The following is a 57,671-nucleotide window of genomic DNA, read 5'->3' on the forward strand; positions in this document are numbered from 1 at the left end:
GCTCAACTTTACGTTTAGCAAGCTCTGCTTGTTGTTGCTTTAATTGCTCTCTTAATTGTTCATTTTCTTGAGCTTGGTCAGTAATGGTCTTTTCTGCGTCACGGTTAGCTTTGTTCTTTACCTCAATATCAGCCAATAAAGTCGCTAGCTCTGCTTGTTGTTGGGCTTTGCTTGTTTTTTGTTGCGCTGACTCAGGCCGAGGAATTAATGCCTCATCGAACACTTGTGTTTCAGGTGTGGTTTTTCCGTAATAAATCGCTAAAAAGCGTAGAAATCGGAAGAGGTATTTTAGTGAGGTAAGCGCATCATCGTGACTAAGGCGATTACCCGATGAGCTTGCATGTGCGGCTGCATTGCCCATTTTTCGAATTAAATTCAGTTCAGCAAACATAGTGCGATTAAACAAAGCTCTAAATTCATCACCGTGCATAAGCGTGTTTAAATCCGCGCGCCAAGGCCGCTCTAAGGTACGTTCATTTTCGTATAGCCAGTTCACTGCATTTTCTAATACGCTACGAGATAACACCGCCGAAGCTTTTGATGAGATAAAAACTAACTGCTCTGCTTCAATTACATCGATATATAGTTCAGGAAAATCCGCTTTTATAAACGTAAAATTACTCATCTGCTATCCCACTTATTATTTTTATACGTTTAAGAGACTGTTAATTCGCCTTTAAATGCTCGGTGCAATAAACTATTAAATAAATCATTTGATTTAATAAGAGACTCCTCTGCAAGTAGCTTCTGCTCTTTAATCTTTTTAACATTATTCATATATTGATTCTGTAAACTCACAGGAGGATTGAGTAATTTTAATGATTTGATATCTGTGAAATTTAAACCAGCTTTAACTCCACCTTTATCTAATTTCATAAACTGCCTTTTCCCTCCTTCAGAAGCAATAAATTCACTTACATAATCAGGGTTGTACCCTTTTTTAAGCCTGATGAGAGCTAAATGTTGATTAATATATGCCTTGGGAAATTCTTTAGGTATCACAGCAGTTCTTCCCAAATCGGCAGTAATCGATAAAAGTATATCGCCAGTTTGAACAGCCGTCCTTTTTGATTCTGCACTATCTGGAGCGTCAACATAAGTAATATCGTCTAAAAGCAGTTCATTCTTACCAACATTCTGAATTCGAATGAAAACATCACCACAATCAGAATAATATTTTGCCCAGCCACGCGAGCCACTTGTTAAAAAATCAACCATATCTTCTAAGCAAAGAGCTTCCCAGCCCATAGGATTTGATACGGGGTCACCAAACATACCTAAAAACAATGACTGACTTAAACGTTCGTAATGACCAATAAGTAGCTGGTCTTTTTGTCTTAAGCTATCGGCTGCATCTAAAATCTCAGCAATTTGTTTTTGTTCTTCTACCGATGGTAATGGTATTTCCACATTTTTAACTAAATCAATATTTAGGTTTTTAACTACTGCACCAGCCGCTAATTTAGAAAAAATTCGATGTAAAAACGGACTACCTAAAAGGTGATAAAAGTAATCTTGGTTTACAACTTTAGAGTCACTTGAAAGTACTAACCATCCATCATGAATGCACCCCGTAGTTTTCATAATATACGGGCGCCCGAAACTCATTGAGTTCGTTAATAGAAAATCACCTTCTTTGACTAAGCGAGACTTCTTAAGCCCTTCTTTACGTATTTTTAATTTAGTAGTAGTTATATACTTTTCACTATTTGAAGCATCTTTAATTGAAATCCAATTTAAGCCATCTTCTTCTTCCGTAATATAATCAGCTATCGGCCTTGGAGAACCACCTCTCGCAATTTCAAAAATATCTTCTAATTTAACTAAAGGCCAGTTCATCACCTTAATAACTCCTTGAGTAAGCTTAAAGCTTGGCGACGTTCTGCATCCAGCTTTTCTATATCTGCAATAATTACACTAGGTGAATCATATTCAACTTCTTCATAGATGATCTCTTTATAACGATTAATGCTCAAATCCCAGTCGTTCTTTTTTATCTCATCAAAAGGCACAAGAAAACTCTTGTCGGTACGGCTTCGGTTTTGCTCTGAATCTAACTGGCTATAGCGAGACACAATATCAGGAATATCACTGCCTTTAATTTCACTGCGCTTATCATCTAAGCTGAAACCATCCGCTTGCATATCGTAAAACCAAACATTATCGGTGCCACCACTGTTAGTTTTAGTGAAGATGAGTATCGCCGTACTAACACCTGCATAGGGTTTAAATACACCACTTGGCATAGAGATAACTGCATCAAGCTTATTGCCTTCAACAATGGTTTCTCTTAATTGCTTATGCGCTTTAGATGAGCCAAACAACACGCCATCAGGAATAATCACTGCACAACGCCCACCGATTTTCATCATACGAAGCATTAATGATAAAAACAGTAATTCTGTCTTTTTGGTTTTCACCGTTTTTAACAATGAGCTCTCAACACCGTCATAATCTAAAGAGCCTTTAAACGGTGGGTTGGCAAGAATAAGGTCAAATTGGTCACGCACCTCTTTGTTTGATTCACTCAGCGCATCGCGGCCAATCAATTGCGGGTTATCAATCCCATGTAACTGTAAGTTCATCGCACCAATACGCAACATGGTGCTATCGAACTCTATACCCGTAAACATGTCGCTGTTGTAGTGGTCTCTAAATGCTTTTTCATGGAACCAATCTTCATGCTTTTCATGCACGTACTCACCAGCAGCAACAAGAAACCCAGCACTACCACAAGAAGGATCACAAATAGTATCCTCTTTCTTAGGTTGCATCATTTCAACCATCATCTTGATGATATGACGTGGCGTTCTAAATTGTCCGTTAGTACCAGCAGTCGCTATTTTAGATAATAGATACTCGTATAAATCGCCTTTGGTATCACGATCATCCATTTTAATTTCATCGATCATATCGATGACTTGAGATAACAATTTAGGCGTTTGAATCATGAAAGTGGCACCTTTCATGTATTTTGAAAACACACCCGCACTATCACCCAACTGTTTCATGTGTTCAAAGACAGTCAGGTTGTCCGCCTCAACTTGAGGCATAGTGAATAGGTTATAGATAACTTCAGGATCTTTATCTTTAAAATGATTCCAACGAAACTTTTTATGCGCCTCTTTATACAGCGGACTCTCTACCGCAATGCCCATCATGTTGGCTTTTTTCTCAGCTAACAACTGGCTTTCATCAATACGACGCAAAAAGAGTAAAAAGGTAAACTGCTCAATCACAGTCAGTGGATTACTGATCCCACCCGTCCAAAATGAATTCCATATTTTATCAACTTGGCTCTTAAGCTCACCTGTTATCATAATTTCTCTAATTTGTTATCTGTATGAAAAATAGAATTATTTAGTAATCCTGAATAACCCTATTGTGGCATTTTTTGTATTAAAAAAGGATGATTTTGTGCACTGATTGATAAGTAAATATGCTGTAATCGCAGAATTAACTTTACTAACAAAGACACTTTAATTTAGACATTATGCATATGTAAGCCTGTCAACAGCGTAAAAATAAAATCAACAATTTCATCTGGCTAACTTGAGATATTTCAAAATACCCCCATATAAAATACTAGTATATTTTAAAGCAATGGGTGATGGATGAGCGTGTCTAATAAATTTTCGACTTTTTGTAGCAACCTCCGTATGAGTGATGCTGTCACTACGAATATATCAAATAGGACAAAGCAAATAGTTAAACGTATAAACAGTGATTTTTGGGGCATAACTTCTGATAATCGATATAGCTTGTTTGTGGGTTCTTACGGCAGGGGAACAGATATACACGTAAGTGATATTGACCTTATAGTTCAACTTCCTTACGAGCAATACGCTAAATACAATAGTTATACGACTAATGGACAATCAGCTTTATTACAAGCAGTAAGGGCTTCTATCGCAAAAACCTACTCAACCACCCATATTAGTGGTGATGGACAGATAGTTAAACTTAACTTTAAAGACGGTATTAGTTTTGAGATAGTTCCAGCGTTTATCAACAAGGATGCCCCCTCTTTTACATACCCAGATACTAATGAAGGCGGTCGCTGGAAAGTTACTGATCCGCGTTCAGAAATAGCACAGATTAATGAGTCGAATAACAACTGGAATAAAAACTTAAAAAGACTTTGCCGCATGGCACGTGCATGGAAAGATAAATGGAATGTGCCGATGGGAGGGTTATTAATAGACACGTTAGCACATAATTTTCTTAGCCAATGGGCACACAAAAATGAATCATTTATATATTATGACTGGATGTCTCGTGATTTTTTTCATTACCTTAAAAATCAAAATACAGAAAAGAAATACTGGTTAGCGCTTGGCAGTAACCAACAAGTCTACCGCAAAGGAACTTTCGAACACAAGGCGCTGCGTTGTTACAATATCGCCTGTGAAGCGATAGGCTATGAAACAAATAACTACTCTTACACAGCAAACGAAAAATGGAGAGAAATTTATGGTACAAAATTCCCAGCCTAATATGGCATTACTTGATCAAGTACGTGAGTGTTACGGCAGAGTTGTATGGACACATAAAACACATCAAAAGTGCGCTGATATAATTGACGACAAAAACAACCGCATCAAGTTTTGGCAAATTGTTTTATCTGCCATCACCACAACAGGTATTTTCGCAGCAGTATTCGGGAAAATCCCTGAAGTTGGTTATGTCTCAGCCTTGGTATCATTGATACTAACAATCATTAATGCATATGTTAAAAAGTATGATCTTGGCGGGCTGTCACAGAAGCACTCGGATGCAGCAAGTTCTCTTTGGAATATACGAGAGTCGTACTTCTCATTGATAACTGATTTGCATTCAAGCTCTCTCACAGATGATGAAGTAAGGAAAAAGCGAGATGCTTTGCAAGCAAACTTGCACAAACTCTATAAAGGTTCACCAAGTACAAATGTTGGAAAAGCTTATGAAAAGGCTTCAAAGGCTCTTAAGGAAGGTGAAGAGCTGACTTTTAGTGATGAAGAAATCGATAAGTTTTTACCTAAAACTTTACGTAAAACGGAAAAATAGCAGTAGGCGCCAAAAAGAGAGCCTAGGAAAGTTATAAAACAATAAGGTAGGTAATATGACAACGTCAGAAATGTTTCAAGAACTCCTTGATAACTTATCCATTAAGAACTCTGAAACTATTAGTAATCGCTATGGACAAATCACTTCTTGCTTGAATAATAAATTCCGAGATACAGAGTCTGAAACAGCAAATAGTCTACAAGTTGGGTCCTATGGGCGTTGGTCTGGGATCAAAGGGATCTCTGACCTTGATATGCTCTATATAATGCCATCAGGCAAAGAGGAGACTTATAAGGATAACCAAAGCAAATTACTGACTGATACAAAAGACGCTATTAAGGATAAATATCCAAAAACCACAGTCAAAGTTGATCGCCTTGTCGTACAAGTAATCTATAAGAACTTTATGGTTGAAGTTCAGCCCGTTTTTGAAAATGATAATGGAAGTTTTGAATACCCTGACACCTACAATGGCGGTAGTTGGAAAACGACTAAACCTAGAGAAGAAATAGAGGCAATGAAGGAGTTTGTCGATCAAAAAAACAAAAACCTACGGAAGCTTTGTAAGATGGCTAGAGCGTGGAAGAACAAACATGGTGTTGGCATGGGAGGATTACTAATTGACACTATGGCTTACAAGTTTTTGAAAAATAATAATGAATATGATGACAAAAGTTACGCCTCTTATGACTCAATGTGTCGAGACTTTTTCAAGTATCTATCTAATGAGCCCGACCAAGAGTACTATTTAGCACTCGGCAGTAACCAACAGGTCAAAGTAAAAAACAAGTTTCAGAAAAAAGCCAAAAAGGCATATAACCTTGCCATAAAAGCTATACAGTCAGGCACTTCTAACTCCGCTAATAAAGCATGGAAAAAAATCTTTGGTAGACCTTTTCCTAAAGCCGCAGTTGCAATTGAAGAAGTTAAAAAATCTGCCTATACCTTTAAAGATACAGAACAATTCATTGAAGATTCAGAGTTATACACCATCGACATTCGCGCTTGGTTAAAATTGGAGTGTAGTGTTTCTCAGGACGGTTTCAGAGATAACTTTTTAACAAGAATGCTATTAAATAAAATGCCATTGTCACCCGCAAAATCGATGAACTTTTTTATTGATAAGCATACTATAAAAGGTGAGTTCACAGTTCTATGGAAAGTCCTAAATAGAGGGGCAGAATCAGAAAGGCGAGATTGTATTCGAGGGCAAATAACTCCCGATAGTGGTCATAAAAATAAGAGCGAGAAAACTAGATTTAAAGGTGAGCATGTTGTGGAATGCTATGCTATCCAGAACAATGTTGTTATCGCTAAAGACAGAATAAGAGTTCCAATTCAGTGAGGTTATATGACTAAAAATGATCTACTTAAAGCCATAGCAGAAACTGGGTATAACGTCGGCTTTGGAGCTAAAAAACATTTTTCAACCTATGACATTGTTGAAAAGGTGCCGGGATGGATTAGTTTCCTCTCAATGGCATTTGGTATATATGCGTTAGTTTTCGATGGTTTATCGACAAAGCTATTATCAGCAACATTTATAGTATTGGGTGTAATCGGCCTGTACGTTTCATTTTATAATAATGAAAAATCAGCCTATGAAGAAAGAGCTGTAAAATTAACCCAGATATTCAATCAGCTGAAAGCTCTTTACCTCAAAGTAAAAAATGAGCAGAGCCAAGAAATTTCATCATACATAGATGAGCATCAACGCTTGGAATCGGAATATTATTCCCATTGCATAACGAAGCAAATTCTTTTTAGTGATTGGTATGCCCACTACAAGTTTTTTTGGCAACATCAAATAGAATGGATTAATGAGCAAAAGAATTTTACTTTTTGGAGAGATAAAGTGCCTTTGTCTTTTTCCATTACGATAGTGCTTAGTGTGATAATGTTAATAGCGTTTAAGTTTGAAGTGGTTACTTTACTATGTACACCGGTGAGTAATTAACTTTCACCTTAGGTTCTGCTATAAAGAAAAAATATGATTTTTATGCGGAATTAAGGCAAAGTTTTCAAAAAAGTATGATTAATGTTATAATAATAAAAATTGTAGATTAATTTAAAACTAACTAACTGTTAAATATAGCTTTTCATAGAAAAATCAAAAAATACATCATAATCAGTTACCAAGGGTAAAATTTTATGGGGAAAATTTACGACGGTATTCACCGCATTAGCTTTTTAATCGACGAGAATGGCACTGTTGAACATGTATTTGATAAGTTTAAAACTAAAGATCACCATCAAGTTGTTGTTGATTATCTAAAAGCTTAAGCTGATTAAATAATCTATTTCGCATAAAAAAACCAAGTCCTAATTATTGGACTTGGTTTTTAAATTTACTCCGACAACTCAGTTTCTCTTTCCCACGCTTTTTGATGGTATTGATACAACTGATTAGAACCTAGGTAGTTCACTTTTATCTTCTCTTTATCATCGTAAAAACCTTTATTGAAGGTAAATGAACCCTGCAATAGCTCCATGCTTAACCACTTCGTTGGTACTGAAATATCATCAACTCGCGATAAACGCTCACTGACACTTGCACCTTGTTTAGTAGCAATGGTCCAGCCCCACTCACCAAAAGAGGGAACGTTTTGATGATACTGCTCAACCTGTTTAAAGTTTGCTGCCTCGACTGTTTTAGCAACCGATATAAAGGCATTTTGTGCATGGAATGGTGATGTAGATTGCACCACCATTGTACCGTCACTATTTAGCATATGATTCAAACGATAATAGAAATTCACGCTGTAAAGCTTATTCAAGTCTGGATGACTTGGATCTGGTAGATCAATAATAATGCTATCAAACATCTCTTTGTTTTGTAGTAACTTATCAATTGCAATAAAAGCATCATCATTGATCACCGTGACACGAGCGTCATTAAAACTATCTCCTGTTAACTGCTCTATTTTATTGGCTAAATGATGCGGTAAGGCTTTTTCAGGCGCTTTAAACAGTTCGACTAAATATGGGTCCAGATCAATTAGCGTAACCGCCTTAGGGTTCCATTTTAAAACATCACGCAGCGCTAACCCATCACCGCCACCAATGATGAGCACATTGTCATGTTTATTGGCGCTCTGCATTGCAGGGTGGACTAGAAACTCATGATAGATATGCTCATCTAAACTTGAAAATTGTAAGCGCCCATTAATATAGAAGTTATAGATAGGCTCAAGCCCACCGCCTAACTGGCGCTCTGTAAATACTAAATTCTGATAAGGTGTTTGTGTTTGATAAACCACTTTATCGAGATACAGCATGTTTTGCATCTGCTTCTGCCAACTACCACCATATTGAAATACAGCAACAACCAACAGTGCCAATAAGCTATGCCCTAGCAATAGCCATTTAATATTACGTAGGTATTTTTTAAAGCGCATTAAGAACACAAAACCAGCCACTAAATTAAGGGTCGCTGTTAAAGCTGCTGCTTGGCTGATCTCAATTTTAAGCATAAACAACACCCAAATAGCTGCACCAACACCTGCACCAATATAATCTGCGCCGTAGATAGTGCCGGCATTATGCGCTAAATGGTGACCATAAATGGTTTCACGAATACGTGCGATCAATGGGATTTCCATCCCAATCAGAAAACCTAATATAAACGCAAAAATATAGGGTAACTGTAAGCTTATCCAACTAAATTGTGCCAGTATTCCGCCACGTGGCATCATGTCCATCGGAATCTGATAACTATCAGCAATTAACTGCGGTAAGGTCTGGCTAAAACCGATAATAGAAGCAATAAATAGCGTTGCACTACAGCCAATAAAAGCAACCACCAGCTCTAATACGACAAAGCCTTGAAAGGCATCTTTTACTTTTTTAGCAGCAAATGCACCAAGTCCCATCGAGACGATCATAATACCGATAATGGCGTAGATTACCGTCTCTACACTGCCTAAAATACGTGCCGAGTAGTGTGATAGCAGATACTCATAGATAAGCCCACAACACGCTAATGTCGCCATAATTAAGATAAGTAAACTGTCATCAATTAACAGCTTTAACTTTTTTTTGTCTTGCATTTTTACCACTTTATTTAATCCCAAAAGAAAAGGCTATCATTGATAGCCTTTTAGAATATTTATACGTTAAACAAAAATTAAGTCATTAATGCCATTAACAATAATGCGATTGAGAATGAGATGGCAAGCTCAATCGTTGCGATACCAATATTCTCTTGATCTTCAACCTCTTCACGGCGGTTAATACCCAGTAATACGATAAACTTAGCAATGGTGGTTAACACCGTTAAGCAAACCATCAATATAAGGCTCATAATCGCCCACTGACTTACACCCAACCATATATTCGCTGCATCATAATAGATAAAGTAGCTCGCCGCTGTTACTGACATCGCTGTAGAAATCAGATAACCCGAATAACGAATCGCTAACGCAATTTGCCCAGCTTCTAATGTTGCTTGGAAAGTGGTGCCATTATTATGAGAAAAGCGCCATTCAAAAATACGTGTAATCAGTACCAACATCACTTGAGAAACAATCCATGCCGATACAATCGCAATAAAGGTATTAATATCTAACCCTTCAACCCAGATTAATGAAGCACGAACGACAATCGCTGTAGCAATCACAGAAGCCGCATCAACTAGACCAACAGAGATATTACGATTTAAAATAAGCTCATGCTTGTTAAATGCCGGTAAGGCGAACTTATCATGAATATAACGACCCGCTTTAATTAAGATAAGACCTGCAAGACCATAGGCAAACATGCCAAGCAGTTCGATCGTGTAAGAACCTGCCAACTCGCCAGTTATCGCGCCACTAAGTGCGATCCCCATTGCAGCAACAGCACCTGCCATACTAATGCCGTAAGCAAAATTATCTTTACCTGATAATTCATCTTTAGTGTCGACATTACCAATAAAACCCATGGTAAAACGAATGCCACCTAATAATGCAATGGCTACTGCCATATCAATTAATAGATAAATAGCAATGTCACCGCTTTGTCCTAATGTTGTTATTAACTCATTCATATTAAAATCCTATTTTCCGCGGCGTGTGCTACGTGATGATGTCGTTTTACTGTTTCTGAAACTGCTTGCTGCTTTCGTCTGTGAACGTGTTTTTGAATAACTGGAACGCCCAGAAAACGGTGTTGATTTCTGTGCTTGGCGACTTGAATTAGACATCGCACTCGCCCCCGTTTTAGATTTAGCATAAGGACTTTGGAAGCCTCGATTATTGCCAAACTGCTTTTTAGTTTTGGTTGCTAAATCATTTTGTGATTTGGCTTGCTGTGGCGAAGTATAACGGTTTCGACCAACATCATTATAATAACTATAATCTCGACGTGACGACCATCGATCATAACGAACTGGGTTGGTGATCGCAGAAAACATTGAGTACATACCATACCAATGCCAGAACGACATTCCGCTGCTATTATTTTGCCACTGCCCGTAACCTGGGTTGCCGACTAATTGGCTACCAGCACCATTATCTTCAGCACCATTAGCCGCTAAGCTTTGCTGCTGACTAATCGCATTGATACGAGCTAATTTACCATCGGACATATCCGCGATAACATTGATAGGATCTGACAATGCATCATTAAATAGCGCGGGATCAGAGGCTTCTATTAGGGTCTCTGTCTCATAGACCTGTGCTTCAATATCACCAATGACTTGCGGCTGCTCACGCACCGTTTTTAAACGTTGAACCAGACCTTGATAAGTAGGACCATCACGTGTTGCATCACGGCTCAATTGCTCAAGTAATGGTTTAAGTTCCGGCTTGTCCGACGCTAATAAACCAGCGTACTGCTCAAGTAACATCGCATTACGAATATTTTTACCATCTAAGCTTTGCCCTAAATTATTAATAAGGTAATCAGCACTTTTAATATTGCTGTCGATACGATCCTGTCGTTCATCGCCACAGCCGCTGAGCACGAAGGCAAAACAGAATATAAGTAGTAATTTAATTTTCATTCGATTCCTTTAACTCTTCTTTTAAATAGTTAATTACACGTTGCAGATCCTCTGCAGTATCCACACCGGCAGGAGGTACTTCAATCGCTTGTTCAACATGAATTTTGAAACCATGCCATAACACACGTAACTGCTCTAGTTTCTCAAGTGATTCAAGAGGAGAAACAGCAAGCTGCGCATATTGCTTTAAAAAGCTGACACGATAAGCATAGATGCCAATATGACGTTGTAGATTACTTTTATCAACGCAGCCATTTTGTTGATTTTCAGGGCTAAAATCATCTCTATCCCAGGGAATCGTAGCGCGGCTAAAATAGAGTGCGAGGCCATTTTTATCGCTAACAACCTTGACAGCATTAATATTAAAGACGTCCTCAAATGCTGTAATCGGCGCACTTAAGGTTGCAACACTCGCTTCTTTATTTTTATGTAAATTCGTCGCGACTTGGCTAATTACCGCTGGCGGAATAAGTGGCTCATCTCCCTGCACATTAACGATAATATCACTATCTGCAAATTGATATTGTTCACATACCTCAGCTAATCTGTCAGTGCCAGACTCATGATCTGCTGAAGTCATACACACTTCAATGTTTTTCACCGCAACTAATACATCAGCAATGCGCTGATCATCGGTCGCCACAATCACCCTTGAAGCACCACTTTGTAATGCTTGTAAAGCAACACGCTCGACCATGGTTTTACCCAAAATATCAGCTAATGGTTTAGCTGGTAAACGTGTCGATTGGTAACGTGCAGGTATCACAGCAATAAATGACATCGCTTAAATCTCCTCGTCTGCTGTGATGGTTCGCGCTCGAACGGCAAGCAGTGCAGGAATCCCTTCAACGATAGGATAAGCAAGATGATCAAATTTACAGATAAGCTCGTTACTCTCTTTTTTAAAGCCTAACTTCCCTTTGCATACTGGGCAAGCGATGATATCCAAAAGCTTCACGTCGATCATTTAATATCCTTAATTTTTTGTAATAGTTGTATTTTAAAAGAATCAGGTAGTTGCGCATCAATAGGCAGATACCACCAATTTGGTAAAGCAAACTTAAGACATTTAACCGCATCTTTTTCGGTCATTAATAGGGGTAAATTAGTTTCAAACTGAGTGAAATCATCAGACTTAAATGCATGATGATCAGCAAAGGGAACCTGTTTGGCTAATTGGTAATGTTGTCCCGCTAGGGTATTAAAAAAGCGTTGCGGGTATCCAATCGCAGCACAAGCATTTACCTTAGCCATTTTAGGTAAGGAAGCGTTACGTCCATCAACGGTTTTACACGCTTGAGGCTGTAATAACATAGTAACTTCGTTATCTGCTTGTTCGCCATTATTGATAATGAAATCAACCTCTTTAAGGCGCGATAGTGGTTCTCTTAATGGCCCCATCGGCATCAGCTTTTTATTACCAAAACGACGTTTCCCATCTACCACAACAATCTCAATATCACGTGCTAATGCGTAATGTTGTAAACCATCATCGGTAATAATAATATCAACATCACACTGTTCACTCAGATGTTTGGCAGCATTAACACGTTTCGGATCAACCACAACAGGAATACCTAGACGCTTAAACAGCATCACCGGTTCATCGCCCGCTTCAGTACCTTGCGTATCACTATCAAGTAATAGCGGGTAACGTTCGCTTTTCCCACCGTAACCACGGCTGATAACACCAGGTTTATAACCCTCACGAATCAACACTTCACAGAGCCAAATAACAAAAGGTGTTTTACCGTTACCACCCACTGAAATATTACCGACCACGATCACAGGTAAGCGCGGCTCACTATTTTTAAGCGCTGATTTTTGTAATACCGTACGACGTACTTTACTAATTCCAAACAGTAATAATGAAAATGGATATAAAACCCAAGCCCACCATTGCAGAGGTTGATACCAAAATTTCATTACAGTTCACCCGATGCTTGTAGCTTATTTAAGGTGTGATATATCGCTTTTTTCTCGAGTAATTGGGCATGTGTGCCTGACTCCACCACGGCACCATTATCAACTACTAATATTTTATCTGCGTGCTCAATCGTTGAAAGGCGATGTGCAATCACAATTGAAGTACGATTTTTCTGAAGTTCGTCTAAGGCAGCTTGAATATGACGCTCAGATTCAGTATCAAGTGCAGAAGTCGCTTCATCTAAAATAAGAATCGGTGCATCACGTAGCAGTGCACGCGCAATCGCTAATCGTTGACGTTGCCCACCAGAAAGTAATGCGCCGTTTTCACCAATAATAGTATCTAAACCTTCCGGAAAACCACTAATAAACTCCATCGCATGGGCTGTTTCTGCAGCTTTAACAACATCTTCACGACTGAATTTATCGGTCGCAGCATAGGCAATATTGTTGGCGATAGTATCATTAAATAGGTGAACATTTTGTGACACCACTGCAACCTGATTGCGCAGTGAGCTTAGCGTGTAATCACTGATATCAACGCCATCTACTTTAATAGCACCTGAATCAATATCATAAAAACGTGTCAGTAGATTAGCGATCGTTGATTTCCCTGAACCAGAACGCCCTACTAATGCAAAGGTTTGCCCTGCTTTTAAATTAAAGCTGACATTATTCAGAGCGGGTTTATCTGAGCTTGGGTAGGTAAATACCACACTATTAAGTTCAATATCACCCTTAGCACGCTCTATCTCTATTGTGCCTTCATCTTTGGCAACACTTTTATCAAGCATGGTAAACAAACTTTTACTTGCCGCGATCCCTTTTTGGATCTCATTATTTACTTGGGTAATATTTTTAATCGGTTTCATTAACCCCATCATTGCACTGATAATCACCACAAATTTACCCGCAGAAAGGGTATCCATGATTTCAGGGAAGGTCGCTAAAAACAGTACAAAAGCTAATGCAAGTGATGCGATAGACTGAATAATTGGCACACTGATCGCATTGGCACTGGCCATTTTCATATTTTGAGTACGCACGGTATTGCTCACTTTATCAAACTTCGCGCTCTCAACCTGTTGCCCACCAAACATTAATACTTCTTTATGGCCCTTAAGCATCTGCTCCGAAGACGTAGTCACTAATCCCATTGCATTTTGTAAGTTTTTACCAATTTTACGAAAACGTTTACTAACAATACTAATTGCAATGCCAACAAATGGCGCGACAACAAAGAACACCATCGATAGCTGCCAGCTTTGATAGAACATCATTGCGACTAAACCAATTAGCAGTGCGCCCTCACGGAATATTTTCACTAGCGCATTACTCGCCGCATTAGAGACTTGGCTTGCATCGTAGGTAATTTTAGAGATCAGATCGCCGGTATTGGTTTTATCAAAGAAACTAATTGGTAACGCCATTAATTGTCCAAATAATTGGCGTTGTAGTTTCATTACAACATGGTTACCCACCCACGCCATGCAGTAGGAACTCAGGAAAGCAAACACACCACGAAAAGCGATAACAATCACGACAAAATATGGCATCATTTTTAAGATGGTTGGATCTTGCCCGGTTAAACCATTGTCTAACAGCGGCTGTAGTGACCAGATAAGTAGCATATCTACTGAGGCATAACCGATCATGCCAAGGATGCCAACGAATAGTGCTAGTTTGAAGTCTTTGACATAGCCTACTAGGCGTTTGAATATTAACCAGCCATCGTTTTCATTATTTGTCATCTATGTGTCCATCGAGAGGTGAAGAAGTAAGAGATTGATGATACCAATATGGGGCAAGATCTTCTCTGAATGTTTGCATTTTAATAGCTTGGGCTGTTATTTGAAAGCGAATAAGCCCACTTAAGCCACTATTTACCATTTTAACCGCCTGCTTTTGATAACGCTCTAGTACTTCATCAGCCGGAAATTTCCACTGATTCATAAACCCCGCACTAAATATCACCCAGCTTGGATTAACGGCAGCAATAAACGCTTCACTAGAGGAGTGACGACTGCCGTGATGGGGCGCTAATAAAATATCGCTACTCAGTTTTTCAGCTAACTGATTAACTAATAGTGTTTCCTGCCGCTTTTCTATATCTCCAGTTAATAATAGTGACGTTTTACTATCACTGATGCGCAATACACAGGAATTATTATTATCATTATTGGTTAGCTTAGTTGGCGATAATATTTCTACATTCAACTTGCCCAAGCGCCACTGCATACCTTGCTGACACTGCAGGAAATCTGCGTGACTTGAAAGCGGCTCACCAGACCAACGATTGGATATTATAAATTGTTGTACAAGTTGCTCTATACCGCCAGCGTGATCAATATCGCTATGGCTAATAATCAGATAATCTAACTTTTTTATACCCAATGAGACCAAATAGGGTGCGATTTCACTATCAACCATATTAAACCCCGAGGGGTATCGAGCTCCCGTATCATAGAGCAACGTTTTATTTTCACTACGAACCAATACCGATAAGCCTTGCCCAACATCAATGACATCGACAGACCACTCATCTTTGCTTGTGGCGCTAGGCAGAAATAACAGCAATAGTAATAAGCTAGCAAAAAGATAACTCAACTTACGCTGTAAGACGCCTTGAAAGTGAAGGAAAACAAGTAGTAATAAAAGCATAAAAATCACCAGTAAACGCTGCTGCTCCGCCACAGAAAACCATTGATAACTTGTCGATAAGAAATCGGTCAAATAGAAGAAGTAGATTATTAACTGATCACATAACGTAAATAGCAAAAGTGCGAGTTGCGGCGCCAGCAAGGTAGTTATCGCCGCAATTAATACCAGTGGAATGATCAGCAAAGAAAAAAGCGGCACAGCAATAAGGTTGACTACAATACTTGTGAGGCTAAGAGCGGAAAATCCGACTAATTGAATTGGTAGCATTAATAGCGTAAGCCCTACCTGCAGATATAAAAGTAATTTAAAATAACCTATTATTTTACCTTTAATCGCGCTTTTCTTATTAACAGCAGTGCTGTCATTATGATGATGACTATCACCTCCGTCACTAACTATCCTACGTATTGGAAAAGACCACAGTAACACTAAAATAATGGCCACTGCGCTGAATGACAGCCAAAGGCTAAGGCTTAACACCGCTAACGGGTCCCAAACAAGTACTACAAATAAAACCAGTAAGAAAAGATCAACCTTAGAACAGTTTCGCTTTAACGCGAAAACAGATATCGCCACCAGTAACATCAAAAAGGCACGTTGCGTGGGTAAAGAGAAACCCGCTAAATAGGCATAACCACCTGCTCCAATTAAGGCACCAATACTTATCAAGCGCATTGAAAACCAACCCATTTTTGATGATGGTAATAGGTGGGAAGAAGTAAACTGAAAAAGTAGATAAACGGCACTAAAAAACAGACCAATATGCAGACCAGAAATAGCAAATAGGTGAGATATACCGAGGTTTCTAATATGCTTTTTTTCCTCAAAAGGGATTAAGGATTTATCAGCAAAAGAGAGTGCTAACAATAAACCTTGATGCGTCAAGTTAGTCGTAGCATATTGAACTTGCTGATAAAAGTTAGCTCGGAGTGTTGTTTCTTTATTGATTGTTTGAATGTGTTGCTTAATCGCAGCCCGATAACCAATATGTTCTGAATAGGACCACTTTTGTCGATCAAATCCTGCAGGGTTAGCGCGACCATAAACGGGTTTGAAACGAGCGACAAAACGATGAATTTGCCCCGCCTGTAAAATTACCTCTGGTTTATACCAACGCATCTCAATAAGTGGCGTATAATTAAAAGAATAAGTATCAGACTCGAGTAGTTTTGCGTTAAAATAACTGCGGTTATTTTTGCTAATTAATGACACTATTTGTACAACTATGGTATGGTCTTTGCCATCTACTAACACCTCTAATCCACGTTTATTATCCGGCTGTGCTGAAGGAAATAGTTGTCCCGTTAATATTAAACTTACATAACAGGTAAAATAGAGGGCAGTAATAGGAATGACTGCTAAAATACGTAGCTGAGAAGTCAATAACAATAAAAAGCTGGCAACAGCTAATAAGACAAGGTGCTTATCAAGTAATTGAGGCCAAAATAGTGTTGAAATAAAAACAAATATTGATAGCAATAAAGCAGTGCGCATACGTTCCACCGAAAGTTATCATCCGAATTCATTTACATAAACCCTAATTATATGCCTAAAAAATTTATTCAGCGTTTCTCACCAAAACCAGAAACCTTAAAAGCTCACCCACACCTTAAGCATTTTGGTGAAATACTACAAAACCCTAACTTGTGGTATATCAATCGACGTAGTGCAGCTGGCGCGGTAGCGGTAGGGCTTTTTTGTGCGTGGATGCCAATTCCTTTCCAAATGTTTTTGGCTGCTATTTTAGCGATGATTTTTACGGTCAATCTTCCTCTTTCTGTTGCATTAGTTTGGATTTCAAACCCTATCACTATGCCGCCTCTTTTTTATGCAGCTTATCGATTAGGTGCTTACGTGTTAGATGAGCCGGTCACTCACTTTCACTTCCACCTTTCTTTTCAATGGCTTGCTGATGCATTTGAAACTATCGCCCCGCCTCTATTAACCGGGTGTTTTATTTTGGGTATCATAAGTGCTGCCTGCGGTTATCTGTTATTACGTGTATTATGGCGCTTTAATATTGCCAAGAAATGGCAACGTCGCAATAAAGATTAATCTTAGAATAAACAATAGAATTGTTAACTCAATCAAACCTTTAGCACTCCAAAATGGATTTATTAATTTTTTATATTACGCTAACTTTATGTTATTTAAAAAATCAATAAGAATGGAGTAAGCCATGTTTCAAACAAAGCATTTCCTCACCGTGGTGACTCTATCTGCAATAACTTTACCTACCTTTGCAACGCCCGCACCTATTGACGATTTTATTGCACTCAGTGCCTATTTAGGGGGGCGCTACAGTGAAGACCTAAAGGATAGTGATACAGGGGAAAAGGCTGATATTGGCAATAACTTCTCACAAGCTCTCGCACTCTCTTGGTACTACGATCGTAATAAAGAGGGTGAACTGCTATACAGTAATTCTAAACAAGATTTAAGTATTTCAGGGAAAGATATTAATACTGATATCTATATCAGTTATCTACATTTTGGTGGGCGCATAAACTTTGTTAATGAGGGACCTTTATCAACTAGCTTTGGTTTAGGAATCGGGGCTACTTTTTTCATTCCCGATGACAGCCAGTACGACAATGATGTTGCCCTTTCCGGCAATATTACTGGCGGGGTACGTTATGCATTAAACCAACATTGGGCGATTAAAGCTGATTTACGTGTTTACGGCACCGTGTTAAATAACAATAGCAGCCTGTTTTGCAGTAATAATACCTGTCTTATTGAACTAGATGGGGATATCTACGTACAAACAGAGCTAATGGCAGGCATTGAATATAAATTTTAATGTTTATGTATCAAAGCACCGTTGAACTTTACAATTTGAAAATTCAACAGTACTTAGCTTACACTCAAATTACAGCTTACTCACATCTGTCCAATTATCATTGCTACGAATAATGTCGATAATTTTTTGGTAGCGACAACCATCCTCAAAGGTTTGGTAAGGTTCAACTTGCTCACCGTTAATATCTTTTACAAACTGGATAGCAAGGTGAGTCCAACTACGTTGTGTATCATCGGCAATGTTTGGTAATGAAGATGCAATATCCTCTGGAAGTGTAACTTCTTGCCACTGTGCCCCTTTATTCCCATGACTAAAGAGATATAATGGCCCTGCTCCATAATGGCCTTTAATGTAAATTGAGCCTTCGCTACCATGAAAAATAATATGATCATCATGGAATCGAGGTGTTAACCCGCCATGTTTAAATAACACAGAAACAGGCTGCGTAGTTTCCCGTTCAGCCTCTAATTGCGCTAATACCGTATAGGACCATTCAACGTCACTTTTTTTCCACTCAAGTGTCGGATCATTAATATCTTCAGGAATAAAATTACGTCTTTCCATAAAGTTATGCACACCATCAACAACTGGCGCCGATCCCATATCATCCCTGACTTCACCGTTTATAGAGATAATTTTCTCACCAATAACCGAGGTAACAATCGATAGTAGATGAGTAAAGTTATTATTCAATCGCCCACCTCCCGCTTCAGCGCTGTGTGACCAACCGAATGGAATATATCTATCAAGATTAAAGTGTGAAATACACTCCACCTCAGTAGGCATGCCAATTGCCCCCTGCGCAACTAAACGCTTAGCGTGCATAATTTCTGGCATATATCTGAAGCTTGAAGCAAAGGCCGTTTTTACCTTGTGTTTAAGTGACATTTGATAAATTTCTTCAGCTGTTTCACCGCTTTGTGTTAATGGTTTATCACAGAACACATTGCAGCCAAACTCAATCGCTTGCTTAATCGCTTCAACATGTGCACCACCTGGCGTTGCAATAGAAACGATATCAGGTTTACAGGTTTGCAGCGCAGTTAACCAATCAGTGCCTGAATAAGGAATGTTTAATTCAGCGGCAACCTCTTTAACGACGGAGTCGGTTCGTCCAACGATACCAACAACCTCAGCGCCGGCATCTCTAAACGCAAGTGCATGCCCTTTACCCGCAAATCCAGTCCCATAAACTAATACCGTTTTATTACTCATTACTTTTCCTTTAATTATTATAAATTTTGCTTACCATTGTGCTTGTCATTTTATTTATACCGATTACATTAATTATGTGACCTAAATTTTGCGCAGGAAAAATAGCTTAATTCAAGGCGTAAGTTGACGCCTTTCGAGAGATTAACTACGTTAATCCTCTATCGGAGAATTAAATAAATGACTTTAATTCTTTATGGTTGTTCCCTTTGCGAAACTTACAACGAAGAAGTAAGTTATTTTAACCAGTAAAATAGATCAGCTATTTACTGTAATTGGTATTACCACTTTATTACCAATGCCAAAGCGTACCGTCTTCTAATCGACTAACAGGCAGGTATGAACGTTTATAAACATATTCTTCTGCTGCTACCTCATCAAACTCGATGCCTAAACCAGGTTTGTCAGAGACATAAATCATTCCGTTTTCTAAGTACATTTCATGTTTGAATATTTTAAGAGTTTCTTCATTTCCCATTCCAACATACTCTTGAATACCGAAGTTAGGTGTTGATATATTCAAATGCATATGGGCAACAAAACAGATCGGAGATAGATCTGGTGCGCCATGCGGTGCCGTTTTAACATTAAAAACACTCGCAAAATCAGCAATACGTTTCATCGCAGTAATGCCACCGGCATGGGTAGCGGCAACGCGGATATAATCGATTAATTGATTTTGTAGCAGATCCTTACAGTCCCAGAGAGTATTGTAGGTTTCTCCGAGTGCTAACGGCGTCGTAGTATGATGACGAATCAGTTTGTAGTTTTCTTGGTTTTCAGCAATCGACGGATCTTCTAAAAACAATAAGTTGTACTTCTCTAACATCTTACCGAGCTTAGCTGACTCAATCGGTGTCAATCGGCTATGTACATCATGAGTAAACTCGATTTCGTAACCAAAGCGTGCACGTGCTTGCTCAAACAGATCTTCAACCATATTAAAGTATTTGCTGGTTGACCACGTTTGCTCGGGTGGTAAAGGTCGATTGCCTTGTAGTTCAAAATAGTCTTTTTTATCGCCCAACACACCATAGGTTTCTGTTAAACCAGGCACCGCACATTGCAGTCTGACCACTTTAAACCCTTGTTCGATACACTCCGCGACTTTATCTAACGTATCCGAGATTGTTTCACCATTCGCATGCGCATAAACGGTGACACCTGTGCGGCTTTTCCCGCCTAATAATTGATAAAGTGGCAACCCAGCAACTTTACCTTTAATGTCCCATAACGCCATATCGATAGCAGCAATAGCGGCCATTGTAATAGGTCCACGGCGCCAATAAACACCGCGGTATAAGTAGTGCCAGATATCTTCAATATCGTGTGCATCACGCCCAATTAAACAGGGAACAACATGCTCTTCTAGGTAAGTAACCACCGCCATTTCACGCCCATTAACCGTTGCATCACCTAAACCATAAACACCATCTTCAGTAATGACTTTAACCGTTACAAAATTGCGCCCAGGGCAACTCACAAATATTTTAATATCTTTAATTTTCATTATTTAAATTCCATTCATTCAAGGGATACTTAACCTAAAAACACTATCTAAGATGATAACTTGTTGTATTTATGTGATCTTACCAACCAACTAAATCGATTTACTAAACCGGTTTAGTTGATTAAATTACGCCAATTGCATAAAATGTCAACAATCGAAAATGGACTGGGTTAACAAAAATAATAATACGATGAAAAAAACTAAAATAGTTGATGTCGCAGAGCATGCTGGTGTTTCAAAAAGCACGGTTTCGCAGTTTTTAAATGGTCGTTTGAATTACATGTCAGAGCAGACACGTGCACGCATTGAGTTAGCGATAAAGGAGCTTGATTATGTGCCAAACCCCATCGCTCGTAGTCTAAAAACTGATACGACAAAAACCATTGGTGTGATTGTGCGCGATCTCAGCGGTTATGATACAAGTCGGGTATTACGAGGTATTGATGACTTCTGCAAAGAAAATAATTACGATGTATTGATATACAACACTGATTTTAATGAGGAAATAGAGGCAAGAGCACTTCATAGCTTAAAGCGTTTACGTGTGGATGGGATTATTATCACCTCTTCAGGAAAAAACTTGGATCTGATAACTCAATATACCGAGTCCAACCTCCCCTTAGTGCAATTTCAATTGGAATACCCAAAGTGCGATACCAATATTGTCATTTCAGATTATCGTAAAGCCGCATTCGAAGCGACGGAGTACTTGATTAAGTTGGGTCATAAAAGGATTTGCTTTATTACCCAAGAGTTTGAGGGTATTCGATCTCGTGACGAGCGTTACCAAGGATATCGAGAAGCACTGGATAAATACGCTATCAACAAAGAGGCGCAGCTTATTCAATATTGGGATAGGACTAACGGTTTTGATGTCCCGTTATCAGAAATAATAGCTCCTCCTTGTGCACCAACGGCTATTTTCTCACAGCATCTGGCGATAACTATTGATGTCATTAAAGGGATAAAAGACCTTAATGTAGAAATACCCAATGATATTTCACTGCTTGGGTTTGATGAAATACCGATGGTGGAACACTTTAAAGTGCCCATCACAGTGATCAAACAAAATCCCTATAAAGTTGGCTTAGAGTCAGCAAAACTACTATTAGAGAACATCAGTAAAGTCGCACAACCAATACAAAAAATAACCATCGAGTGTGAATTGATAGAAAGGGATTCATGCGCAAAGTTAAATTAACAAAAGAAAGGAAGATGGGTATAACGGGTAACGCATAAGTAGCACTAACCCGTTAATCTTGAATACTATTCTTCAAACCATTTATAAACAATGCCCGCTAAAATAGCACCGATAATCGGCGCCACCCAGAATAACCATAACTGCGAAATAGCCCAGTCTCCTTGGAAAATAGCGACGGCAGTACTTCGTGCAGGGTTCACAGAGGTATTAGTGACAGGAATACTGATTAAGTGAATCAGTGTTAACCCTAAACCAATCGCAATCGGGGCAAAACCTACTGGTGCCCGTTTATCCGTTGCGCCTAAAATAATAATGAGGAACATAAAGGTCATCACGATCTCAGTCGTTAATGCCGCAACTAAACCATATCCATCCGGAGAGTGCTCTCCATAACCATTAGATGCAAAACCTGCTGCTGCATCAAAACCCATCTTTCCACTCGCGATGAGGTATAAAATAGCAGCCCCTGCAATCCCTCCAAGCACTTGCGCGATGATGTAAGGAACTAACTCTGCTTTAGAAAATCGCCCACCAATGAATAACCCTACAGAGACAGCAGGGTTGAGGTGACACCCGGAGATATGACCAATTGCGTAAGCCATGGTTAACACCGTCAAACCAAATGCCAATGCTACCCCCACAAAGCCAATACCTAATTCAGGATAACCTGCAGCTAATACAGCACTACCACAGCCCCCCAATACCAACCAAAATGTACCAATAAATTCAGCGCCAAGTTTTTTATTTAATTGCATTTTTCTTCCTTAAAAATATTAATTTTAAAATGAATATTAAAATTATTTAATCGATAACAATGAATATGGTCAAACATCAACTAAAAGGCAATTAAATAAGGGAAATGTCGAGCCAGCATGGTAAATATCGTAGGAGTTTTGAATGTGGAGCGTTGAATAAAATGAAAAGAGAGTAGCGCATCACTGCGCTACTTTGAGTGACTATTTTACATTGTACTGATTATAAACTCGTTTAGTTCCATCTTTCTCAAATGCAATCACTTGGTAAGGATCACTATTACCTGGCACATCCATCCCCGGTGATGAAGCAGGCATTCCAGGAACAGCAAGTCCTGCTATCATCGGTTTCTCACGTAATAGACGCTTGATATCAGCAACAGGTACATGCCCCTCAATCGCATAACCTTCGACAACAGCTGTGTGGCATGAAGTTATCTCAGGACTGATAGCATGCTGTTGACGCAATAGATTATTATCAGCTTGCTCTACAATTGTGACATTAAAACCAGCCTCCTCTACCTGCTCCGCCCAAGCGGTACAACAACCACAATAGGGCGATTTATACACAGTTAAGTCTGTAGCAAGCGCAGCTGTACTAAAAAATGAAAGCGTTAATAGTAGGGTTTTCAATTTATTCATAGGTAACTCCTTTAGAGCGTCTAATTTTTAATGGTTAATATCGTTTTATAACTAAAAGTTAAACAATGGGAGGACGGTAATGGATTTTTTTACTACCAGCTAAAGGTTGGTGAGTATATTCAAAATAATCTTTTGCTTGAGTCATTATAGCAACTGCTAGCAATGAGCATGTTTCACTATGAAAAAAGGAGATCGTAGAGGTTAAACAACATGACACCTCAGCGACAGATTCAACTGCCCCACTACATTGGTCATTATTCATTAAAGAACAATGTACCGATTTATACGTTAGGTGATCATTTGATTTATGTTGTATGTTACTTTCCCCAGAAACAGAGAGTGTTAATAGCAGCATACAAAGCGATACAACATAAGCTATATTTTTCATAATGATAAACCTAAACTATTCCCATAGGGTAAGGTCAAGTCACTAGAATGATTTCAATAGGTTACTGTTATATTTTGTGATGTCGATGCTGATATCATATTTCGCTAGCAACTGTTCTAATTCCGCCTGACTTTTATCAAGGCTTGCTAAGGTGATGGTATTATCGTCAAGCAACCATAGTTGACGCGATCCGCTATAACTAAACTGCAAGGCAAGCAGCGCATTTGGGTCACCCATTTTTGCTGCACTTTGCAGTTTACGCACTTTACGAGTAATTAAATTAAGCGCCTTTTTTAATTCCAACACATAAACCACTTCAACTAAAAATGGATGTTGTCTTTTACTTTTGAACACCACTAAGATAATTAACGCCGTAACAATCACGCCCAACAAATTCCAATGAAAATGGGTTCCCTCTGCGGCAGGGAAAACAGCGATCAGTAATTGTGCAATGCCCAAACTACCTAGTAGTAAAAAACTGATACAAGCCCCCATGACAATATTAAAGTGGCGGCGGTAGCGGGTTTTATCAATCTCAATTAGTAACATACTATTCCTTTATTAAAGTAGCAGTGAAAAAAAAGGCTACCTAATTACTTAGATAGCCTTTCATCATAAACTGTTTTACTAGCTTATCATTTAATTACTTTACGATACGGCGATGTAACTCTTGTACAGAGTTAACTGTTGCTTCATCTGCAGTTGGGTCAGCAGTATGTGCCTGACACGTTGCAAATGCACCGTTTAATGTCGTTGTGTAGTTAACTTTGTAACGTAATGCAGCACGACGTAGCTGACGAGAGTCTTCAATCGCAACACGACCTTCCGTAGTATTAACAATGTATTTGTACTCAGAGTTTTTAATACGGTCAAGAATGTGCGGACGACCTTCGTGTACTTTGTTTACAAGACGCGCATTAATACCCGCTTCTTGTAAGATGATCATCGTACCGTGCGTTGCATCAATCTCGAAACCTAACTCAAGTAAGTTCTTAGCTAGTTTTGCAACACGCTTCTTATCGCTGTTACGAACAGAAAGTAGTGCACGACCAATTTCAGGTACTTCTTTAGTAGAACCCAATTCTGCTTTTGCATAGGCTTCTGCGAATGTATCACCCGCTCCCATCACTTCGCCCGTTGAGCGCATTTCAGGACCTAAGATAGGATCTGAACCAGGGAATTTATTAAACGGTAATACTACTTCTTTAACAGAATAGTATGGTGGGATAACTTCTTTAGTCACGCCAAGTTCTTTCAGCGTTTTACCCGCCATCACACTTGCGCCGATTTTAGCAATTGGCACACTTGTCGCTTTAGATACAAACGGCACTGTACGTGCTGCACGAGGGTTTACTTCAATCATGTAAACTTCGTTATCTTTAACAGCAAGCTGTGTATTCATCAGACCAACAACACCTAATTCAAGTGCGAGTGCTTTGATGTAACCACGCATTTCGTCTTGGATTTCAGCGCTTAATGTGTACGCAGGTAAAGAACATGCTGAGTCACCTGAGTGAACGCCCGCTTGTTCGATGTGCTCCATGATGCCACCGATAACAACATCAGTACCGTCACAGATTGCATCGATATCAACTTCGATTGCATCATCTAGGAAACGGTCAAGAAGAACAGGTGATTCGTTAGAAACGCTTACCGCTTCTTTAAAGTAACGACGTAAATCAACTTCGTCATATACGATTTCCATCGCACGACCACCTAGCACGTACGAAGGACGTACTACTAACGGATAACCGATACGCTTAGCAGATTCAACCGCTTGCTCAGTGGTTGTTACTGTGTCATTTTCTGGTTGCTTAAGACCAAGACGCTCAACAACTTGTTGGAAACGTTCACGGTCTTCTGCGCGGTCAATTGCTTCAGGCGAAGTACCGATGATTGGCACACCAGCAGCTTCTAGAGCACGTGCTAATTTAAGTGGTGTTTGGCCACCGTATTGCACGATAACGCCCTTAGGCTTCTCAACACGTACGATTTCAAGTACGTCTTCTAATGTAATTGATTCGAAGTATAAACGATCCGAAGTATCGTAATCGGTAGAAACCGTTTCAGGGTTACAGTTAACCATGATTGTTTCATAACCATCTTCACGCATTGCTTGCGCTGCATGTACACAACAGTAATCGAATTCAATACCTTGACCAATACGGTTAGGACCACCACCGATAATCATGATTTTTTCATTATCAGTTGGGTTCGCTTCACACTCTTCATCGTAGGTAGAGTACATGTAAGCAGTATCAGATGAGAACTCAGCAGCACAGGTATCAACACGTTTGTATACTGGGTGTAGGTTAAATTTCTCACGTAATTTACGTACTTCAGTTTCAGAAATACCCACTACAGATGCAATACGGCTATCGGCAAAACCTTTACGCTTAAGGCGTTTAAGTGTTGCATTATCAAGAGAGCGTAAACCGCCTTCTGCTAGTTTCTTCTCTTCTAAGATTAAATCTTCGATTTGCACAAGGAACCAGTTATCGATCATAGTGATGTTATGGATTTCATCCATTGTCATGCCTAAACGGAATGCATCACCGATGTACCAAATACGTTCAGCGCCTGCTTCACGTAGTTCGTATAATACTTTTTCTTTTGCAGCAACAGGATCTGCCAAGTCAACCATTGGGCTAAAACCGTCAGCGCCAACTTCAAGACCACGTAGTGCTTTTTGAAGTGATTCTTGTTGGTTACGACCAATCGCCATTACTTCACCCACAGATTTCATCTGTGTAGTCAGACGGTTGTTTGAGTTAGCAAACTTCTCGAAGTTAAAACGAGGAATCTTAGTTACAACGTAATCGATAGTTGGTTCGAACGATGCAGGTGTTTTACCGCCAGTAATATCGTTTTGTAACTCATCTAATGTGTAACCGATTGCTAATTTAGCAGCGATTTTAGCAATTGGGAAACCCGTTGCTTTTGATGCTAATGCAGATGAACGTGATACACGCGGATTCATCTCGATTAATACCATACGGCCGTCAGCAGGGTTAATACCAAACTGTACGTTTGAACCACCTGTTTCAACACCGATTTCACGTAGTACAGCTAAAGAAGCATTACGCATTAATTGGTATTCTTTATCTGTTAACGTTTGTGCTGGTGCAACGGTAATTGAGTCACCCGTATGAATACCCATTGGGTCAAAGTTTTCAATCGCACAAACAATGATACAGTTATCATTTTTGTCGCGAACCACTTCCATTTCATACTCTTTCCAACCGATTAATGATTCATCGATCAATAATTCGCTTGTTGGTGAAAGGTCTAAGCCGTTTGAACAAATATCGTCAAACTCTTCTTTGTTGTATGCGATACCGCCACCTGTACCACCCATCGTGAACGATGGACGTATGATACAAGGGAAACCAACCATGTCTAAAACGCCGTACGCTTCATCCATGTTGTGTGCGATACCAGCACGTGGACATTCAAGTCCAATTTTTTTCATTGCTGTATCAAAACGACTACGGTCTTCTGCTTTATCAATTGCGTCAGCAGTTGCGCCAATCATTTCAACATTGTATTTAGCTAAAATGCCTTTTTCTTCAAGCTCTAGTGCACAGTTAAGCGCCGTTTGGCCGCCCATTGTTGGTAATACTGCACATGGACGCTCTTTAGCGATGATTTTCTCTACCACTTCCCAATGAATTGGCTCGATGTATGTTGCATCAGCCATATCTGGGTCAGTCATAATCGTTGCAGGGTTAGAGTTAACCAATACAACACGGTAGCCTTCTTCTTTTAGGGCTTTACAAGCTTGTGCGCCTGAGTAGTCAAACTCACAGGCTTGGCCGATAACAATCGGTCCAGCACCAATAATTAGGATGGTGTTTAAGTCATTACGTTTTGGCATCTGAAATTTACCTTTCTATTGCGATTCTTGTCTGGTCTATTAACTAAGCTTTTTTGTACTGTTCAATCAATTCAATGAAGTGATTAAATAATGGCGCAGCATCATGAGGACCCGGACTTGCTTCAGGGTGCCCTTGGAAACTAAATGCAGCTTTATCAGTACGATGAATACCTTGTAAAGAACCATCAAACAATGAAACGTGTGTTGCACGTAAGTTCTCAGGCAGACTTTCTTGATCAGCAGCAAAACCATGGTTTTGCGCAGTGATCATAACCACACCGCGGTCTAAATCTTTAACCGGGTGGTTAGCACCATGATGACCGAACTTCATTTTCACCGTTTTAGCACCACTTGCTAAAGCAAGTAATTGATGACCTAAACAGATACCAAATACAGGAATATCCGTTTTTAGAATCTCTTGGATTGCGTCGATAGCATAAGTACATGGTTCTGGATCACCAGGGCCATTAGATAGGAAGATACCATCTGGGTTCATTGCTAAAACTTCAGCAGCAGGTGTTTGTGCAGGAACGACGGTTAATTTACAGTCGCGGTCAGCAAGCATGCGCAGGATGTTACGTTTAACACCAAAATCGTATGCTACAACGTGATATTTTCCTTCACCAGTATGCTCTGGCAGACCACCTGTTAACGTCCAGCTACCCTGTGACCATTCAAAACTTTCTTGAGTCGTCACTTCTTTTGCGAGATCCATACCTTTCAGACCAGGGAATGCTTTAGCTTGTTCAAGTGCAGATGCTTCGTCGATATTCTCGCCAGCAATGATACAGCCTGATTGTGCGCCTTTCTCACGTAAAATACGTGTTAGCTTGCGCGTATCGATATCAGCAATACCGACAACATTACGTGCTTTTAAGTAATCACTTAAAGACGCCTGGTTACGGAAGTTGCTTGCTAATAAAGGAAGGTCTCGAATGATTAGGCCACAAGCGTGGATTGATGCAGACTCTTCATCTTCATCATTTGTGCCTGTGTTGCCGATATGTGGGTAAGTAAGTGTTACGATTTGGCGTGCGTAAGATGGATCAGTTAGAATTTCTTGGTAACCCGTCATTGACGTGTTAAATACTACTTCACCAACAGAACTTCCATCAGCACCGATTGCAGTGCCTTTAAATACAGTTCCATCTTCCAATACCAGTATGGCAGAATGACTCAAGATAACCTCCGTGAAAAACAATAAAATAAATTTTACGATGCTATTTTATGATCTTTCAGCGGAATAATTCTCTATTTTTCCGCCAAGAAATCATAAATTTTGGCAAATTCGCGCTAGTTTATAGATGTTCCGCACAATTAACCAATCAATTTTATGTTTTTAGGGAAATATTTATAGAATTGTTTAAAAAGAAGGAGTAGAGATAAAAAATGGCCAATTAAAAATAGCCATTTTACATTATATATGCTTGCAATTTATAATTACTGCACTTTTATTTTACCTTATTTAGCATCATAAAAGAGGTTTAAGAAAGTACCTTCAAAAGTGTCAATGTTGCAGGTATAGTTGGTAATAGCAACGCAACTAATAGACCTAAAAAATGGCTCACAGAGTATGGGTCTTTAAAATTTTCTTCTGACACGGTATATTCCTTTAATTAGTTAATAATTTTTATTGATCTAAATCAATTTCAAGAATCATACAGTAAGTAATCCAAGCTAAACACTGAACAAAAACAGGGTTATATACTTATTTATTTAACCAATGTTTTTTATAAGGCCCACTATGCAAACTTTACTATCAACATCAACAAACCCTATCTGGTCATACTTTTCATCGATTTGTGCTATTCCGCACCCTTCTAAGCACGAACAACAATTAGTTGAATGGATTCAAAATTGGGCTACAGAAAAAAATATAGACTGCGTACAAGATGAAGTAGGTAACCTGATTCTAACTAAACCAGCCTCTGCGGGTTACGAAGATAAGACTGCCGTTATCCTGCAGGCTCATCTTGATATGGTGCCACAAAAGAATAGTGACAGTAGCCACGACTTTTTGGTTGACCCTATTACGCCGATTGTAAAAGGTGACTGGTTACATGCAGATAACACCACACTAGGTGCAGATAATGGCATCGGTATGGCAAGTTGTTTAGCGGTATTAGGTGCTAACGATCTACAACATGGCCCATTAGAAGTATTATTAACCACCGACGAAGAAACAGGCATGACCGGTGCATTTGGTCTTAAAGCAGGCGCTTTAAAAGGTAAAGTACTCATTAATACCGATTCTGAGCAAGAAAGTGAACTCTATGTAGGTTGTGCTGGCGGTGTTAACGTTAATATCGATCTAGCCTATGAAAAAATGGAACCTGAAGTAAGCCACGCAGCTTATGAAATTAGCCTAACAGGCCTTAAAGGTGGTCACTCTGGATGTGATATTAACCTTGGACGCGGTAATGCGATCAAAGAGTTAGCAGCTGTCTTAAATAACCTTGATGGCGTGCCATTTAATGTAGCTAACTTTGAAGGTGGTAGCTTACGTAACGCGATTCCTCGTGAAGCAAAAGCAGTAATTGTTTGTGATGAACAATATCAAAACAGTTTAGAGTTATTAATCAATACGCTACAGGTAACACTAGCAGCACAATTTGAGGGAGTTGAAACTAACTTAACGCTAACCGTTAAAAAGTCGACACTGCCAACATCTATCCTAACTCATGAAAGCCAAACAGCACTGCTTGAAAGCATACAGGGTTGTAAGAATGGTGTTTTCAGCATGGATAACAACTTCTCAAATGTAGTACAAACATCTAGCAACATTGGTGTCATTACACAGAGTACAGAAGGGAAATTATGCTTTAAAATCCAAGTGCTAATTCGCTCTCAAGTAGAACAAGAGAAACAAGATGAAGCAAACGAGATTCAAGCACACTTTGAATCACATGGCGCTAGCGTTCGCCAAGATGGTATTTACCCAGGTTGGACGCCGAATCCAAACTCTGCAATCTACCAAGTGATGGAAAACCAATACATTGAACTGTTTGGTAGCAAGCCAAAAACAATGGTTATCCATGCTGGTCTGGAGTGTGGTTTATTTAGTGCACAGTATCCGGAATGGGATATGATCTCGGTTGGACCAACAATTAAATTCCCACATAGCCCAGATGAAAAATTAGAGATCGCTACAGTAGATAAATACTGGGATTTATTAACAGCGACACTAAAAGCACTTGATTAATTTTTAGTACTTTTAAAAATAGAGTTTAAAAGGGGGACGATATCGTCCCCCTTTTTTGTGCCCGTTGGGTTACGAACTGCGAGCGACGAGTGAAAACACAAACATACCGATTTTCGCAGCTCGTCACTCACTCTCACACCTAAAACGTCCCCTCCTAGCATTGTCGGGCTAAAGCCGCGACCTACAGGGAAGCTGGTTTTGAATTTACTAACGACTAACCGCTAATAACTAACCACTGCTTTTGTCGGGCTAAAGCCACGACCTACAATAGATTCCGATCCACCTGTAGGTCGGCGATTTATCCCGACACGCCCTAGGCGATGCCTTTGACCTTACTGAACGTTGACAGCTTAAAACTAACCGCTGTATTTACTCTAATCAACGCTGTGCTTTATTAAACAGGGTAAAGAAGTTATTCGAGGTTACTTGTGCAAGCTCCTCTAAACTCACCCCTTTCAAATCAGCGACAAATTTTGCAACATCGTAGGTAAACGCCGGCTCATTCTCTTGACCTCGATGAGGCACAGGCGCTAGATAAGGTGCATCGGTTTCAACCAATAAACGATCTAACGGAATTGCTTTAATCACCGTTTGTAGCTCTTTGGCATTTTTAAAGGTGACGATACCCGATACCGAGATATAAAAGCCCATCTTCATCGCAGCTTCTGCCATCTCAATAGACTCAGTAAAACAGTGTAATACGCCCCCTACTTGCTCAGCCCCCTCTTCACGAAGAATATCTAAGGTTTCCTGACGTGCATCACGGGTATGGATGATCAAAGGTTTATTAAGTTTTTTAGCCACACGAATCTGCTTACGAAAACTATCTATCTGCCACTCTTTGGTTTCCGGTGCATAGAAAAAATCGAGCCCCGTTTCACCGATCGCAACCACTTTATCGCTACTTGCATATTCTAATAACACCGCTTCATCAAGTACTTCATCTTTATAGAGCGGATGAACACCACAGCTACTAAATATCTCATCATGACCTTTAATAAGCTCAGCCATTGCTGGGTAATCTTTGAGTGTCACACAAACGCTCATTAGATAATCAACCCCCATCGCTTTCGCTTTATTGACAACATCATCTAAATTTTTATGTTTCTTGTCATAATCTAATCGGTCTAAATGGCAATGTGAATCAACTAACATGGGCCTTATTCCTTTCTATTAATGCTTAAATTCATTCTTAATTTTTATCAACAACGCTGAAATTAACAGCTCTTTCTTTAGACCCGTATGCTCAACCAATTGAGTACGTACCTTGAGTATTTCACTGCACAAGTAACGCAAACTTTTTAAACTGACCCGCTCACTCCAAATTTGTAACTGAGGTAGTGCAAAGCCATAAACAGCATCATCACTTAAGGGCTGACCGGTGAGTTTTATTTTGTGTAGTTCATGGAACATAAAAAACAGTAGCTGCAAACGAGATTCGACATCGCTTGCAAGAAACTGGCTAAAATCCAATAACATTTCAGCGCGATTAAGTAGCGAAAAAAGCCCTTCTACACAATCTCTTCGCTCATCACTCGCATCACCGCTTTGCAATGCATTAAGGTAATTTAATAATACCAACGGGCAATTTTGAAACTGTCTTAATACGCCTTTATCGGTGACCGCAACCTGCTGCTGCGCTAGCCAACTTAATAACTCTTCATCACTAGGCGTATGAATATGGGTGTGCTGTACGCGGCTATAAAGAGTGGGCATAAGCTGATGATGAGTACGCGCAAGAAGAATAAGGTAACTATTCCCCTGTGGCTCTTCTAATGTTTTCAGCAATGCATTTGCAGCAGGTATGGTCAGCAGTTGCGCATCTTTAATGATAACCACTTTGTTATCACCTAAATGTGGACGCTCGTTTAATGAGTCGATTAAACTACGTACTTGCTCTATGCCTATCGCTTTATTGCTTTCACTCTGTAACAGATGAAAATCAAGGTGATTTTGCGCATCAAAAAGATTACATGAATGGCATTCACCACAGGCATCACTCTCCTGTTTATTGGTGCAAAGTAGGTATTTAGCAGTACGTGAGGCAAGTTTAAATTTTCCTAATCCCGCACTACCCGTAAATAGCAATCCATGCGCAAAACGCCCAGTTTTGCTATTTTGTACCAAATTATTAAAAGTTGGGGTAAGCCAAGGTGTTGCTACACTTGACGTCAAAGTATCTTTAGAGGTCATCAATTATAAACTCGCTAACCAATTATCTAATTGTTTGAAAATAGCTTTTTCAACGATTTCAGGTGTTTGACTCGCATCAATCTTCACCGCTTTCTGTTCAGCATCTGTTAGCTGTAAAAACACTTGTCGAGTACGTTCAAAAAAATCAATCGCAAGGCGTTCAATGCGATCAAGTTCACCACGACCACGCGCCCGGCTTAAACCAAGTTCAGGGTCAATATCTAAAAACAGGGTGAAATCGGCATTAAATTCACCGAGAGAAACTTGTTTGATATCCTCGATTAACTGTAGATCAATACCACGACCGCCACCTTGGTAGGCTAGAGAGCTCCAGTTATGGCGATCGCCCACTACGATATGCTGATTATTCTGAGCAGGTTTAATGATGTGCTCAACCAGTTGCACACGAGCAGCATACATTAATAACAGCTCAGCTTTATCTTCCAGGTCTTCACCTTGTACTTCCATTTTAACGATATCACGCATACGCTCAGCAAGCTCGGTGCCACCAGGCTCACGTGTATAGGTAATTTGCTCAGCAGGCATATTCTGTAACGCCAACCACTTAGCGATATAAGAGATCGCAGTACTTTTACCTGCGCCCTCTAAGCCTTCTATTACAATAAATTTACCCGCTAATTTTTCTGCTGCAGACATATTATTTTCCTCGAATATATTTATTAACGGCATTATTATGCTCTCTCAAACTTTTTGAAAAGTAAGAAGTACCATCACCTTTACTGACAAAATAGAGATACTTTGTTTTTGCAGGGTGTAAAGTGGCATAAAGCGCAGCTTCACTTGGCATTGCAATAGGCGTTGGCGGCAAGCCAGACATGGTATAGGTATTGTAAGCTGTTTTTTCACGTAGATCTTTGCTGCGAATACGCCCATCATAACGATCCCCCATCCCATATATGACAGTTGGATCAGTTTGTAAACGCATGCCAATACGCAAACGATTAACAAATACTGAAGATATTTTATCGCGGTCATCGGATAAACCGCTCTCTTTTTCAATAATCGATGCCATGATCAATGCTTCATAGGGTGTTTTGTATGGGAGACCCTCTTCACGCTCTTGCCACAGTTTTTTAAGCACATTAGATTGATGCTGATAAGCTTTTTTGATGATCTGGTAAGCACTCATATTGGCACTGTAATGGTAAGTCTCAGGAAACAATAAGCCTTCCAGTTTTTTGTACGGAATCCCCAACGCTTCAATTAATTGTGCTTCTGTTTTTTGCAAAGGTTGTAACTGCGGCGCATCATTAAGATTGACCATCCACTCTTTAAAAGTACTCCCCTCAACAAAGGTCACTCTATATTGAAACTCTTTGCCGGTATTGATGGTGAGTAGAATATCCTCAAGATTAAAACCCTCTTTAATCTCGTAGGTACCTGATCTAATCTTAGTTAATTCTGGGTATAACTTACCAACAATTTTCCACCAACGCAGATCCGTCACAACCGATTGCGCTAATAACTCATCACCAAAACGGGAGAAATTACTGCCAGCAGGTACCGTGATAAGCTGGGTTTTATCGATGCGAGGTAAGCTTAAATAATCCTCTATCTGTTGCTTAGCAACCACGACTAATATTAAAGCTAATGCAAACAATATAGCGAATGCACTCGCTACTTTTTTAAAACTCATTGTATCTGTTCCTTTACTCGATTAAAGATTGTAACTGTTTACAACGCGTTAAACCTGCGCTGCCAAAAATTAATTGTTGGTATTGGGAAACCGGAACGATGCCCATTAACGCATTAGTTAAACAGATAGCTTGTGCTTTTTTTAAGCTATCACGATGGATATCTTCCTCACTAATTTCAATACCTTTTTGCAGAGCAGATTCCATTACCTGACGACGCAATACACCCGCAACGCCACTACTGTTTAACTTTGGTGTTTTCCATTGCCCATCAAGATAGATAAAGATGTTCGCCGTACAAGCCTCGATAACATAACCTTGATTATCACAAACAAGACCTTCAACTGCTTGCTTGCTATGTAACTCTTGTTTAATTAGTACCTGCTCTAAACGGTTTAAGGTTTTCAGCCCTGCGAGTTGTTTATTGCTACCAAGTTGGGTTTCACATTGAATCAACTTAATGCCCTGCAGTTGCCATTGATGATAAAAATCGGGATAAACACTGGTCGTAATAATACGCAGAGGAGCATCGCAACCTTGGGCACTATAACCGCGCCCCCCGCTACCACGAGTGATGATAATCTTAATGACATACTCATTTCTATGCGCAACAGATTTGGCTATCTGGCCTACTTCTGCATTTAAACGTAACCAATCAATGGTGGGGAAAAATAGGTGTTTTGCGCCTAATTGTAAGCGTTGTAAATGAAAATCCCACAATTGAACGTCACCAAATTGTACTTTCATGGTGGTAAACAGGCCGTCACCATAGGCTAAGCCACGATCCATCGCATCAATTTGATTCGATTCAATTCCGTTAATTAACACAATATCAACTCCATTAAACAACTAATCCATGGTACTGATTAGTACAAACTATTTTCTGCAGACATAAAAAAACCCGACGGTAAAATCGGGTTTTTATTCTATCTTTTTTTTAAAAAATTAGATACGTTTGAAGATCAGTGTACCGTTTGTACCACCGAAACCAAATGAGTTTGAAAGTGCGTATTCAATATGCGCAGGACGTGCTTTACCGTCTGTTACGTAATCTAAATCACAACCTTCACTTGGGTTTACCAAGTTAATTGTTGGCGGTGCAAGTTGGTCACGTAGTGCTAATACACTAAATACCGCTTCGATTGCACCCGCAGCACCTAATAGATGACCCGTCATCGATTTAGTTGAACTCATCATTACATCTTTAGCTGCATCGCCCCAAATCCCTTTAACCGCTTGTGTTTCAGCGATATCACCAGCAGGTGTTGAAGTACCATGTGCATTGATGTATTGAATTTGAGAAGGCTCAATTTTTGCATCTTTAATTGCATTTTTCATTGATAATGCTGCGCCTGCACCGTTTTCTGGTGGTGACGTCATGTGGTAAGCATCACCACTCATACCAAAACCAGAGAATTCAGCATAGATTTTTGCGCCACGTGCTACTGCGTGCTCATACTCTTCAAGTACTAACACACCAGCACCATCACCTAACACAAAACCGTCACGCGATTCATCCCAAGGACGACTTGCCGTTTCTGGTGATTCGTTACGTGTAGAAAGAGCACGTGCTGATGCAAAACCACCCATGCTGATTTCGCTTGATGCTTTTTCAGCACCACCCACGATCATCACATCTGCATCACCGTATTGGATCATACGTGCGCCTAAACCGATACTATGTGTACCCGTTGTACATGCAGTCGTTACGGCAACATTAGGCCCTTTAAGGCCATTATTAATTGAAACGTGACCAGAGATCATATTGATGATCGTAGCAGGAATAAAGAATGGACTAATTTTACGTGGACCACTTTTATCGTAGTTACGTACATTTGATTCGATAGTCGTAATACCACCAATACCTGAACCGATTGCAACACCAATTCGCTCAGCATTATCATCATTAACTTCAAGGCCAGAATCTTTTAATGCTTGATCAGCAGCTGCTACACCGTATTGAATGAAAACATCCATTTTACGTGCATCTTTCTTAGCCATGTAATCTTCAACATTAAAATCTTTTACCATACCGGCAAATTTACATGCAAATTTTTCGGTATCGAAATGTTCGATATTTGAGATACCGCTTTTACCTGCTTGAATTGCTTCCCAAGAGGTTTCAACTGAATTACCAACAGGTGTTAATAGACCTAAACCTGTAACTACAACTCTACGTTTTGACACTTTTATCTCTCCTAAATTTCTTACTATTTATCTAAATAATTACTTTTGACTGTCATTTTTAGTAAAAATCATTATCTAGAAAAACACAAAAGGCGGTCACTGACCGCCTTTAGAATATTATTCATTCAAAATGAATGATTAATCGTTGTTTACAACGTAATCGATTGCTGATTGAACAGTAGTGATTTTCTCTGCTTCTTCGTCAGGAATCTCAGTATCGAATTCTTCTTCAAGTGCCATAACTAATTCAACTGTATCTAGAGAATCAGCACCTAAATCGTCAACAAAAGAAGCTGTGTTTACAACTTCATCTAGTTGTACACCTAATTGCTCAACGATGATGTTTTTTACGCGTTCTTCGATATTGCTCATTTTTATTTTCCTTTGGTAATACGCTTTGTGCGTTAATGGCGGTAGTTTATGCTATCGCATTTAATATTCAAGTATTCTATCACTGGTTAGACCAGTTATTTTGGGATTTTAATCAATAAATTGACGAAAACCAACCTTTTATTTAAACAGCCTTAGAATCGCATTATTTTAAGTGACAGAACTAATAAATTGTGGTTATTACTGCTAAATAACAAGCAATAACATCTACTTAACATCACAACATTATCCATTATGGGTAGCAAGCGGAGCGATACTAACAAGCTCAATAATAACAAAAACATCAACCACTTTACTCGGTTAATATAAGAAAAAAGTGCAACACTTTGTTTCTTATATTTAAATTAACATCTAGTTATGTTATGTGAGATGTTAATTGTAAACATAAAGCACGACATTTTAATCGCATTTATTTATGTTCACCAGAAAACCCATTATGCATAATACATTATTTGTTGGTGTAACAAGTGATAATTCAGGTGAAGTAGCCTGTGCAAAATACAAACTGAAAGTACAAGGTTTGATCTGAAAAAACCACATTTTTATCTGTTAGACGATTTAATTCACCCTTAGATAGTTTATAGCCAAGGACTTATAAATACTGTCAGCATTAGAGCTAACAGTATTTGTGATGACTGAATTAGCACAGTCTAAACCATGTACATGCCGCCATTCACATGGATAGTTTCACCTGTAATGTACGCAGCACCTTCAGACGCTAAGAATACCACTGTCGCAGCGATTTCACTTGGATCACCCAAGCGACCAGCAGGTACATTTGCAAGCGTTGCTGCACGTTGATCTTCATTTAATGCTTTAGTCATATCTGTTTCGATAAAACCTGGAGCAACGGTATTAACAGTAATACCACGGCTAGCAACTTCACGCGCTAATGACTTAGTAAAGCCAATAACACCCGCTTTTGCTGCTGCGTAGTTTGCTTGACCAGCGTTACCCATAGTACCCACAACAGAACCTACGTTGATGATGCGACCAACACGTTTCTTCATCATTGGGCGCAATGCAGCTTTGCTCATTTTAAAGATAGGCGTTAAGTTAGTGTCGATAATATCGCTCCACTCATCGTCTTTCATGCGCATTAATAAGTTATCACGCGTAATGCCAGCATTGTTTACTAGTACGTCTACACTACCGAACTCTTTTTTGATATCAGCAAAAAGTGCAGCGATTGAATCGTTGTCTGTTACGTTTAAAACAAAACCTTTACCCGCATCACCTAGGTACTCACTGATTGCAGCAGCGCCGCCTTCACTGGTCGCGGTACCTAAAACTGTTGCGCCTAGTGCAACAAATTTCTCAGCAATTGCACGGCCAATACCGCGGCTTGCGCCTGTTATTAATACAACTTGGTCTTTCATTTTATTCTCCTTTAATTGCAGCAAGTGTGCTTTCAAGCGTTGCTACATCATTAATTACTTGTGCCGTGAAGCTTTTATCAATACGACGAACTAAACCACTTAATACTTTACCTGGGCCAGCTTCAACTTGAAGGTTAATGCCTTGCTCAGCCATTTTTTCGATAATGCCAGTCCAACGAACAGGGCAGTATAGTTGACGCACTAATGCATCTTTAATTTTGTCTGCATCAGTTTCTGCGATCACATCAACGTTATTAATCACAGCGATTTCTGGCGCATTAAAAGTGATATCGTTTAATGCAATAGCCAATTTATCTGCAGCAGGTTTCATTAGAGCACAGTGAGATGGTACTGACACAGGTAATGGTAATGCACGTTTAGCACCCGCTTCTTTACACAAAACACCGGCACGTTCCACTGCGTCTTTATTACCTGCAATCACTACTTGGCCTGGGGAGTTGTAGTTTACTGGAGAAACAACCTCACCTTGTGCTGCTTGCTCACAGGCAGCTGCAATTTTATCATCCGCTAGGCCGATAATTGCATACATCGCACCGACACCCGCTGGTACCGCTTGTTGCATTAGTTGACCACGTAATTCAACCAGTTTAACCGCATCTTTAAAATCGATAACACCCGCACACACTAATGCAGAATATTCGCCTAAACTGTGGCCAGCAATAACAGTTGGCTTTTCACCGCCTACTTCTTGCCAAACACGCCAAATAGCAACCGATGAGGTTAATAATGCAGGTTGTGTTTTATCGGTTTGGTTTAATGATTCCGCTGGTCCATCTTGCGTTAATGCCCATAGGTCATAACCTAATACATCACTTGCTTCTTTAAATGTCGCTTCCACAATAGGGTATTGTTGTGCAAGATTTGCAAGCATCGCAACGCTTTGAGAGCCTTGCCCAGGAAAGGCAAAAGTAAAGTTTGTCATTTTTTATTCCTTAATAATATTAAATTATCAATAACAAAAAACAGGAGAAAACTCCTGTTTTATTATAATTTTTTAGTGTGATGTTCAGATCTAAGTTTTTTAGAATATCACATGCGAACTAGCGCACTACCCCAAGTAAATCCACCACCAAAGGCCTCTAACAATACAAGGTGGCCCGGTTTGATTTTACCAGAACGGATACCTTCATCAAAGGCTAGCGGTACTGATGCCGCTGACGTATTTCCATGGCCTTCAAGGGTTAAAATTACTTGGTCCATCGACATGCCTAATTTCTTAGCTGTCGCGGCAATAATACGTTTGTTTGCTTGATGTGGTACTAACCAATCTAACTGTTCTTTTTCAATATTGTTAGCAGCTAATGTTTCCACTACAACTTGACTCAATTTTTTAACGGCGACTTTAAACACTTCATTGCCTGCCATAGTCAGATAAGCATCATTCACGCTGTCTACATTGCCACGCTGTGCATTAGGTAGTTTTAATAGATCACCAAAGCGACCATCTGCGTTGATATGCGTCGACAAAATACCTTCATCTTCACTAGCAGTAACAATAACAGCACCCGCACCATCACCAAATAAGATGATAGTACCGCGATCTTCTGGGTCACAGGTTGCAGCAAGCGCGTCAGCACCGATAACTAAAATATTTTTAGCTCCGCCTGCTTTAATAAAGTTATCAGCAACACTCAATGCATACGTAAAACCAGCACAAGCCGCTGACACATCAAATGCAGGAATATTATAAATACCTAATAAATTTTGCACTTCGCAGGCTGCAGAAGGAAATGCATTATGATTGCTTGTTGTAGCAACGACAATTAAATCTAAGTCCTGCGCACTTAATCCAGCAGCTTCAAGTGCTTTAAGCCCAGCTTCTTTACCCATAAATGCAATTGTTTCATCTGCACTGGCAATACGGCGTTCTTTAATACCGGTACGTACGGTGATCCACTCATCACTAGTATCTACCATCTTTTCTAAGTCGTCATTACTACGTATTGCGGTGGGTAGATAGCTACCTGTACCTATAATTTTGCTATTCATGTGATAAACAATCTCGCTCTGATAAAACCGCTTCGAGGCGGTTTGAAATGCTATTTGGAATCTGCCATTGGATCTCTTTAATCGCTTGTTCGATGGCATAGGAAAATGCAATCTCATTAGCACTACCATGGCTCTTAACGACAATACCACGTAGCCCAATTAAACTGGCGCCATTATACATATCTGGATGTAAATGTTTAAACTGCTTTTTTAAGATAGGGCTTAATAATTTACCCAATAGCTTAGTGTAAAAACTAGAGTTTACCGCTTTGTCTAACTGTTGTAAAAAAACTCGCCCCATACCTTCATAACTTTTAAGCGCAACATTGCCACTAAAGCCATCGGTCACAACCACATCCGCTTTACATGAAAACAGTTCATCAGCCTCTATGAAGCCAACATAATTGATATAGTTACTTTCACCCAATAAGGTAGCTGAACGCTTAATAATATCACTGCCTTTATTATTCTCTTTTCCGACATTGAGTAACGCAACGGTCGGTTTGGGCACTTGCTCCACTTTTTCACACAAGACACTGCCCATCACCGCAAAGTTAAATAACGTATCACTATCGCATTGCAGGTTTGCACCTAAATCAAGCAGGTAGGTATGCCCACCACAATTATTAGGTAAGCCTGAAACGAGTGCAGGTCTGGAAACACTAGGGATGGTTTTTAAGGCTTGCTTAGCAAGTAGCATTAATGCCCCGGTATTGCCGGCACTCACACAAGCATCAACATCTCCATCTGCGACCATTTTAAGCACGGTATGCATCGATGAATTGGAAACATGGCGTAATACATATATCGGATTATCTTCCATTGAAATGACATTTTCAGCATGCACAAATGAAAGACGATCATGATCTAAAAGATCATATTGTTTTAACAGTGGAATTATTTTTTCACGAGTGCCAACGATAATCAGTGACAGTGTGGGGTATTTTTGAAGTGTTTTTTTCGCTGCTAGTAGCGAAATATGGGGGCCGAAGTCGCCCCCCATGGCATCAAGCGCAATAAGATAGTTACGCAAGGTAATCCTATAGTTCGATTACTTTTTTGCCTTTATAGAAACCATCTGCAGTCATGTGATGACGACGATGAGTTTCACCAGACGTTGCGTCAACTGTAAGTTGAGCTGGAGCACTTAGTGCATCATGTGAACGACGCATGCCACGCTTTGAACGAGTTTTACGACTTTTTTGTACTGCCATTTTAAAAATTCCTACTAGTTATTTGCGCTTTAGTTGAGCTAAAGCTTCAAATGGGTTTGGACGTTGTTCTTCTTCTTCTTCAATCTCACCAAAAGTAAGTTCAAACTTACTTTCTTCACAATCTTCGATTGCGTGTTTCGATATCTGAGGCAGAGTCAATATCAGCTCATCTTCTACGATTTCGTGAAGATTAACTTCCCCATTTTCATCATAATAAATGGGTTCATACACGTCTGGTAAATTATTTTCCTGCTCTTGATTATGAACAGGACAATACGTAAATTCAGCTTCACACTGATAAATCATAGGCTCATTGCACCGTTGACAGATGAGTTCTACTGCAACACTCGCTTTACCATGAAATATTCTCAACTTTTGTCGATCAATTTCAAATGTAAACTTCGTGCTGATATCAGATTGAATACTGATTGTTGATTCCGCTAATCTTCTCAATAGGGCTTTCTGAATTATAGCTTCTAATTCTGTGCCTGATTGAGCAGCGCGTACCGGATCAACGCTAATCGGTAGTTTAACCTTTTGCATGGGCGCGAATGATATAGATTGACAAGGCGATAGTCAAAGAAAAATAGTGATTTTTTATATCTTTTCACTCGAAAGCCGTCTGTATTCAAACTACTTTATTGAGCCATTCACAATGACAGCAAGGTCAAGCTTAATAGGATAACCTTTGTAAATATTTACAACGGAATCCCCCCCCTCTTAAAATTAAAGAGTCCACAGCAAATAAAGTGCATAAAATAATTACCGCACTCCAATAAGTAAAGGCGCAGTGCCTCTAAGGTTAAGCTATTTAATCACTCTTTTGAGCGCAATTATAGCTTTATTCTTTTACAGCTATTAATATAGATTCATTATCCATTAACGATGAAATTATTATGACCGCACAGCTTGTTTTAGCCTCTACTTCTCCCTTTAGAAAGCAGTTGTTAGAGAAATTACACCTTTCTTTTTTAACAGAAAAACCCAACGTGGATGAAACACCATTAGACGATGAAACCGCACAACAATTAGTGGAAAGACTCGCCATTGAAAAAGCACAGGCCGTCACAGCAAACTTTGAAAATGCGTTAGTTATTGGTTCAGACCAAGTATGCATGAACAATGGTCAAATATTAGGTAAGCCAGGTAATTTTGAAAACGCTTTTCAACAGTTAAAAGCAGCAAGTGGTAAAAGCATCACTTTTTATACGGGCTTGGCTGTGATTAATAGTAAAACGGGTAACATTCAGTCTATTGTTGAACCCTATGTGGTTAAATTTCGCGTACTCAGCGATCAGATGATCAGCAACTACCTCAACAAAGAGCAACCTTATAACTGCGCCGGCAGCTTTAAAAGCGAAGGTTATGGTATTAGCTTATTTGATGCCTTTGAAGGCAAAGATCCCAATAGTCTTATTGGACTACCGCTGATATCTTTAATCAGCATGCTAGAAAATGAAGGTATGCGAGTGGTTTAAAAGATAGCTTTCAGTTATTAGCTTTCAGTTATTAGCTGTCAGCTATCAGTTTGGTTCAAAAAACTGCTGTTTGTTACCGTCAGCTAAGAACTTACTGAAGGCTGACAGCTGAAAGCTTGTTTTAACTGCTATGTAAAAAGTTCCGCATTCAGCCATAAATGCATCATTATGCTGGTGATATAACCAAGCGCAATCACAGGCATCCATTTCAAATGAGCACCAAAGGTGTAGATGCCACGGGCTTGCCCCATTAATGCAACGCCAGCTGCAGAACCGATCGATAATAATGAGCCTCCAACACCTGCGGTTAATGTGACTAATAACCACTGCCCAACAGACATTTCTGGATTCATACTTAATACCGCAAACATTACTGGAATATTATCTACAATCGCAGACAATACGCCCACTGCAATATTGGCATAGGTGGTATCCCATTGCAGATACATCACTTCCGAGACTAAATTAAGATAACCAATAAATCCTAATCCACCGACACACAATACCACCCCATAAAAAAACAGTAGCGTGTCCCATTCTGATTTTGCAACACGATTAAATACATCAAAAGGAACGACACTACCTAATGAGAGTAAGCGCGCTTCATCATGTTTCTGTTTAGCTAACGCTCTTTTTCTCGCCAAAGAGCTAGGCAGTGTACGACGTAAAAAATAGCCAAAGAATTGTAATAGTCCTAATCCGGTCATCATGCCCAGCACGGGTGGCATATGTAAGAAAGAGTGCGACATCACCGCCAAACTAATGGTCACTAAAAATAACCCTAGAATTCGAAACGCACCGCGCTTTATCTCAACCGCTTCAATCGTTGCTTCAGGGTGCCCATCGCTCACAAAGAAACTCATTATTAACGCCGGAATTAACGCATTAACAACGGAAGGGAGGAATAACACAAAAAATTGCGTAAATTTGATGTCACCACTTTGCCAAACCATTAACGTAGTGATATCACCAAAGGGACTAAATGCCCCACCCGCATTAGCACAAACAACGATATTGATACAGGATAACGAGACAAACCGATGGTTGTCTTGACCCACTTTCATCACCACCGCACACATCAATAACGCAGTGGTTAAGTTATCTGCAATAGGCGATATAAAAAATGCTAAGCAACCCGTTAACCAAAATATTGCTTTCAGTGATAAGCCTTTATTGACCATCCAAGCGCGTAACGCATCAAACAGACGACGCTCCTCCATCGCATTGATGTAAGTCATTGCGACTAAAAGGAACAGTAGTAATTCTGCATACTCTAATAAATTATGGCGAAAGGTTTGCTCGGCAAGTTCAGACATACCATGTTGTACATAAACCCAAGCAATAACCGCCCAGATAATGCCTGCCGCAACCAGTACAGGTTTAGATTTTCGTAGATGCAGATACTCTTCTGCCATCACTAGCATATAAGCGACAAAGAATATTAATAATGAAAAATAACCAACAAAAGAGTCGGTTAAATCTAAGGGAGTCGTGCTGGTAGTAGCAATCGCCGTTGTTGAAAAGCAGCTTAATATGATAAAAAGGATCAACGTAGCAAAGGAACAAAGCTTAAACATAACACTCTCTCAAATAACGATTCATTTGAGAGAGTGTAGTCTAGCGCTTCTGTTCAATTAGTTACTAAAATCACATTTGTTAAAACAAAAACGTATATGTTCTTATTACTTGAACATGCCCTATCATGAGGCTCGATTTACTCAACCAATACTTAATAGTTGTTCATGTAATTTAGCCACCTCATCACGTAACCCTGCCGCTTTTTCAAACTCTAGCTCTTTTGCAAAAGCGAACATCTGCTTTTCAAGTTTCGCTATCTGTTTCAAAATATCTTGCTCACTATGCACTTCATAGTTGGCTTTATACTCAGCGACTTTAGCTTGCTTAGCATTACCTTTTTTGAGATTACGCTGTCCTAACTGCATCACATCACTGACTTGCTTATTCAACCCTTGCGGGGTAATACCATTATCAATATTAAATTGATGCTGCAGTGCACGACGATCTTCGGTCACTTTGATCGCTTTTTGCATTGAACCCGTCACCCTATCAGCATATAAAATAGCACGACCTTTTAAATTACGCGCAGCGCGTCCCATGGTTTGAATGAGTGAACGCTCAGAACGTAAGAAGCCCTCTTTATCGGCATCTAATATCGCCACTAAGGATACCTCAGGGATGTCTAATCCTTCACGCAGTAGATTGATGCCAATTAACACATCAAACACGCCTAAACGCAGGTCTCGAATTATTTCAACACGCTCAACGGTATCAACATCAGAATGAAGGTAGCGCACTTTAATACCATGCTCATTTAAATAATCGGTAAGATCTTCCGCCATACGTTTAGTAAGCGTTGTAACTAATACACGTTCTTTTAGTGGTACGCGTAGATTGATCTCTGAAAGAAGATCATCAACCTGGGTGCCAACGGGACGCACCTCAATTTCAGGGTCTAATAAACCGGTAGGACGGATCACCTGACGCACAATATCGCCCTGTGACTTTTCGATTTCATAATCGCTTGGTGTCGCTGATACATAGATCGTTTGCGGCGCGATCTTTTCAAACTCTTCAAACATCATCGGACGATTATCTAATGCAGAAGGCAGTCGGAATCCATAATTAACTAGATTCTCTTTACGGCTACGGTCACCTTTATACATTGCACCTATTTGCGGCACGGTGACATGGCTCTCATCGATAATTAATAAGCCATCTTTAGGCAGATAATCAAACAAGGTTGGTGGCGCAGCCCCTTGCTCACGTCCAGAAAGATAACGGGAGTAGTTTTCAATGCCCGAGCAATACCCTAGCTCATTCATCATCTCAATATCGTATAACGTACGTTGAGAGATACGCTGCTCTTCAATCAGCTTATTTTGTGCTAGAAACTCTTTTTTACGTTCATTGAGTTCCTCTTTTATGCCATCAATGGCTTTTAAGATCTGCTCTCTTGGCGTTACGTAGTGGGTTTTAGGGTAAACAGTCACACGCGGAAGATTATCTAAGGTTTGCCCCGTCAGAGGATCAAACACAGTGATCTTTTCGACTTCATCATCAAAAAGCTCAATACGCAGTGCATCACTTTCTGAATCAGCAGGGAAGATATCAATCACCTCTCCACGTACTCTAAACGTACCGCGGCTAAGCTCAGTCTCATTGCGGTTATATTGCAGATCAACTAAACGCTGAAGAATATCGCGGCTAGAAATAAACTCCCCCACCGTTAAATGCAGCATCATTTTCAGATAAGCAGTCGGATCCCCTAAACCATAAATAGCGGAAACCGATGCAACTAACACCACATCTTTACGCTCTAGTAGTGCTTTAGTCGCCGACAAACGCATCTGTTCGATATGCGCGTTCACTGCGGCATCTTTCTCTATAAAAGAGTCAGAGCTCGGTACATAGGCTTCTGGTTGGTAATAATCATAATAGGAGACAAAATATTCAACGGCATTATTAGGAAAAAATTCTTTCATCTCACCGTATAGTTGCGCAGCTAATGTTTTATTAGGCGCCAAAATAAGCGTAGGACGGTTTAGCGTCGCAATGGTATTTGCCAAGGTGAATGTTTTACCTGAGCCAGTCACACCTAATAACGTCTGAAAAGCCAGACCAGATTCAATGCCGTCCACTAGCTGATTAATTGCCTCAGGTTGATCTCCGGCAGGAGAAAAGGGAGATGATAATTGAAATAACTTTTCCATAGCAGCCTCAAAAATAACAAAAGTGAATTTATAATGCAGTGCAATTACAACTTTAGAGTGAATAATTAAATGAACAGGTCATTTTCATACATTAACAACTCATTAACAGGGTCAATATAACGCTTTATTTTTTAATCTGAACATTAATGCAACAACTAACATACGGAGATCTTACACTTTTTTAAAAATTAATTACGCTTTAAATGCGTTCACAAAACAAACAATAAAAACCAACAAATAAGAATGATTGTCAATCCCTATTTTAAAATAAAAATAAAAATAATTCACAGAAACTTATTGACATAGTTCATCTAGAATAAACGCAAAAAAACATCAACCAAAAACTAACAGCTAGCAGTTGACATATATAACGTACTGTTTAATAAGTATAATTTATAATGTGTATTTTTAAAGCAATGTAAAGAGAAGTAAGCAACCATCAGGCTTTCAGGTACTTTTCACAGAAAACCCCACAGAGTTATCCACAGAAAAAGTGGATAACCATGGCTAACCTAGATAGCATCAGCCCTGCAGCAAAGTAAGATTAATTAGTAAAAGATCTTTTACCGTAAATGAATAGCTAGGTTTGATCATGTTTTGTACAAAAATAGATAACAGCCATAAACGAGCTGTATTACTCTGTCATAAACAATAGATAAGAAAAAGACATAAATACAATGGATTTATAAGCCATTTTGAAAAAGTTAATCTTTGTTGCGTCTAAAAATAACCCGTTTAATAAACTTATTCTATAAATTTGTTATGCTATTCATTTAGCAACCCTTATTAGGAAGATCATAATGAAAAACATCTCTTTAACATTACCCTCATTACTTTTATCAATACTGTTTTTATCCGCCTGCTCAACCACACCAAGTAGTTTACAATTAACGCCGAAATTAGATGAAAATATTAGTGTGACTAAAATAAAAAGTGACAAAAAATGGTCGTTAACTAGCCAAGATCTTCGTACTGAACGCTACTTAATCGCAATCAGTTCTGGTGATGACGTTGCAACACTCATTAATGAATCCACCAGCACGCGTACATTGATTGAGCAGACATTAAAGACACATTGGTTAAAGCAAGGCCATCAAATCAGCAATAAAGGTGTTAACGGCTACCAAATAGATATCCAGTTACTAAAATTACTTGCAGAAGTTGAACAAAACACCATGAATCACGAGACTGATATTAATCTAGTTATCAAAGTTCAGCTTAAATCTGAAACAACGACCTTCAGCAAAACCTTCCGCTCTCACTATGAAGAAAAAGCACCTTTTAGTGCTAGCGTTACCGATTTAGCACAACAATTAAATAAGCAGTTATCACAATTACTAGATCAAATAGTTCAAGATCCTGAAGTTAACGATAAACTAGCGCAACTTTAATTTTCTTATATTAGGAACATACCATGAAAACCATTTTATCTCTTTTTATACTGTTACTCAGCCATAGCGCTTATTCAGCAGAAAACCCAAGCGTAGTAATGGATACTTCAAAAGGGCAAATTACCATTGAACTTTTTCCCAACGAAGCACCAGAAACAGTGGCAAACTTTTTAGCTTATATAGAAAAAGATGGCTATAAAAACACAACCTTTCATCGTGTCATCAAAGGTTTTATGATTCAAGGTGGTGGTTTCTCTGCTGAAACTGGCGCAAAAGTATCAACATTACCCGCTATTAAAAATGAATCGCGTAATGGCCTAAGCAATAAACGCGGCACGATCTCAATGGCACGAACGGGTAATCCACACTCAGCTTCTCGTCAATTCTTTATTAATCATAAAGATAATGCATTTTTAGATGCACAGGGCAATAAATGGGGTTATGCAGTATTTGGGAAAGTAACCATGGGTATGGATACGGTTGATAGCATCGCTAACGTTAAAACGGGCAGTGCTGATAAACCACGCCAAAATGTCGTTATTAACAGTGTTAAAGTGGTAGGTAATTAGCGGTCACTTTTCAGCGATCAGTTAACACAAAAAAGCCTCATTTTCTGCACTAGAAAATGAGGCTTTTAATTTTTACTCGCATCAACGAAGAACTAAAGATTGGCTCTTTAGTGATAGCAGACAGTTAATAACTGACAACTTTCTTTTCTAGATCAGTCACGCGTACGTTTACGTGCTGTTGTTGCTGTACGACGACGTGCTGTTGATGTAGTCGCTTTACGATATTCACTATGCTTTTTCACGGCGCGACGAATACGTGCTTGCGTATTTTTCTCTTTTTTCTCATCAACGCGTACTTTGCTTTCTGTCTCTTTTGGCATATCTACTAATTTACGGAAGTGATTCACCTCTTTCAGACCAAGCTCAACCCAACCACCTTGCGGTAACTGCTTATCAAGATGCAATTGACCGTAACGCACACGCATTAGGCGGCTTACTTGTACACCTTGGCTTTCCCATAAACGACGTACTTCACGCGTACGACCTTCTGTTAATACAACATGGTACCAACGGTTGATACCTTCACCGCCCGCTTCTTTGCCTGATTCTTTGATCGATAGGAACTTAGCTTCACCATCGTCAAGTTTAACACCCATACGTAAACGGTTTAGCATCGCATCATCCACTTCACCAAAGATACGTACTGCGTATTCACGCTCAACTTCACGGCTTGGATGCATCATACGGTTAGCGAATTCACCATCCGTCGTAAACAATAACAGACCAGAGGTATTGATATCTAAACGACCGATAGAGATCCAACGACTGCCATTTAAACGAGGTAGACGTTCAAAAACCGTATTACGGCCAGCTTCATCGCTACGTGTACAAACTTCACCTTCCGGTTTGTTGTACGCAAGTACACGACAAACTGTGCTCTCTTCAGTCACATACTTTACGGTATGACCATCCATACGTAGAATTTGGTTTGGCGTAACACGCTCACCAAGTCCGACTACTTTACCATCGACACTAACGCGTCCTTCTGCAATCACAGTTTCCATCTTACGACGTGATCCCATGCCTGAACGTGCTAATACTTTTTGTAATTTTTCACTCATAATAATTTCCTTTGGGTAATTCTCATTAGGCCAATAAGCTATTAGCTGACAGCTATTAGCTGACAGCTATCGGCTTAATACTATTGGAACGGGGTTAAATCGCCCGCCCCTTCTCTTAAGATGATCACTTCATCATCAGAGAAATCAACAACGGTTGTTGGTGCTTCACCTAAATAACCGCCATTTAATATCAGATCAACTTGGTTCTCTAGTTGATCTCGAATCTCTTCTGGGTCGAACTCTGCGCTAGTATTTCCAGGTAAAATTAAGCTTGTCGTCATTAACGGCTCACCTAACTCTTCAAGTAATGCTAATGCAATCGCATTATCTGGAATACGAATACCGATAGTGCGTTTTGTTGGGTTCATTAAACGCTTTGGTAACTCTTTGGTCGATTTAAAGATAAACGTATAAGCACCTGGTGTATTACTTTTCAAAGCGCGATAGGCTTGATTATCAACACGAGCAAAGTTAGCAATCTCAGATAAATCGCGACACACTAACGTAAAGTTGTGCTTTTTATCTAAAGATCGAATTTGGCAAATACGTTCAAGCGCACGTTTATTATCCATTAAACAGCCTAGTGCATAACCAGAATCTGTTGGGTAAATAATGACACCACCATCTTTAATGATCTCCACCGCTTGTTTCATCAAGCGAACTTGTGGAGTTTCTGGGTGTACATAAAAAAATTGACTCATACTATTCTTTCTCTTCTGATTTTTTTAGTTGCTCAATGGCTAACTGTTCAATAATAGCCCAATCGTGCCACAGAGGTTTAGCTATCTCTGGCAGATGTAGTGCTTTTCCTAAATCACGCCAGCGTCCCACAAAGTGAAAGTCACTGCCCTGCGAAGCAAGTAGATCATACTCTTTACTCCACATCGCTAACTGTAGGCGTACCTGTGGAGACTGCTGTCCCATTGCGACTTCCATTGCATCGCCACCTGCTTCTTTAAACTCGGTGAACAAACGACGCATCCATTTATTGGACAGTTTATAATGATTTGGATGTGCTAAAACAGCTTGTCCGCCCGCTTCATGTATCGCTTCAATGGCTTGCTCTAAATCTACCCAATTATGGGGTACATAGCCGGTATTGCCACGGCTTAAATACTTATCAAATACTTTTTGGAAAGTGGGCGCAACACCAGTCTCAACTAAATAACGAGCAAAATGTGCACGTGTAATGGCACCTTTGCCTGCTAATGCTTTTGCGCCTTCATAAACACCTTCAATGTTTGCTTTTGCTAGACGGTTACCCATCTCAATCGCGCGCGTCTCACGTTTCTCTTTTTGTAACTCAATTAATGCTAATAGATGTGCATTATTAGGATCAATATTAACGCCTACCACATGAATCTCATGATTAAGCCAATTAGTGGTCACTTCAATGCCATTAATTAGGGTGAGCTTAAAATCTTTTTCTTTAATAAGATCATGTGCTTCCTGCAACCCATCAACACTATCGTGATCGGTAATGGCTAATACATTTACCTGACGATTTTCTGCACGATTAACTAACTCACTGGGTGTTAATTGACCATCTGAAGCCGTTGTATGTGAGTGGAGATCAATTAACATAATTTAATTACCTGAAATGTCATCTAGCTTAAAAATCACCTTGACATTGATGTGTTTATCGCAAAAAATGGGAGTCATAATTTATGGGATGCATGATATATGATTTTTAATACAATTACTCTTACTGATTCTTGGTGGCACTCATTCTCTTAAGCGAGCAATGAGGTTTTTGTATAGTTCTTGAAAAAAGATTCCCAAAACCAAATTTTAAAGCTCGCAAATTGCGGGCTTTTTTTGTATTTGGGATTTGAAAAAAATAGATTGGAATAAAAATGACAAAAATTAAAATCATCTTTAAACAGTGTTGGCGATGGCAAAGATAGCCACAAAAAATATTAAAAAATTTGCCAAGCTTACAAAGAAAAGGATTATAAAGATGAATACACAACACCCCATTGGTGTTTTAAAAACACTACAAACAGATTGCCAATATATTCAAGACTCATTAGGTCTCTTTAAAAAGATGAGTGCCAACAGTGCAAACCATATGTTGTTTGACTCTGCGGAAATAGATTCTAAGGCACACCTTAAAAGTTTAATACTGGTGGATGCCTGCTTAAAAATCACCTGTAACGGATTGACCGTCACCCTAGACGCGTTAACTGATAATGGTAAAGATTTACTTACCTTCATTACTCCTAAGTTTTCAATCGAATTTATCAAGCAACAATCACCGAGTAAATTAGTCCTTCAATTTCCAGAGTCAGACCATAGTGGTGATGAAGAGAGTCGTTTAAAATCAGCATCCCCTGTCGATGCATTACGTTTCTTCGTAGATCGTATTAAAAAAGATAGCGACCATCCGCAGGCACTCTTTTTAGGTGGTATCTTTGCCTACGACTTTATCGCAAGTTTTGAGCAGATTGGTGATGTGCCTGACAGTGAAAACTGTTGTCCTGATTTCCTTTTTTATGTAGCAGAAACATTGATGATCCATGATCATCAAACGCAGAAAAGTGAAATTGTAGGTTCAGTTTTTGGTGGTTTATACAGTGATGAGAACCATGTGCGTATCTCAACGCGTCTTGCTGAAATTCAAAACCTTTGTCGTAACTTCACGCCGCTTGCAAACAAACTTATTCCTTTACAGGGAAAAATTGATGTTGATGTTAGCGACAGTGAATATTGCGCAATCGTAAACCAATTGAAAGAGAACATTGTTAAAGGTGACATTTTCCAAGTGGTACCGTCACGTAGTTTCTCTCTGCATTGCCCTAACCCATTAGCGGCTTATTCAAAACTAAAAGAAACCAATCCTAGCCCGTATATGTTTTACCTTAAGGACAGTGACTTTATTCTGTTTGGCGCATCACCAGAAAGTGCGTTGAAATATACCCAACAAACTAATGAAGTTGAGATTTACCCAATTGCAGGAACACGTTCTCGTGGTTTTAATAAAGATGGCAGTATTAATAAAGATTTAGATAGCCGCCTTGAGCTAGAGCTTCGCTTAGACAAGAAAGAGACTTCTGAGCATTTGATGCTAGTTGATTTAGCTCGTAACGATGTTGCACGTATCAGTGAACCCGGTTCTCGTCATGTCGCAGACCTGTTACAGGTAGATCGTTACAGCCACGTAATGCACCTCGTATCACGTGTCGTTGGCCAACTTCGTGAAGACTTAGACGCACTGCATGCTTACCAAGCGTGTATGAACATGGGCACCTTAGTCGGCGCACCAAAAATCCGTGCATCACAATTAGTACGTGACGTTGAGAAAAAACGCCGTGGTAGTTACGGCGGTGCTGTTGGTTATATCAATGGTGAAGGCGATATGGATACTTGTATTGTTATTCGTAGTGCCTTTGTTAAAGATGATGTTGCCCATGCCCAAGCTGGCGCAGGTGTTGTATTTGACTCAGTTCCACAACTTGAAGCCAATGAAACACGTCAAAAAGCGGCCGCAGTGTTAAACGCTATCGCACTGGCGCACGGTACAACATTAGCCGATGTCCAACAAACGGTTCAAGGAGAATAATATGAGCACGATTAATAACACCAAAAAAACAACCCTATTTTTCTTGGATAACTTTGATTCATTTACCTATAACCTTGTAGATCAATTTAAATCGTTAGGTTACCCAGTAAAAATTTACCGTAATAGCCAAAGTGCCGCACAGGTTAAACAGCATATTGATGACTGTGAAAACAGTTCACCTGAAAGTAAGGCGGTATTAATATTATCGCCAGGCCCTGGAACGCCTAGCGCAGCGGGTTGCTTGATCGAGCTAATTAGTCTTTGTCGCGGTGAAATACCGATGATTGGTATCTGTTTAGGGCATCAAGCCTTAATCGAGCAATATGGCGGTACCGTTGGCGGCGCTGAAGAGATCATGCATGGTAAATCATCATTAATCAGCCATTGTGGCGACCGTATGTTTAGTGGTTTAAACCAACCGCTTTCTGTTGCTCGTTACCACTCATTAGTCGGCACAACAGTACCTGACTCATTAGAAGTGGTAGCTGACTTTAATGGCATGTGCATGGCTGTTTATAATGAACAAGATAGAGTGGTTGGTTTCCAATTTCACCCTGAATCTATTCTTACCTGTGAAGGTGCAAATCTTCTTGAAAACAGTTTAAATTTTGTCACTAATTTGGAAGCAAAGTAGATGGATATTTTAGAACAGTTATACCAAGGAAACGCATTAAGCGTTGAACAGAGCCAAGCGTTTTTTGAACAAGTCGTAAAAGGTGAAGTCGACCCAATTGTTTTATCTTCAGCATTAACCGCATTAAAGATGAAAGGCGAAACGATCGATGAAATAACCGGTGCGGCTAATGCCCTACTTGCACAAGCAAAAGCATTTCCTCGTCCTGATTACCCTTTTACCGATATTGTGGGCACCGGCGGTGATGGACTGGGTACCATTAACATCTCAACAGCAAGCGCAATAGTAGCGGCGAGCTGTGGTTTAAAAGTGTGTAAACATGGTAGTCGTAGTGTTTCCAGTAAATCAGGTTCATCGGACTTATTAGCCGCATTTGGTCTGAATTTAGATATGTCTCCTGAAACAGCACGCAAGTGTTTAGACGAGCTTAACCTGTGCTTTATTTTCGCGCCTGCATATCATGCAGGTATGCGCTTTGCAGCACCCGTTCGCGCGGCACTAAAAACACGTTCAATTTTTAATGTATTAGGTCCACTGGTTAATCCGGCACGTCCTGACTTTGAATTGATGGGCGTGTATGCCCCAGAATTACTTAAACCCATCGCACAAGTACATCAGCAATTAGGCATGAAACGTGTAATGGTGGTATTTGGCAGTGGACTTGATGAAGTTGCATTGCATGGTGAAACACAGGTTGCAGAGCTGGTTGATGGTGAAATCAAAGAGTACACCTTAACACCGAGCGACTTTGGCGTAGCAAGCTACCCTGTTGAGTCACTGTTTGGCGGCACACCAGAACAGAACAAAGAAATAATCGAACAGATCTTACAAGGCAAAGGCAGCGACGCACAACAAGCAGCGGTTGCAGTAAATACCTCAGCATTGTTAGTGTTAAATGGTTTTGCAGATGACTTTAAAAGCGGCGCAAGCATGGCATTAGATGCGATGAACAGCGGTAAACCATTACAATTAGTGAAAAAATTAGCGGAGATGAGCCAGTGCTAAACGATACAAGTTTACAAGATACCATTCTAGGAAAAATTGTTGATGATAAAATTGAGTGGGTTAAAAATCGTAAACAACAACAACCTCTGATCAGTTTTAAAGATCAGCTCGTTGATAGCGACCGCCACTTTTATCAAGCACTAGACCAAGAGAATAGTGTCTTTATTTTAGAGTGTAAGAAAGCATCCCCTTCAAAGGGCTTGATTCGTCCAGAGTTTGATTTAGACCTGATTGCGAATGCCTATAAACACCATGCCAGTGCAATCTCAGTCTTATCCGATGAAAAATATTTTCAAGGTAGTTTTGATTACATCACCAAAGTACGCGATATCGTTACACAACCGGTTATCTGTAAAGACTTCATCGTAGATACTTACCAAATCTATCTTGCACGCCTGCATAAAGCCGATGCTATTTTACTGATGTTATCAGTGCTGGATGACGATGCTTACCAAGCCTTACGCGATACAGCACATAGCTTAAACATGGGCGTACTGACAGAGATTAGTAACGAAGAGGAACGCATACGCGCGATTGCCCTAGATGCAAAAGTGATTGGTATTAATAACCGTAACTTACGTGATATGAGCATCGACCTTAATCGCACTAAACTGTTAGCAAAAAATATCCCAGCTGACCGCATTGTGATCAGTGAATCAGGTATTTACGACCACAGCCAAGTGGTTGAATTAAGCCAACATGCCAATGGTTTCTTAGTAGGAGGATCAATCATGAGTCAAGATGATGTCGACGCAGCTTGTCGTAAACTGATCCTAGGCGAAAATAAAGTGTGTGGTTTAACCCATTCTCACCAAGCAGCTAACGTTTATAAAGCGGGCGCTATATACGGTGGTCTTATTTTTGTTGATGAGTCGCCACGTTTTGTTGAAATGGAACTTGCTCGTTCAATCATGAAAGGTGCACCACTTCAATATGTCGGTGTTTTCCAAAATGAAGACCCTGAATTAATCGCTTATACGGTTAAACAGCTTGGACTTGCCGTTGTTCAACTGCACGGTGATGAAACGCCAAAAGAGATAAAAACATTGCGTGGGATGTTACCAAAAACATGCCAGATTTGGAAAGCACATGGTGTCAGTGATTCACTGCCTGAATTTGAAAAATATAATGTAGACAAGCATATTCTTGATACACGTATTGGCAAGCAAACTGGCGGAACAGGCAAAGTATTTGATTGGTCATTGCTTGCTAATAGCAGTATCGAAAAAAATAAGATCATACTCGCTGGCGGATTAACGCCAGAAAATGCACGAGAAGCAGCACTTATCGGTGTGTCAGGTTTAGATTTTAATTCTGGTCTTGAAAGTGCGCCGGGTAAAAAAGATCCAGAATTGATCATTAACGCATTTTCAGAAATCAAAAAGTACATGCTACGCGACTAAATTTATATAAAACGTTTTATAAGTGGTCTATCCCTAAGAACCATTCGTAAGACATTAATATAATTAAAATACTCAAGCGTCAGCAGAAAGGGAGTAGCAATACTCCCCTATGAAAATTTAAGAGGTTACAAACAATGGAAAAGTTAAATCCCTATTTTGGTCAATTTGGTGGTATGTATGTACCACAAATTTTAGTGCCAGCATTGAAGCAATTAGAAGCAGAATTTGTAAAAGCGCAAACCTGCCCAGATTTTATCGCAGAGTTCTCTGAATTATTGACTGAATACGCAGGTCGCCCAACGCCACTAACATTGTGCCGTAACTTAACTAAAGGTAAAAAGACCAAACTTTACCTTAAACGTGAAGATTTACTGCACGGTGGCGCGCACAAAACCAATCAAGTATTAGGCCAAGCCCTACTTGCAAAACGCATGGGCAAAAAGAAAATAATTGCTGAAACAGGTGCTGGTCAGCACGGTGTTGCAACGGCAATTGCTTGTGCATTATTAGGCCTAGAGTGCAAAGTTTACATGGGCGCTGTTGATATGGAACGCCAAAAGCCAAACGTATTCCGTATGCGCTTAATGGGCGCCGAAGTGATTGGCG

General features: G+C 39.6%; 53 protein-coding genes and 1 pseudogene (2 of these 54 only partly in view). 17 read left to right on the forward strand and 37 right to left on the reverse strand.

The features are described 5' to 3' along the window. The 3 genes in view from QQK09_RS00860 to QQK09_RS00870 are tightly spaced (at most 29 nt apart) and all read right to left on the reverse strand, a layout consistent with a single transcriptional unit that may run on beyond the window. A protein-coding gene (locus QQK09_RS00860; RefSeq protein WP_284202215.1) for a DEAD/DEAH box helicase family protein crosses the window boundary here: on the reverse strand, positions 1–625 show its beginning. It extends 2,912 nt beyond the left edge of the window; only the first 625 of its 3,537 coding nucleotides appear in the window; its start codon is at positions 623–625; its stop codon lies off the left edge, out of view. A 29-nt stretch (positions 626–654) separates the two neighbouring features. Further along, the gene (locus QQK09_RS00865; protein WP_284202842.1) at positions 655–1,839 is read right to left on the reverse strand and encodes a restriction endonuclease subunit S; all 1,185 of its coding nucleotides are present in this window, start codon (positions 1,837–1,839) and stop codon (positions 655–657) included. Continuing rightward, on the reverse strand, positions 1,839–3,320 hold the full coding sequence (locus QQK09_RS00870; protein ID WP_284202216.1) for a type I restriction-modification system subunit M: 1,482 nt from the start codon (positions 3,318–3,320) through the stop codon (positions 1,839–1,841). The genes QQK09_RS00865 and QQK09_RS00870 overlap by 1 nt, the downstream gene beginning before the upstream one ends. Positions 3,321–3,620: 300 nt before the next feature. Here QQK09_RS00870 and QQK09_RS00875 point away from each other — a divergent pair, with 300 nt between their 5' ends. The 5 genes and pseudogenes from QQK09_RS00875 to QQK09_RS00895 all read left to right on the forward strand — a co-directional run. After that, a complete protein-coding gene (locus QQK09_RS00875; protein ID WP_284202217.1) occupies positions 3,621–4,496 on the forward strand; it encodes an SMODS domain-containing nucleotidyltransferase in 876 nt (291 codons plus the stop codon). Beyond that, positions 4,474–5,046 carry an SLATT domain-containing protein gene (locus tag QQK09_RS00880; RefSeq protein WP_284202218.1) on the forward strand — a complete coding sequence of 191 codons (573 nt, stop codon included), beginning with the start codon at positions 4,474–4,476 and terminating at the stop codon, positions 5,044–5,046. Before QQK09_RS00875 ends, QQK09_RS00880 begins: the two co-directional genes overlap by 23 nt. Positions 5,047–5,101: 55 nt before the next feature. Next, positions 5,102–6,391, forward strand: coding sequence for an SMODS domain-containing nucleotidyltransferase (locus QQK09_RS00885; RefSeq protein ID WP_284202219.1), 1,290 nt, complete (start codon positions 5,102–5,104; stop codon positions 6,389–6,391). 6 nt (positions 6,392–6,397) lie between these two features. Continuing rightward, positions 6,398–7,003, forward strand: a complete 606-nt coding sequence (locus QQK09_RS00890; RefSeq protein ID WP_284202220.1) for an SLATT domain-containing protein — start codon at positions 6,398–6,400, stop codon at positions 7,001–7,003. A gap of 191 nt (positions 7,004–7,194) precedes the next feature. Continuing rightward, positions 7,195–7,329 (forward strand): annotated as a pseudogene (locus QQK09_RS00895) (thioredoxin-dependent thiol peroxidase); the annotation flags it as partial. Between the two features lie 65 nt (positions 7,330–7,394). Here QQK09_RS00895 and QQK09_RS00900 read toward each other — a convergent pair. The 8 genes from QQK09_RS00900 to QQK09_RS00935 all read right to left on the reverse strand — a co-directional run bounded on the left by QQK09_RS00900 (position 7,395) and on the right by QQK09_RS00935 (position 17,110). Beyond that, on the reverse strand, positions 7,395–9,095 hold the full coding sequence (locus tag QQK09_RS00900; protein ID WP_284202221.1) for a polyamine aminopropyltransferase: 1,701 nt from the start codon (positions 9,093–9,095) through the stop codon (positions 7,395–7,397). Positions 9,096–9,172: 77 nt separating this feature from the next. Then, complete coding sequence (locus QQK09_RS00905; protein ID WP_284202222.1) at positions 9,173–10,072, reverse strand: DUF350 domain-containing protein; 900 nt, start codon at positions 10,070–10,072, stop codon at positions 9,173–9,175. Between the two features lie 9 nt (positions 10,073–10,081). After that, on the reverse strand, positions 10,082–11,029 hold the full coding sequence (locus QQK09_RS00910; RefSeq protein ID WP_284202223.1) for a hypothetical protein: 948 nt from the start codon (positions 11,027–11,029) through the stop codon (positions 10,082–10,084). After that, entirely contained in the window at positions 11,019–11,810 is a 792-nt protein-coding gene (kdsB, locus tag QQK09_RS00915) for a 3-deoxy-manno-octulosonate cytidylyltransferase (protein ID WP_284202224.1), read from the reverse strand. Before kdsB ends, QQK09_RS00910 begins: the two co-directional genes overlap by 11 nt. A 3-nt stretch (positions 11,811–11,813) precedes the next feature. Further along, complete coding sequence (locus QQK09_RS00920; protein WP_348532696.1) at positions 11,814–11,996, reverse strand: Trm112 family protein; 183 nt, start codon at positions 11,994–11,996, stop codon at positions 11,814–11,816. After that, complete coding sequence (lpxK, locus tag QQK09_RS00925) at positions 11,993–12,955, reverse strand: tetraacyldisaccharide 4'-kinase (protein WP_284202225.1); 963 nt, start codon at positions 12,953–12,955, stop codon at positions 11,993–11,995. Before lpxK ends, QQK09_RS00920 begins: the two co-directional genes overlap by 4 nt. After that, a complete protein-coding gene (gene msbA / locus QQK09_RS00930; protein WP_284202226.1) occupies positions 12,955–14,706 on the reverse strand; it encodes a lipid A ABC transporter ATP-binding protein/permease MsbA in 1,752 nt (583 codons plus the stop codon). The genes lpxK and msbA overlap by 1 nt, the downstream gene beginning before the upstream one ends. Then, positions 14,696–17,110: a DNA internalization-related competence protein ComEC/Rec2 gene (locus tag QQK09_RS00935; protein ID WP_284202227.1), complete on the reverse strand. Its 2,415-nt coding sequence runs from the start codon at positions 17,108–17,110 to the stop codon at positions 14,696–14,698. The genes msbA and QQK09_RS00935 overlap by 11 nt, the downstream gene beginning before the upstream one ends. 51 nt (positions 17,111–17,161) lie before the next feature. On the opposite strand from QQK09_RS00935, the gene QQK09_RS00940 reads away from it, so the two are divergent. Then, positions 17,162–17,671: a DUF2062 domain-containing protein gene (locus QQK09_RS00940; protein WP_284202228.1), complete on the forward strand. Its 510-nt coding sequence runs from the start codon at positions 17,162–17,164 to the stop codon at positions 17,669–17,671. Between the two features lie 124 nt (positions 17,672–17,795). After that, positions 17,796–18,419 (forward strand): hypothetical protein, encoded by a 624-nt coding sequence (locus tag QQK09_RS00945; RefSeq protein WP_284202229.1) that lies wholly within the window; start codon positions 17,796–17,798, stop codon positions 18,417–18,419. 69 nt (positions 18,420–18,488) lie between these two features. Here the strand turns inward: QQK09_RS00945 and QQK09_RS00950 are convergent, their stop codons facing one another. Continuing rightward, the gene (locus QQK09_RS00950; protein WP_284202230.1) at positions 18,489–19,634 is read right to left on the reverse strand and encodes a Gfo/Idh/MocA family protein; all 1,146 of its coding nucleotides are present in this window, start codon (positions 19,632–19,634) and stop codon (positions 18,489–18,491) included. 289 nt (positions 19,635–19,923) lie between these two features. Continuing rightward, positions 19,924–21,141, reverse strand: a complete 1,218-nt coding sequence (gene manD / locus QQK09_RS00955) for a D-mannonate dehydratase ManD (protein WP_284202231.1) — start codon at positions 21,139–21,141, stop codon at positions 19,924–19,926. 190 nt (positions 21,142–21,331) lie between these two features. On the opposite strand from manD, the gene QQK09_RS00960 reads away from it, so the two are divergent. Then, positions 21,332–22,342 (forward strand): LacI family DNA-binding transcriptional regulator, encoded by a 1,011-nt coding sequence (locus tag QQK09_RS00960; protein WP_284202232.1) that lies wholly within the window; start codon positions 21,332–21,334, stop codon positions 22,340–22,342. Between the two features lie 65 nt (positions 22,343–22,407). Here the strand turns inward: QQK09_RS00960 and aqpZ are convergent, their stop codons facing one another. The 6 genes from aqpZ to carA all read right to left on the reverse strand — a co-directional run bounded on the left by aqpZ (position 22,408) and on the right by carA (position 29,181). After that, positions 22,408–23,097 (reverse strand): aquaporin Z, encoded by a 690-nt coding sequence (aqpZ, locus tag QQK09_RS00965; protein WP_284202233.1) that lies wholly within the window; start codon positions 23,095–23,097, stop codon positions 22,408–22,410. Positions 23,098–23,298: 201 nt separating this feature from the next. Then, on the reverse strand, positions 23,299–23,736 hold the full coding sequence (locus tag QQK09_RS00970) for a DUF411 domain-containing protein (protein WP_284202234.1): 438 nt from the start codon (positions 23,734–23,736) through the stop codon (positions 23,299–23,301). A gap of 58 nt (positions 23,737–23,794) precedes the next feature. Next, positions 23,795–24,124, reverse strand: coding sequence for a hypothetical protein (locus QQK09_RS00975; RefSeq protein ID WP_284202235.1), 330 nt, complete (start codon positions 24,122–24,124; stop codon positions 23,795–23,797). Between the two features lie 42 nt (positions 24,125–24,166). Then, positions 24,167–24,673: a DUF3087 domain-containing protein gene (locus QQK09_RS00980; protein ID WP_284202236.1), complete on the reverse strand. Its 507-nt coding sequence runs from the start codon at positions 24,671–24,673 to the stop codon at positions 24,167–24,169. A gap of 94 nt (positions 24,674–24,767) precedes the next feature. Then, the gene (gene carB / locus QQK09_RS00985; RefSeq protein WP_284202237.1) at positions 24,768–28,001 is read right to left on the reverse strand and encodes a carbamoyl-phosphate synthase large subunit; all 3,234 of its coding nucleotides are present in this window, start codon (positions 27,999–28,001) and stop codon (positions 24,768–24,770) included. A gap of 43 nt (positions 28,002–28,044) precedes the next feature. Beyond that, positions 28,045–29,181: a glutamine-hydrolyzing carbamoyl-phosphate synthase small subunit gene (gene carA / locus QQK09_RS00990; protein ID WP_284202238.1), complete on the reverse strand. Its 1,137-nt coding sequence runs from the start codon at positions 29,179–29,181 to the stop codon at positions 28,045–28,047. A 564-nt stretch (positions 29,182–29,745) separates the two neighbouring features. On the opposite strand from carA, the gene QQK09_RS00995 reads away from it, so the two are divergent. Further along, positions 29,746–31,203, forward strand: a complete 1,458-nt coding sequence (locus QQK09_RS00995) for an aminoacyl-histidine dipeptidase (protein ID WP_284202239.1) — start codon at positions 29,746–29,748, stop codon at positions 31,201–31,203. A 378-nt stretch (positions 31,204–31,581) separates the two neighbouring features. On the opposite strand, the gene QQK09_RS01000 is transcribed toward QQK09_RS00995, so the two are convergent. From QQK09_RS01000 to yceD, 13 genes are all read right to left on the reverse strand, one after another. After that, on the reverse strand, positions 31,582–32,358 hold the full coding sequence (locus QQK09_RS01000) for a TatD family hydrolase (RefSeq protein WP_284202240.1): 777 nt from the start codon (positions 32,356–32,358) through the stop codon (positions 31,582–31,584). Between the two features lie 18 nt (positions 32,359–32,376). Further along, positions 32,377–33,396 (reverse strand): DNA polymerase III subunit delta', encoded by a 1,020-nt coding sequence (gene holB, locus QQK09_RS01005; protein WP_284202844.1) that lies wholly within the window; start codon positions 33,394–33,396, stop codon positions 32,377–32,379. A 3-nt stretch (positions 33,397–33,399) separates the two neighbouring features. Continuing rightward, positions 33,400–34,053, reverse strand: coding sequence for a dTMP kinase (gene tmk, locus QQK09_RS01010; protein ID WP_284202241.1), 654 nt, complete (start codon positions 34,051–34,053; stop codon positions 33,400–33,402). A gap of 1 nt (position 34,054) precedes the next feature. Further along, a complete protein-coding gene (mltG, locus tag QQK09_RS01015) occupies positions 34,055–35,053 on the reverse strand; it encodes an endolytic transglycosylase MltG (protein WP_284202242.1) in 999 nt (332 codons plus the stop codon). Positions 35,054–35,066: 13 nt separating this feature from the next. Beyond that, positions 35,067–35,879 (reverse strand): aminodeoxychorismate lyase, encoded by an 813-nt coding sequence (pabC, locus tag QQK09_RS01020; RefSeq protein ID WP_284202243.1) that lies wholly within the window; start codon positions 35,877–35,879, stop codon positions 35,067–35,069. Positions 35,880–35,996: 117 nt separating this feature from the next. Further along, complete coding sequence (gene fabF / locus QQK09_RS01025) at positions 35,997–37,238, reverse strand: beta-ketoacyl-ACP synthase II (protein WP_284202244.1); 1,242 nt, start codon at positions 37,236–37,238, stop codon at positions 35,997–35,999. A 138-nt stretch (positions 37,239–37,376) separates the two neighbouring features. Further along, on the reverse strand, positions 37,377–37,610 hold the full coding sequence (acpP, locus tag QQK09_RS01030) for an acyl carrier protein (protein ID WP_284202245.1): 234 nt from the start codon (positions 37,608–37,610) through the stop codon (positions 37,377–37,379). 668 nt (positions 37,611–38,278) lie between these two features. Continuing rightward, positions 38,279–39,007 (reverse strand): 3-oxoacyl-ACP reductase FabG, encoded by a 729-nt coding sequence (gene fabG / locus QQK09_RS01035; RefSeq protein WP_284202246.1) that lies wholly within the window; start codon positions 39,005–39,007, stop codon positions 38,279–38,281. 1 nt (position 39,008) lies between these two features. Beyond that, positions 39,009–39,950 carry an ACP S-malonyltransferase gene (gene fabD, locus QQK09_RS01040; protein WP_284202247.1) on the reverse strand — a complete coding sequence of 314 codons (942 nt, stop codon included), beginning with the start codon at positions 39,948–39,950 and terminating at the stop codon, positions 39,009–39,011. 107 nt (positions 39,951–40,057) lie between these two features. Then, positions 40,058–41,017 (reverse strand): beta-ketoacyl-ACP synthase III, encoded by a 960-nt coding sequence (locus QQK09_RS01045; RefSeq protein WP_284202248.1) that lies wholly within the window; start codon positions 41,015–41,017, stop codon positions 40,058–40,060. Next, positions 41,010–42,050, reverse strand: coding sequence for a phosphate acyltransferase PlsX (gene plsX / locus QQK09_RS01050; RefSeq protein ID WP_284202249.1), 1,041 nt, complete (start codon positions 42,048–42,050; stop codon positions 41,010–41,012). The genes QQK09_RS01045 and plsX overlap by 8 nt, the downstream gene beginning before the upstream one ends. 7 nt (positions 42,051–42,057) lie before the next feature. Beyond that, positions 42,058–42,231: a 50S ribosomal protein L32 gene (gene rpmF, locus QQK09_RS01055; protein ID WP_015464635.1), complete on the reverse strand. Its 174-nt coding sequence runs from the start codon at positions 42,229–42,231 to the stop codon at positions 42,058–42,060. 18 nt (positions 42,232–42,249) lie between these two features. Then, complete coding sequence (gene yceD, locus QQK09_RS01060) at positions 42,250–42,774, reverse strand: 23S rRNA accumulation protein YceD (RefSeq protein ID WP_284202250.1); 525 nt, start codon at positions 42,772–42,774, stop codon at positions 42,250–42,252. A gap of 353 nt (positions 42,775–43,127) precedes the next feature. On the opposite strand from yceD, the gene QQK09_RS01065 reads away from it, so the two are divergent. Next, complete coding sequence (locus QQK09_RS01065) at positions 43,128–43,709, forward strand: Maf family protein (protein WP_284202251.1); 582 nt, start codon at positions 43,128–43,130, stop codon at positions 43,707–43,709. 128 nt (positions 43,710–43,837) lie between these two features. On the opposite strand, the gene nhaD is transcribed toward QQK09_RS01065, so the two are convergent. Then, entirely contained in the window at positions 43,838–45,286 is a 1,449-nt protein-coding gene (gene nhaD, locus QQK09_RS01070) for a sodium:proton antiporter NhaD (protein WP_284202252.1), read from the reverse strand. 141 nt (positions 45,287–45,427) lie between these two features. Beyond that, entirely contained in the window at positions 45,428–47,440 is a 2,013-nt protein-coding gene (gene uvrB / locus QQK09_RS01075) for an excinuclease ABC subunit UvrB (protein ID WP_284202253.1), read from the reverse strand. 800 nt (positions 47,441–48,240) lie between these two features. Between uvrB and QQK09_RS01080 the strand changes: the two genes are divergently transcribed. Together QQK09_RS01080 and QQK09_RS01085 are read left to right on the forward strand one after the other, a co-directional pair. Continuing rightward, positions 48,241–48,831, forward strand: a complete 591-nt coding sequence (locus QQK09_RS01080) for a YajG family lipoprotein (protein ID WP_284202254.1) — start codon at positions 48,241–48,243, stop codon at positions 48,829–48,831. Between the two features lie 23 nt (positions 48,832–48,854). Then, positions 48,855–49,400, forward strand: a complete 546-nt coding sequence (locus QQK09_RS01085) for a peptidylprolyl isomerase (RefSeq protein WP_284202255.1) — start codon at positions 48,855–48,857, stop codon at positions 49,398–49,400. 152 nt (positions 49,401–49,552) lie between these two features. Here QQK09_RS01085 and rluB read toward each other — a convergent pair whose 3' ends face one another. The 3 genes from rluB to rnm form a co-directional block, all read right to left on the reverse strand. After that, positions 49,553–50,461, reverse strand: a complete 909-nt coding sequence (gene rluB / locus QQK09_RS01090; protein ID WP_284202256.1) for a 23S rRNA pseudouridine(2605) synthase RluB — start codon at positions 50,459–50,461, stop codon at positions 49,553–49,555. 80 nt (positions 50,462–50,541) lie between these two features. Further along, positions 50,542–51,162 carry an L-threonylcarbamoyladenylate synthase gene (locus QQK09_RS01095; protein WP_284202257.1) on the reverse strand — a complete coding sequence of 207 codons (621 nt, stop codon included), beginning with the start codon at positions 51,160–51,162 and terminating at the stop codon, positions 50,542–50,544. A 1-nt stretch (position 51,163) separates the two neighbouring features. Then, positions 51,164–52,045: an RNase RNM gene (gene rnm, locus QQK09_RS01100; protein ID WP_284202258.1), complete on the reverse strand. Its 882-nt coding sequence runs from the start codon at positions 52,043–52,045 to the stop codon at positions 51,164–51,166. A 376-nt stretch (positions 52,046–52,421) separates the two neighbouring features. On the opposite strand from rnm, the gene QQK09_RS01105 reads away from it, so the two are divergent. The 5 genes from QQK09_RS01105 to trpB all read left to right on the forward strand — a co-directional run. Continuing rightward, positions 52,422–54,023, forward strand: coding sequence for an anthranilate synthase component 1 (locus QQK09_RS01105; RefSeq protein WP_284202259.1), 1,602 nt, complete (start codon positions 52,422–52,424; stop codon positions 54,021–54,023). A 1-nt stretch (position 54,024) separates the two neighbouring features. Then, positions 54,025–54,657 (forward strand): aminodeoxychorismate/anthranilate synthase component II, encoded by a 633-nt coding sequence (locus tag QQK09_RS01110; RefSeq protein ID WP_284202260.1) that lies wholly within the window; start codon positions 54,025–54,027, stop codon positions 54,655–54,657. Continuing rightward, positions 54,658–55,662 (forward strand): anthranilate phosphoribosyltransferase, encoded by a 1,005-nt coding sequence (gene trpD / locus QQK09_RS01115; protein WP_284202261.1) that lies wholly within the window; start codon positions 54,658–54,660, stop codon positions 55,660–55,662. It abuts the gene before it with no gap. Further along, complete coding sequence (trpCF, locus tag QQK09_RS01120) at positions 55,656–57,065, forward strand: bifunctional indole-3-glycerol-phosphate synthase TrpC/phosphoribosylanthranilate isomerase TrpF (RefSeq protein WP_284202262.1); 1,410 nt, start codon at positions 55,656–55,658, stop codon at positions 57,063–57,065. Before trpD ends, trpCF begins: the two co-directional genes overlap by 7 nt. Before the next feature lie 134 nt (positions 57,066–57,199). Continuing rightward, on the forward strand, positions 57,200–57,671 hold the 5' portion of the coding sequence (gene trpB / locus QQK09_RS01125; RefSeq protein ID WP_284202263.1) for a tryptophan synthase subunit beta. The gene runs 716 nt beyond the window's last position; 472 of the gene's 1,188 nt are visible here — the first part of the coding sequence; the start codon lies at positions 57,200–57,202; its stop codon lies off the right edge, out of view.

This window comes from Psychromonas marina, from assembly GCF_030161115.1.
Taxonomy (GTDB): domain Bacteria; phylum Pseudomonadota; class Gammaproteobacteria; order Enterobacterales; family Psychromonadaceae; genus Psychromonas; species Psychromonas marina.

What these genes read in the sequence shown, in the direction of transcription:
- QQK09_RS00865 (WP_284202842.1), bottom strand. Translation starts at nt 1,839, where the DNA reads ATGAACTGGCCTTTAGTTAAATTAGAAGATATTTTTGAAATTGCGAGA.
- QQK09_RS00870 (WP_284202216.1), bottom strand. Translation starts at nt 3,320, where the DNA reads ATGATAACAGGTGAGCTTAAGAGCCAAGTTGATAAAATATGGAATTCA.
- QQK09_RS00880 (WP_284202218.1), top strand. Translation starts at nt 4,474, where the DNA reads ATGGTACAAAATTCCCAGCCTAATATGGCATTACTTGATCAAGTACGT.
- QQK09_RS00885 (WP_284202219.1), top strand. Translation starts at nt 5,102, where the DNA reads ATGACAACGTCAGAAATGTTTCAAGAACTCCTTGATAACTTATCCATT.
- QQK09_RS00890 (WP_284202220.1), top strand. Translation starts at nt 6,398, where the DNA reads ATGACTAAAAATGATCTACTTAAAGCCATAGCAGAAACTGGGTATAAC.
- QQK09_RS00900 (WP_284202221.1), bottom strand. Translation starts at nt 9,095, where the DNA reads ATGCAAGACAAAAAAAAGTTAAAGCTGTTAATTGATGACAGTTTACTT.
- QQK09_RS00905 (WP_284202222.1), bottom strand. Translation starts at nt 10,072, where the DNA reads ATGAATGAGTTAATAACAACATTAGGACAAAGCGGTGACATTGCTATT.
- QQK09_RS00910 (WP_284202223.1), bottom strand. Translation starts at nt 11,029, where the DNA reads ATGAAAATTAAATTACTACTTATATTCTGTTTTGCCTTCGTGCTCAGC.
- kdsB (WP_284202224.1), bottom strand. Translation starts at nt 11,810, where the DNA reads ATGTCATTTATTGCTGTGATACCTGCACGTTACCAATCGACACGTTTA.
- QQK09_RS00920 (WP_348532696.1), bottom strand. Translation starts at nt 11,996, where the DNA reads ATGATCGACGTGAAGCTTTTGGATATCATCGCTTGCCCAGTATGCAAA.
- lpxK (WP_284202225.1), bottom strand. Translation starts at nt 12,955, where the DNA reads ATGAAATTTTGGTATCAACCTCTGCAATGGTGGGCTTGGGTTTTATAT.
- msbA (WP_284202226.1), bottom strand. Translation starts at nt 14,706, where the DNA reads ATGACAAATAATGAAAACGATGGCTGGTTAATATTCAAACGCCTAGTA.
- QQK09_RS00935 (WP_284202227.1), bottom strand. Translation starts at nt 17,110, where the DNA reads ATGCGCACTGCTTTATTGCTATCAATATTTGTTTTTATTTCAACACTA.
- QQK09_RS00940 (WP_284202228.1), top strand. Translation starts at nt 17,162, where the DNA reads ATGCCTAAAAAATTTATTCAGCGTTTCTCACCAAAACCAGAAACCTTA.
- QQK09_RS00945 (WP_284202229.1), top strand. Translation starts at nt 17,796, where the DNA reads ATGTTTCAAACAAAGCATTTCCTCACCGTGGTGACTCTATCTGCAATA.
- QQK09_RS00950 (WP_284202230.1), bottom strand. Translation starts at nt 19,634, where the DNA reads ATGAGTAATAAAACGGTATTAGTTTATGGGACTGGATTTGCGGGTAAA.
- manD (WP_284202231.1), bottom strand. Translation starts at nt 21,141, where the DNA reads ATGAAAATTAAAGATATTAAAATATTTGTGAGTTGCCCTGGGCGCAAT.
- QQK09_RS00960 (WP_284202232.1), top strand. Translation starts at nt 21,332, where the DNA reads ATGAAAAAAACTAAAATAGTTGATGTCGCAGAGCATGCTGGTGTTTCA.
- aqpZ (WP_284202233.1), bottom strand. Translation starts at nt 23,097, where the DNA reads ATGCAATTAAATAAAAAACTTGGCGCTGAATTTATTGGTACATTTTGG.
- QQK09_RS00970 (WP_284202234.1), bottom strand. Translation starts at nt 23,736, where the DNA reads ATGAATAAATTGAAAACCCTACTATTAACGCTTTCATTTTTTAGTACA.
- QQK09_RS00975 (WP_284202235.1), bottom strand. Translation starts at nt 24,124, where the DNA reads ATGAAAAATATAGCTTATGTTGTATCGCTTTGTATGCTGCTATTAACA.
- QQK09_RS00980 (WP_284202236.1), bottom strand. Translation starts at nt 24,673, where the DNA reads ATGTTACTAATTGAGATTGATAAAACCCGCTACCGCCGCCACTTTAAT.
- carB (WP_284202237.1), bottom strand. Translation starts at nt 28,001, where the DNA reads ATGCCAAAACGTAATGACTTAAACACCATCCTAATTATTGGTGCTGGA.
- QQK09_RS00995 (WP_284202239.1), top strand. Translation starts at nt 29,746, where the DNA reads ATGCAAACTTTACTATCAACATCAACAAACCCTATCTGGTCATACTTT.
- QQK09_RS01000 (WP_284202240.1), bottom strand. Translation starts at nt 32,358, where the DNA reads ATGTTAGTTGATTCACATTGCCATTTAGACCGATTAGATTATGACAAG.
- holB (WP_284202844.1), bottom strand. Translation starts at nt 33,396, where the DNA reads ATGACCTCTAAAGATACTTTGACGTCAAGTGTAGCAACACCTTGGCTT.
- tmk (WP_284202241.1), bottom strand. Translation starts at nt 34,053, where the DNA reads ATGTCTGCAGCAGAAAAATTAGCGGGTAAATTTATTGTAATAGAAGGC.
- mltG (WP_284202242.1), bottom strand. Translation starts at nt 35,053, where the DNA reads ATGAGTTTTAAAAAAGTAGCGAGTGCATTCGCTATATTGTTTGCATTA.
- acpP (WP_284202245.1), bottom strand. Translation starts at nt 37,610, where the DNA reads ATGAGCAATATCGAAGAACGCGTAAAAAACATCATCGTTGAGCAATTA.
- fabG (WP_284202246.1), bottom strand. Translation starts at nt 39,007, where the DNA reads ATGAAAGACCAAGTTGTATTAATAACAGGCGCAAGCCGCGGTATTGGC.
- fabD (WP_284202247.1), bottom strand. Translation starts at nt 39,950, where the DNA reads ATGACAAACTTTACTTTTGCCTTTCCTGGGCAAGGCTCTCAAAGCGTT.
- QQK09_RS01045 (WP_284202248.1), bottom strand. Translation starts at nt 41,017, where the DNA reads ATGAATAGCAAAATTATAGGTACAGGTAGCTATCTACCCACCGCAATA.
- rpmF (WP_015464635.1), bottom strand. Translation starts at nt 42,231, where the DNA reads ATGGCAGTACAAAAAAGTCGTAAAACTCGTTCAAAGCGTGGCATGCGT.
- yceD (WP_284202250.1), bottom strand. Translation starts at nt 42,774, where the DNA reads ATGCAAAAGGTTAAACTACCGATTAGCGTTGATCCGGTACGCGCTGCT.
- QQK09_RS01065 (WP_284202251.1), top strand. Translation starts at nt 43,128, where the DNA reads ATGACCGCACAGCTTGTTTTAGCCTCTACTTCTCCCTTTAGAAAGCAG.
- nhaD (WP_284202252.1), bottom strand. Translation starts at nt 45,286, where the DNA reads ATGTTTAAGCTTTGTTCCTTTGCTACGTTGATCCTTTTTATCATATTA.
- uvrB (WP_284202253.1), bottom strand. Translation starts at nt 47,440, where the DNA reads ATGGAAAAGTTATTTCAATTATCATCTCCCTTTTCTCCTGCCGGAGAT.
- QQK09_RS01080 (WP_284202254.1), top strand. Translation starts at nt 48,241, where the DNA reads ATGAAAAACATCTCTTTAACATTACCCTCATTACTTTTATCAATACTG.
- QQK09_RS01085 (WP_284202255.1), top strand. Translation starts at nt 48,855, where the DNA reads ATGAAAACCATTTTATCTCTTTTTATACTGTTACTCAGCCATAGCGCT.
- rluB (WP_284202256.1), bottom strand. Translation starts at nt 50,461, where the DNA reads ATGAGTGAAAAATTACAAAAAGTATTAGCACGTTCAGGCATGGGATCA.
- QQK09_RS01095 (WP_284202257.1), bottom strand. Translation starts at nt 51,162, where the DNA reads ATGAGTCAATTTTTTTATGTACACCCAGAAACTCCACAAGTTCGCTTG.
- rnm (WP_284202258.1), bottom strand. Translation starts at nt 52,045, where the DNA reads ATGTTAATTGATCTCCACTCACATACAACGGCTTCAGATGGTCAATTA.
- QQK09_RS01105 (WP_284202259.1), top strand. Translation starts at nt 52,422, where the DNA reads ATGAATACACAACACCCCATTGGTGTTTTAAAAACACTACAAACAGAT.
- QQK09_RS01110 (WP_284202260.1), top strand. Translation starts at nt 54,025, where the DNA reads ATGAGCACGATTAATAACACCAAAAAAACAACCCTATTTTTCTTGGAT.
- trpD (WP_284202261.1), top strand. Translation starts at nt 54,658, where the DNA reads ATGGATATTTTAGAACAGTTATACCAAGGAAACGCATTAAGCGTTGAA.